Source organism: Bacillus sp. RC251, from assembly GCF_044908765.1.
In the GTDB taxonomy this organism is placed as follows: Bacteria; Bacillota; Bacilli; order Bacillales; family Bacillaceae_G; genus Bacillus_A; species Bacillus_A wiedmannii.
The window spans coordinates 1-57,671 of sequence record NZ_JBIYDP010000002.1; the positions used below are offsets into that span (position 1 = coordinate 1).

The window sequence follows — 57,671 nt, forward strand, 5'->3', positions numbered from 1 at the left end:
GGAATAACAGGGGCAACAGGTCCAACGGGAGCGACGGGAATAACAGGTTCAACGGGTCCGACGGGAGCAACGGGAATAACAGGTTCAACGGGTCCAACGGGAGCAACAGGAATAACAGGTTCAACAGGTCCAACAGGAGCGACGGGAATAACGGGTCCAACGGGAGCAACAGGTCCAACAGGAGCGACGGGAATAACAGGGGTAACAGGTCCAACGGGAGCGACAGGAATAACAGGTTCAACAGGTCCAACAGGAGCGACGGGAATAACAGGTTCAACGGGTCCGACGGGAGCAACGGGAATAACAGGTTCAACGGGTCCGACGGGAGCAACAGGAATAACAGGGGCAACAGGTCCAACAGGAGCGACGGGAATAACGGGTCCAACAGGAGCAACAGGAGACACAGGGGCAACTGGCACAAGTATAACTGCAACATACGCTTTTGCAAATAATACATCGGGAACAGCGATATCGGTACTTCTTGGTGGAACGAATGTCCCGCTTCCGAATAATCAAAATATTGGTCCAGGTATTACTGTTTCTGGGGGGAATACAGTATTTACGGCTGCAAATGCGGGGAATTATTATATTTCATATACGATTAATATAACGGCTTCATTATTAGTCAGTTCGCGGATTACAATTAATGGTGCACCTCTTGCTGGAACGATCAATTCTCCTGCGTTAGCAACTACATCATTTAGTGCAACAATTATTACGACTCTTGCGGCTGGAAGTGCCATTAGTTTGCAACTATTTGGTTTGTTAGCTGTTGCAACGTTATCAACAACTACACCAGGAGCTGTGTTAACGATAATAAGATTAAGCTAAATAATAACTCTCTTACTTTTTTAAGATTAGGAGAGTTTATACATATAATAAGAAGTTAATGAAGTAAAGCATAGTTATACAAAAGTCAGAATATTATGATTGTAACGTTATGGTGACTATAATATAATGAAAACAACTTCATGAATGAACATTCATTTATTTTTATGTATTTGAAGGGGGAATGAAGGTGGAAAAACCATGGTTGAAAAGTTATCCAGAAGAAATTCCAAGTGCGATTTCTTATGATATTCAGCCGCTTCATGGATATGTGGAACAGGTGGCTTCACGTTATCCGGAAAAGAAAGCGCTTCACTTTTTAGGGAAGGATATTACATTTTCAGACTTCCACGATAAGGTGAAGAGGTTTGCAAATTATCTTCAAAAACTCGGTGTGGAAAAGGGTGATCGAGTTGCTATTATGTTGCCAAACTGTCCGCAATCTGTAATTGGTTATTATGGTACATTACTTGCGGGAGGTATCGTAGTACAAACAAATCCGCTATATACAGAAAGAGAATTAGAATACCAGCTTCATGATTCGGGAGCAAAAGTAATTCTTTGTCTCGATTTAGTGTTTCCAAGAGTAACGAATGTTCAATCTGCTACAAAAATTGAACATATTATCGTAACTCGGATTGCGGACTTTTTACCCTTCCCTAAAAATTTACTTTATCCATTTGTACAAAAAAAGCAGGCAAATCTTGTTGTGGATGTGTCGGAAAGCGAAACGATTCATCTATGGAAATCAGTAGAACGAGAAAGTAATGTTAATGTTGAAGTGCCTTGTGATCCTGAAAATGATCTAGCTCTTTTACAGTACACTGGAGGAACAACTGGATTTCCGAAAGGCGTTATGTTGACGCATAAAAACCTTGTTTCGAACACTTTAATGGGAGCTCATTGGCTATATAATTGTAAAGAAGGGGAAGAAGTAATTCTTGGTGTCCTTCCGTTCTTTCATGTGTATGGGATGACAGCTGTAATGAATTTAAGTATTATGCAAGGATATAAAATGGTGCTGATTCCGAAGTTTGATATGAAAATGGTTTTTGAAGCGATAAAAAAACATAAAGTCACACTATTTCCAGGGGCACCGACCATTTATATTGCTCTATTAAATAGTCCCCTCTTAAAAGAATATGATATTTCTTCCATTCAAGCTTGTATTAGTGGATCTGCCCCGCTTCCTGTAGAAGTACAGGAAGAGTTTGAGAGAGTTACAGGTGGGAAATTGGTAGAAGGTTATGGATTAACGGAGTCGTCGCCAGTTACACATGGGAATTTTTTGTGGGAAAAACGCGTGCCAGGAAGTATTGGTGTGCCGTGGCCAGATACAGAGGCAAACATTATGTCGCTTGAAACTGGAGAGGCTTTACCTCCGGGTGAAATTGGTGAAATTGTTGTAAAGGGTCCTCAAATTATGAAAGGGTATTGGAATAAGCCAGAAGAAACAGCAGCTGTATTACAAGACGGATGGCTTCATACAGGGGATGTTGGTTACATGGATGAAGATGGATTTTTCTATGTGAAAGATCGTAAGAAAGATATGATTGTTGCGAGTGGATTTAATGTGTATCCTCGCGAAGTAGAAGAAGTATTATATGAGCATGAAAAAGTGCAAGAAGTAGTGACGATTGGAGTTCCCGATCCGTACCGGGGAGAGACAGTTAAAGCATTTGTTGTGTTAAAAGAAGGTGCGGAGTGTTCTGAGGAAGAATTAAACCAGTTTGCGCGTAAATATTTAGCGGCTTATAAAGTGCCGAAGGTATATGAGTTTAGAGATGAACTGCCGAAAACGACTGTCGGAAAAATTTTACGCCGTGTCCTAATAGATGAAGAGAAAAGAAAAAATGAGGATGAGCAAACGGGCTAAGGCCCTTTCTTTTTGAAAAAATAGGATTGACACTTTTCTAAATAGTCAGTATTATAAGAATATGAATGACTATTCATTCAGTCATCTTCTTGAAGGGGACAGTAAAGTGAAGAAAAATAGACCGAAATACAATCAAATTATTGATGCGGCAGTCATTGTGATTGCGGAGAATGGGTACCACCAAGCGCAAGTTTCTAAAATAGCAAAGCAAGCTGGGGTAGCTGATGGCACGATTTATTTATATTTTAAAAATAAAGAAGATATATTAATATCCTTATTCCAAGAGAAGATGGGAGATTTTGTCGAAACAATTCGTCAAAAAACAGCAGGAATTGAAAGCGCTGTATCGAAGTTATTCATGTTGGTAGAAACGCACTTCTTGCTGTTATCACAAAATGATCCTCTTGCTATCGTTACGCAATTAGAGCTAAGACAGTCCAATCAAGACTTACGCCTGAAAATAAATGAAGTATTAAAAGGCTACTTACAAGTTATGGATGAGATTTTGGAGACAGGTATAAAGCAAGGTGAATTCCAAGCGGATTTAAATGTTCGTGTGGCAAGACAAATGATCTTTGGAACAGTAGATGAAGTTGTGACCAATTGGGTAATGAGCGATCATAAGTATGATCTGGTCGCACTTTCAAAAACGGTACATGGGCTACTTATTGCAGCTTGTGGTTATCGTCAATAATGGGAGGGATCATGTTGAAATTCCTATCTGTAAGAGTTGAAGATCATATCGCGGTGGCGACGTTAAATCATGCGCCGGCAAACGCGATGTCTTCACAAGTTATGCATGACGTTACTGAATTAATTGATCAAGTGGAGAAGGATGATAACATTCGTGTTGTTGTTATTCACGGTGAAGGGCGCTTCTTCTCGGCGGGAGCAGATATTAAAGAATTTACATCTGTTACTGAAGCGAAGCAAGCGACAGAATTAGCGCAGCTTGGACAAGTTACGTTTGAGCGTGTTGAAAAATGTTCAAAACCAGTTATCGCGGCAATTCATGGAGCGGCACTTGGCGGCGGCCTTGAGTTTGCTATGTCTTGCCACATGCGCTTTGCAACTGAAAGTGCAAAACTTGGTTTACCTGAATTAACACTTGGATTAATTCCTGGATTTGCAGGTACACAGCGATTACCACGTTATGTTGGGAAAGCGAAAGCCTGTGAAATGATGTTAACAAGTACACCGATTACTGGTGCAGAAGCATTAAAATGGGGACTTGTTAACGGAGTTTTTGCTGAAGAAACATTTTTAGATGATACGCTTAAAGTTGCAAAACAGATTGCTGGAAAAAGCCCAGCGACGACTCGTGCTGTACTAGAGTTATTGCAAACGACGAAATCGTCTCATTATTATGAAGGTGTACAACGCGAAGCTCAAATCTTTGGTGAAGTATTTACGGGTGAAGATGGAAGAGAAGGTGTAGCAGCGTTTTTAGAAAAACGTAAGCCTTCATTTAATGGCAGGTAGTTCAATTATTTTTTTAATATAAATTAACAGAAAATTAAAATTGATAGAATCTTTCTGAAAAACAAGGGGGTAAATGGAATGAACATCTACGTACTCATGAAACGAACATTTGATACAGAAGAAAAAATCGTAATTAAAAACGGTGCAATTTACGATGGCGAAGCGGAATTCATCATCAACCCTTACGACGAATATGCGATTGAAGAAGCAATTCAAGTAAGAGACGCACAAGGTGGCGAAGTTACTGTTGTAACAGTCGGTGGCGAAGATAGTGAGAAAGAACTTCGTACGGCATTAGCGATGGGCTGCGATAAAGCTGTATTAATTAATATTGAAGATGATGTGGAAAATGGTGACCAGTTCACGACAGCAAAAGTACTTGCTGAATATTTAAAAGATAAAGATGTAGATTTAATTTTAGGCGGGAACGTTGCAATTGATGGTGCATCTGGACAAGTTGGTCCACGCGTAGCAGAAGCGTTAAATATTCCGTACGTAACGACAATTACAAAACTTGAAATTGACGGTACAAACGTGAAGATTGAGCGTGATGTTGAAGGTGATACGGAAGTGATTGAAACTTCATTACCAGTTTTAGTAACAGCACAACAAGGTTTAAATGAACCTCGTTATCCATCGCTTCCAGGTATTATGAAAGCGAAGAAAAAGCCACTAGAAGAAGTAGAATTAGATGATTTAGATTTAGAAGAAGATGATGTGGAAGCAAAGACAAAAACAATTGAAATCTATTTGCCTCCTAAGAAAGATGCAGGAAAAGTGTTACAAGGCGAGCTGCAAGATCAAGTAAAAGAACTTGTATCGTTGCTCCATACAGAAGCGAAAGTAATCTAATAAAATACGAAATTATATATGCAGGAGGGAAAATCTATGGCTCGTAAAGTATTAGTAATGGGTGAGGTTCGTGATGGATCGCTACGTAACGTTTCGTTTGAAGCGGTAGCAGCAGCAAAAACAATTGCAGAAGGCGGTGAAGTAGTAGGTCTTCTAGTTGGAGACAGCGTTGCCTCTTTTGCAAATGAATTGATTCATTACGGTGCAGATCGCGTTGTGACAGTTGAAAATGATAAATTAAAATCATATACATCTGATGGTTATGCACAAGCATTTTCAGCTGTATATGCTGAAGAAAAGCCAGAAGGTATTGTATTTGGACATACAGCACTTGGTAAAGATTTATCACCAAAATTAGCAGCGAAGCTCGAAGCTGGTCTAGTTTCTGACGTAACTGCTTTAGAAGTTGAAGGTGGAAATGTTATCTTTACTCGTCCAATTTACTCTGGTAAAGCATTTGAGAAGAAGATTGTAACGGACGGTATCTTATTTGCGACAGTACGTCCAAATAACATTGCAACGCTTGAAAAAGATGAGTCTCGCAGTGGTGACGTATCTTCTATTACAGTAGATGTGAAAGACCTACGTACAATTATTCAAGATGTCGTCCGTAAGACGGCAGAAGGTGTTGACCTTTCTGAAGCAAAAGTTATTATCGCTGGTGGACGCGGTGTGAAGAGTGAAGAAGGGTTCAAGCCATTAAAAGAGTTAGCTGACGTATTGGGCGGCGCTGTTGGAGCATCTCGTGGTGCTTGTGACGCTGAGTATTGCGATTACTCATTACAAATTGGTCAAACTGGTAAAGTTGTTACGCCAGACTTATACATTGCATGCGGTATTTCTGGTGCGATTCAGCATTTAGCTGGTATGTCTAACTCAAAAATAATCGTTGCAATTAATAAAGACCCAGAAGCAAGTATCTTCAAAGTAGCTGACTATGGTATTGTTGGCGATCTATTTGAAGTCTTACCTCTTTTAACAGAAGAGTTTAAAAAGTTAAAAGTACATTCATGATTTGAGTACCCTTGAGTTCCAAGTGAAGTACCCCTATATATAGAAAAGGTGAGAGATCCCCTGTCTCTCATCTTTTTAGTATTTAATCCGTATTTTTATATAGTATAAAGGAACACTTTTTTGTTACAATACATAACGATACATATTATTCGCCACGTATATAAGTTAATGATATACTCTTGGTAGAATATACTTGAAGGAGGAAATAAAATGGCAATTGTAAATGCAAATGACCAAAGCTTCGCAGCTGAAACTAGCGAAGGTGTTGTATTATTAGATTTCTGGGCACCTTGGTGTGGACCTTGTAAAATGATCGCTCCTGTATTAGAGGAAATTGATGCAGAATTAGGCGAAAAAGTAAAAGTAGTAAAAGTAGACGTGGATGAAAACCAAGAAACTGCTCGTCAATTCGAAGTAATGAGCATTCCAGCTCTTTTCGTATTAAAAGACGGTAAAGTAGTTGATCAAGCGTTAGGTTACAAACCGAAAGAAGCGTTAGTAGAATTAGTTTCTAAACACTTCTAAAATAAAGGGCTACCATTTGGTAGCCTTTTTTATTTTCCTTTTTTACACCTTTCCGTTACAATAAAAGAACGTATGTTGGGTGTTTTGGCATAGTATGTTTTCATGTGAAAATAAAGATGCTAAGCATGTAGAAATGGAGGGTAACGAGTGCACGAACATTTAAAAGAAAAATTGGCTATTTTACCAGATCAACCTGGTTGTTATTTAATGAAAGATAAGCAAGGAACGGTTATATATGTCGGAAAGGCAAAAGTGCTTAAAAATCGTGTGCGCTCGTACTTTACTGGTTCGCATGATGGAAAAACACTGCGGCTTGTAGGAGAAATTGTAGATTTTGAATATATTGTAACTTCCTCAAATCTAGAGGCTCTCATTTTAGAGTTAAACTTAATAAAAAAACATGATCCAAAATATAATATTCAATTAAAAGATGATAAAACATATCCTTTTATTAAAATTACAGCTGAGAAACAGCCGCGATTACTTATTACGCGAAATGTAAAAAAGGATAAGGGAAAGTATTTTGGTCCTTATCCGAATGCACAATCAGCTCATGAAACGAAAAAGCTGCTAGATCGTATGTATCCGCTTCGTAAGTGCTCAAATATGCCAGATAAAGTTTGTTTATATTATCATATGGGTCAATGTTTAGCGCCTTGTGTGAAAGAAGTGACGGAAGAACAAAACAAAGAAATTGTAGATGAAATTATTAAGTTTCTAAATGGTGGGCATAAAGAAGTTCGTTCAGAATTAGAAACAAAGATGTATGAAGCTTCAGAGAAACTAGAATTTGAACGTGCAAAAGAGTTGCGGGATCAAATTGCTCATATCGATGCGATTATGGAAAAACAAAAGATGATTATGAGTGACTTAGTGGATCGTGATGTGTTTGGGTATGCAGTTGATAAAGGATGGATGTGTGTTCAAGTTTTCTTCGTTCGAAAAGGAAAGTTAATTGAACGTGATGTTTCTATGTTTCCAATCTACGATGAACCAGAAGAGGGATTTTTAACGTTTATTGGTCAATTTTATGAGAACAGCAGTCATTTTAAGCCGAAGGAAATTGTCGTTCCAGGAAGTATAGACTCAGAGTTAGTAGAGCGCTTTTTAGAAGTTGAAGCGACACAGCCGAAACGTGGTAAGAAAAAAGATCTTGTAGAATTAGCAAATAAAAATGCGAAGATTGCTCTTGAAGAGAAATTCTACTTAATTGAACGTGATGAAGAGCGAACGATTAAGGCGGTAGATCATTTAGGGAAGCAGCTCGGGATTGAAACACCTTATCGTATTGAGGCGTTTGATAACTCAAATATTCAAGGGACAAATCCTGTTTCTGCAATGATTGCTTTTATCGATGGGAAACCAGCTAAGAAAGAATATAGGAAATATAAAATTAAAACGGTTCAAGGGCCAGATGATTATGAGTCTATGAGAGAAGTTGTGAGACGCCGTTATACAAGGGCGCTGAAAGAGAGTTTGCCTTTACCAGATTTAATCATTATTGATGGTGGAAAAGGGCATCTGGCAGCTGTAAGTGATGTTCTAGAAAACGAACTCGGTTTATATATTCCGATGGCAGGGCTTGTAAAAGATGACAAACATAAAACTTCCCATTTAATTATTGGAGATCCACCTGAACCTGTGATGCTTGAGCGAAATAGCCAAGAATTTTATTTATTGCAGCGCATTCAAGATGAAGTGCATCGATTTGCGATTACATTCCATCGTCAATTACACGGGAAATCTGTCATTCAATCAGCACTGGATGATATTCCTGGAATTGGAGATAAACGAAAAAAGATATTGTTGAAACATTTTGGTTCATTAAAGAAGATGAAAGAAGCTTCTTTAGCTGAATTTGTCGAAGCGGGTATGCCGAAAAATGTCGCAGAGACGATTTATACTTATTTAACAGATAAGAAGACGTTGTAGTTTACAACGTCTTCTATTTTCTGGTATAATTTCTGAAGATTTAAAATAAACCTAACTGAATGAAAATACAAAAAAGTCAACTAAACTTATATGTCTAGTTGACTGTAGGTAATGCTACACTTCAATGAGATCTTTTATATCCCATTTCACAAGAAATGTAATAGAGTCTGAACGTTTTTTCTTTTCTTCATAGGACTCTGCAACGACGTTTCGTTGCTTTTGAATTTGTTCAGCGATGAATCCAGCTTCTAATTGATAAGAAGAATGTCTGTTTTGTTTTTGACGTTCAGCGATGAGTGTGCCTTTAAGTTGGAACTGCATTTCACGACGCTTATGTTCAATAATGCTTAAAGTGCCCCAGCCAGCTTTTTCAAAGAACTGAATGACTTCTTCAATTGTTTCTAGTGGATATTTTCTTGCAAGGTTTCTACCAGACCAGTATAAAATACCATCTAAATCGTTACCGATTAAATCAGGTAGTAATTCTTCACGTAGCAATTCATAAGCGAAGGCGTTCAATGAAACATCTTCTAAAGATGTTGTATCGATTGTATTTTTACTCACAATATTCCCCTCTTTCTATAGGGATTATTATATAACATTTCTCATTTATAAAAACAGATTTTTCTTTGGGGAAATCTGAATATATAAGAAGGGAAAAAGAATTGGCAAATTATATGCAAATTATGTATACGTTTTCTTGACGCTTCGACAAAAATAGGGGTAAAATGAACTTGTTATCAAATTATGCTGAAATATTTCGAATAATTTTTTCAGTTTTTCTTATGCCAATAGTGAAAAAACATTATTGTTGTAAATTAATCTGAAAACAGCAGTCAAACATTCAAGGGGGTAATGGGGACATGAAAGGCCGCGAGTATACGTTTCGTAAGTGGCACTCATTAATGGGGGTCATCCCGGTTGGTGTCTTTTTGACGCAACATCTAATTGTAAACAACTTTGCAACAAGAGGAGCAGAGGCTTTTAACAAAGCTGCAGGCTTTATGGAGCTCCTTCCATTCCGGTATGCGCTAGAGATTTTTATCATCTTTTTACCGATACTGTACCATGCTATATATGGCTTATATATTGCATTTACAGCTAAGAACAATGCGGTTTCTTACGGTTATTTCCGTAACTGGATGTTCGTCTTCCAAAGAATTTCAGGTATCGTTACACTGATTTTCATTTCTTGGCACGTCTGGGAAACTCGTATTCAAGCAATGCTAGGTAAAGAGGTAAACTATGATATGATGGCAGATATTTTAAACAATCCAGCTATGTTTGCATTCTACTTAGTTGGTGTTGTTTCAACAATTTTCCACTTTGCAAATGGACTATGGACATTCTGCATAAGCTGGGGAATTACAGTATCTCCACGTTCACAAAGAATCTCTACTTATGTAACATTAGCTATTTTCTTAGGTCTATCTTATGTAGGTGTGAGTGCATTATTAGCGTTCATCGATCCACAGCTAGCAAACCAGTAAGGAGTGGGAGAGCATGAAAGGGAAACTTATAGTAGTCGGCGGTGGCTTGGCCGGCTTAATGGCAACGATTAAAGCGGCGGAAGCAGGAGTAAATGTTGAACTATTTTCTTTAGTACCAGTAAAACGTTCACATTCTGTATGTGCCCAAGGTGGAATTAACGGTGCCGTAAATACGAAAGGTGAAGGGGATTCTCCATGGATCCACTTTGACGATACAATTTATGGTGGGGACTTCTTAGCGAACCAACCGCCAGTTAAAGCAATGTGTGAAGCAGCACCTGGTATTATTCATTTAATGGACCGTATGGGTGTTATGTTCAACCGTACGGAAGAAGGACTTCTTGATTTCCGTCGTTTTGGTGGAACACAACATCACCGTACAGCATTTGCTGGTGCAACAACTGGACAGCAATTACTATACGCATTAGATGAGCAAGTACGTCGTCACGAAGTAGCAGGACTTGTAACGAAATATGAAGGTTGGGATTTCTTACGAGCTGTTGTTGATGACGAAGGTGTGTGCCGAGGAATCGTTGCACAAGACTTACAAACAATGGAGATTAAAAGTTTCCAAGCTGATGCCGTAATTATGGCAACAGGGGGCCCTGGTATCATCTTTGGAAAATCAACTAACTCTATTATTAATACAGGTACAGCAGCTTCTGCTGTATATCAACAAGGCGCATATTATGCAAACGGCGAGTTCATTCAAATTCATCCAACGGCAATTCCTGGAGACGATAAATTACGTCTTATGAGTGAATCGGCACGTGGTGAAGGTGGCCGTGTTTGGACATATAAAGATGGTAAACCATGGTACTTCCTAGAAGAAAAATATCCGGCTTACGGAAACCTTGTACCTCGTGATATTGCAACGCGTGAAATCTTTGACGTTTGCGTAGAGCAAAAACTAGGTATTAACGGTGAAAACATGGTGTACTTAGATCTTTCTCATAAAGATCCGAAAGAACTAGATATTAAACTTGGTGGAATTATTGAAATCTATGAGAAGTTTACAGGTGATGATCCTCGTAAACTACCAATGAAAATCTTCCCAGCAGTTCACTATTCAATGGGCGGACTATGGGTTGATTATAAGCAGATGACAAGTATTCCAGGTTTATTTGCAGCAGGTGAGTGTGATTATTCTATGCATGGTGGTAACCGTCTAGGTGCGAACTCACTATTATCAGCAATTTACGGTGGTATGGTAGCAGGACCGAACGCGATTGAGTATATGAAAGGTCTTTCTAAATCGTCTGATGCTGTTTCATCTACTGTATATGAGCAAAATGAATTAATCGAAACAGAGAAATTTAACAATATTTTAATGCTTGATGGTAACGAAAATGCATATGTTCTTCATAAAGAGCTTGGAGAATGGATGACAGATAACGTTACAGTAGTTCGTGAAAATAAAAAGCTACTAGAAACTGATGCGAAAATTGAAGAGTTAATGGCGCGTTACAAACGCATTAACATTAACGATACAGCGAGATGGAGTAACCAAGGTGCTTCATTTACACGCCAACTTGCAAATATGTTTGAGTTAGCACGTGTTATTACAATTGGCGCATATAACCGTAATGAGAGCCGCGGGGCGCATTACAAACCTGAATTCCCAAATCGTGATGATGCAAACTTCTTAAAAACTACGATGGCGAAATTTGAAGGAGAAGGAAATGCACCAGCATTCCATTACGAAGAAGTGGATGTTTCATTAATTAAACCACGTAAACGTGACTATTCCTCAAAACATGATGTAGCTGCTAAGGGTGAAGAGAAGGGGGATAAGCAACATGTCTGAGAAAACAATCCGCCTCATCATTACGAGACAAGATGGACCAGACGCTCAAGCGTTTGACCAAGAGTTTGAAATTCCATATCGTCCAAATATGAACATTATTTCGGCACTGATGGAAATTCGTCGTAATCCTGTTGATTCAAAAGGAAACCAAACGACTCCGATTGCATGGGATATGAACTGTTTAGAGGAAGTATGTGGCGCATGTTCGATGGTGATTAACGGAAAACCACGTCAATCATGTACAGCTCTTATTGATCAGTTAGAACAACCAATTCGCTTAAAGCCGATGAAGACATTCCCAGTTGTACGTGACTTACAAGTTGACCGTAGTCGCATGTTTAACGCTCTAAAACGCGTTAAAGCTTGGATTCCAATTGATGGTACGTATGACTTAGGACCAGGACCAAGAATGCCTGAGAAGAAACGTCAATGGGCTTATGAGCTTTCAAAATGTATGACATGTGGTGTTTGCTTAGAATCATGTCCAAACGTAAATAGTAAATCTGACTTTATTGGACCAGCACCGTTATCACAAGCTCGTTTATTCAACTCACATCCGACGGGTGAAATGCATAAAGCAGATCGCTTACGTGCAATTATGGGAGATGGAGGACTTGCAAACTGTGGTAACTCTCAAAACTGTGTGCAATCATGTCCGAAGGGTATTCCATTAACAACTTCAATTGCGGCATTAAACCGTGATACAACAATTCAATCGTTTAAAGATTTCTTTGGTAGCGACAATAACTATTAATAAATATTGCCTCTTCATGTTGAAGAGGCAATATTTATAACTTTATTTTTCTGTTTATTCTGTTTATTTTTAGAGCGAAAAGGAGAGGAAACAATGAAGAGGATTTCTTATATTGAAGACTTTGAGCGATGGGAAAGTGGTTTTTCATTTTACAATCCTGTAAAAGTTCGTTTTGGTGAAGTAGATATGTTTGGGCATGTAAATAATGTCGTTGCCTTTACCTATTTTGAAGAAGCACGTATCGCATTGTTTAAAGAACTTGGATTTATGCAAGAATGGACGCATGAATCTTCAGAAACGATGATCGTTGTTGCAGATTTACAATGTAATTTTATTAAGCAAATATATTTTGATGAACAGTTGAAGGTGTATGTAAAAGCGGGATCGGTTGGGAATTCTTCTTTAGATTTGCATTACATGGTGAAGAATGCAGAAGGAGAAGCTTGTTTAGTCGGCCGTGGAATGATGGTTCAAGCATCGAAAAAAACGGGAAAAGGCGAACCGTGGCCTGAAGAATGGAAGAAAAAATTACTACAATGATAGAGTGAAAGAAAAATAAGAGAGCAATTTGCTCTCTTATTTTTTGTCTTTCATTGCTTCTTCTAATGTTAAATGATGTTTATATATGTATGTAGCGTATGGATTACCAACGTAGCGCAAATGCCACGGTTCATATGAATATTCTGTTGTTTCTGTTTTATCTTCTAAATAACGAATGACAAAGCCAAATTCATGGGCATGTTTTGCAACCCATTTTCCTTCGGCTGTCTCTCCAAAAATAGGCTCTAATTGGAATTTAGCAGATTTTGAACTAATATCCATTGCTAAACCAGTTTGATGTTCACTCGTACCAGGAATGGCACTTACTGAATCAGCTTCAGCTTTTCCTTGACGTCTAACGTATGTATCATGTAATGATTTTTGGCGTTTGTATGAACGATAACCAGATACAGCTGTAAGTTCAAGGCCTTCTTTCTTTGCCGCTTCAAACATATTTTCAAGCGCATCTGCAGCATCTTTACGCAGCAATGTTTTTTCTTTATCTTTTGGACTAGTAAATGGTACGTTTGGTCTTGTTAAGTCTTCAGGTATGTATCCGTCTGGTAGTTTTCGATGTTTATTCACTAAGACAAGATTAGACTCTGGATTTGTTACAACGGAAAAATCATTTTCTAGCTTCTTTGTAGTATGATCAGCTTTTGGAAAAGCAGGAATCTCTTCTTTTTGGTGATTACTATGCTGTTGACTTTCGACAGCTTTCGCCTCATTTTGTAGTGGTGATTTAGAACTAAAGTAAGCGAAAGAAGTGATACCGATTACAATAGTAGTGGCAGAAATAATGATTATCTTTTTCATGATACCTTGTAATCACAGTCCTTTCTTAATAAAATATGTATCGTTTTTTATTATAAGTCTAGTTTACTGAAAAAGAAATATAAGAGTCGTAACGTAATAGAAATGCAAAGAAAATGTCAGAAAATGTGTGAAATTGTAGTATTTTTTCATATAATTCATTTCTTATCTTTCATGAAATTCATTTTTTATGTAATATATATACATAAGAAGATGTAGCGATTATCGAGAATGAAGAACTTCTTGTATAGACTAGGAGTGAATGGGAATGGATTTTGCAACAATTATTGGGCTCATTTTAGGATTTGTAGCGGTAGTAGTAGGGATGGTCGTCAAGGGCGCTGACATAACAGCCTTATTGAATCCTGCCGCAGCATTAATTATTTTTATCGGTACATTTGCTGCAGTATGTATAGCATTTCCGATGAATCAACTAAAAAGGGTTCCAAAATTATTTAAAGTTCTTTTTGGTTCAAATAAAAAGGATTTAAGTTATGAACAGTTGCTAGAATTATTTGTTCATTGGACATCAGAAAGTAGAAAATACGGTATTTTGTCTTTAGAGCAACAATTAGACAAAATTCAAGATGAATTTCTTTTGCGTGGTATGAAATTTGTGATTGATGGCGTATCCGCAGAAGATCTAGAACAGATTTTAGAAGCTGAATTAGAAGCAATTGAAGAAAGGCATGCAAAAGGAGCGGCAATTTTTTCTCAAGCTGGTACATATGCACCGACATTAGGGGTTTTAGGTGCTGTTATTGGTCTTGTAGCTGCACTTGGCAATCTAACTGATATTGAAAAGTTAGGTCACGCTATTTCGGGTGCTTTTATTGCAACGATTTTTGGTATTTTTTCAGGCTATGTATTATGGCATCCATTTGCAAATAAACTAAAGCAAAAATCTGCAGCTGAATTAGAGAAAAAACGTTTAATTATTGATTGTTTATTAATGTTACAAGAGGGTACATATCCGTTTATTATGAAGAACCGCATTTTAGGTGCACTTTCTGCAACTGAGCGTAAAAAGCTAGAAAAAGGAGCAGAAAAAAATGCGGAGTAAAAAAAATAGAAGAGGCAAAAAGAAAAAACACGAAGAACATATCGATGAAACTTGGTTAATCCCTTATTCTGATATGTTAACGTTGTTATTTGCATTGTTCATCGTTTTATTTGCGATGAGTAGTATAGATGCTGCGAAGTTCAAACAGATGGCAGTAGCATTTCGAAGCGAATTAGCAGGTGGAACAGGAAATAAAGAGTTTTTAAGTGATCAGAAGCCAAATGATGAAAAGGAATTATCAGCAAGTAGCCTTGAGGCAGAACAAGCAAAAAAACAAGAAGAAGCTAGAGAAAAAGAAAAAAAAGAAATGGATGAATTGAAAGCATTACAAAAAAAGATTGATCAATATATTAATGAGAAACAATTATCCTCTTCTTTTCAAACTAAATTAACTGAAAAGGGATTAATGGTGACAATATTAGAGAATGTGCTGTTTGATTCGGGGAAAGCAGATGTGAAGTTAGAATCACTAGGGATTGCAAAAGAGATGTCTAGCTTACTTGTTTCAGCGTCACCTCGTGAGATTACAGTATCTGGTCATACGGATAATGTCCCTATTGCCAATGCGCAGTTTGCATCGAACTGGGAATTAAGTACGCAGCGTGCAGTTAATTTTATGCAAGTATTACTCCAAAATAAAGAATTACAACCAGAAAAATTTAGTGCGATTGGTTACGGAGAATACCGTTCAATTGCTCCAAACGATACACAAGAAGGAAAGGCAAAGAATAGGCGTGTGGAAGTGTTTATCTTGCCTTTAACAGAGAAGGGAAAATAAAGAGGATGGCGAATGCCATCCTCTTTATTTTGCATCAAATGATTTTAAGTTGTCGCGACGGATTTTATCTTTTTCTGCATCTGATTTTTTGAAATCATAATCATATAAAGCGCCTTCCCAATCGCCATACATTGGATTCGGGAAAACAATAAATTTCTCACCAAATTGTGCTTTCGAATCTGATACTGCTTGATTGCGGTCTTTTACAGACTTTCCATCAAAACCAGTGAAATCAGATAAGTTATCACCGAAGAATAAGAAGATATCATGTGTTTGCGAAACGAGTTCACGGCGTTTTTCTTTTCCTTTTTCTTTCGGATCTTGTAGTAATATATGTTCTTTCGTTGCTTGAGGAGCACCTACACGCTCAAGATTTTTAATTGTTGCATCTAGTTGGTTCGTTTTACGATTTGAGATGTAATAAATATCTACACCTTTAGACTCCGTATATTTTAAGAAATCAATTGCGCCTGGAAGGGCTTCAGCTTCGGCCTTATTAATCCAATCATCCCATTTGTAAGGATAGCCTTTTCCTGTTTTTACGCTCATTGCTTGATGAGGGCTGTTGTCTAAAACAGTTTCGTCTAAATCAAGTACGATAGCAGGCTTTTTCTCTGTCCCTTTTGCAAGAGCTGCATCAAGCTTCAATTGACCGATATTGTACCCTTGGTAGTAAAGTGCTTTCGTTTCACCGGCTGTTTGATACCATAAATCAGCCATTAATTGCTGTTCTGTTAATTTTACTTTTTCTTCTTTTGCCACTGTTTTCTCTGGTGTTCCTGAACATGCTACAAGCGATGTAGATAGAACCGCTACAGATAATAAAGTGGTAATACCCCTCTTCATCTTCATATGTATCCTCCTTGATGTTAGAAAATCATCTTATATTATATATTAAAATATAAAAATTTTTTATGAACATTTGCATATTATCTTTTGTATATATAGTAGTATGTCCTATATTAGAAAGATGAGAAAAATAATGGAAATCGTTTTGACAACTTTTATTGTCGAAATGACAATTATAATTGACAAATGACATGATATTATTTACAATTTTAACTAAATAGAACAAATGATGGATTAAGGAGATGTTACATACTAAGAGGATGAAGTGTAGTGCTATATTTTATCCTGAATAAACATAGTCTTTGAAAGAGAGTATGAATGATATTAAAGGGGAGGCTTTATACTTTGAGTTTACAAATTCAGAACTTAACGAAACTATTTGGGGAATCAAAAGCAGTGAACGGTTTGCAAATTTCGTTACCAAGAGGTGAAGTACTAGGATTACTTGGACGTAATGGTGCAGGGAAAACAACGACAATCAAAATGCTTCTCGGATTATTAACGCCAAATGAAGGCTCTATTACATGGGATGGAAAAACATTTGGGACTAGTGGGGTAACGATTGGGTATTTACCAGAAGAAAGAGGTTTATATACAAAAAGTAGAGTAATAGACCAGTTGCGATATTTTGGTAGATTAGAAGGAATGTCGAAAAAAGAAGTAGATCTTGCTATTGATCACTGGTTAGAGCGATTAGCAATACCGGAATATAAATTTAAAACGGCAGGAGAGCTTTCAAAAGGAAATCAGCAAAAAATCCAATTAATTGCTGCTCTTCTTCATAATCCTGAACTTCTCATTTTAGATGAACCATTTAGTGGACTGGACCCAGTTAATGCTGGAATGTTAGCTAGCATTATTGAAGAACAAGTACAGAGCGGAAAGACCATTATTTTATCTAGTCATCGTATGGAACAAGTAGAGGCTTTTTGCCAACATGTATGTATTTTGAAAAAAGGCGAAGCAGTCGTAAAAGGCCAGTTAAGTGATATTAAAAAAGAGTACGGTTTCCGTAATTTAACGATTGAAGATACAGAAGAGAACGCGAAGGGATTAGAAGCTATTCATGTATCCTATGAAAAACAACAAGGCCTTCTTTATGTGCAAGTACAAGATGATGCAGAAGCTCTAAAGATTTTACAACAGTTGCAAGAACAAGGTGTTACCTTACGACAATTTAAAATGTTAGAGCCGACGTTAAACGAAATCTTTGTAGAGAGGGCGAAATAACGATGCGTAAATTTTCTCACGTATTTTCATTTTATTTCAGGGAAGCATTTTTATCTAAAAAATCATTAATTACGAGTGCGATTTTATTTTTAGTTGTGTTTGGACTTTTCGCATTTAATCATTTCACTGCTGATAACGATAAAGGAAAAGATAAATTTGCTGTAATAACGGAAAGCGATACTTATAAAGTGCAAGAAAGTGATGTAACAAAGTTACTTCCGTCTGCTAAAGTAACTGTAGAAAATAAGGATAAATTTAATGAGCTACGTAAGCAAGTGGAAGATGGGGATTTAGACGGTTTATTCCATATTACAGAAAAGAATGGTATTCCGGAAGTGACGTATATGTATAGTGGTTTTCCGAGTCAATCAACTGCTACACTTATGGCAAGTTATTTAAAGGAACAGTATACAGCGGTAATGATTGAAAAAAATAATGTATCTGCCGAAGTAGCAAAACAGTTACAGATGGAAATTCCGTTAAAACAAGAAGCAGTAAAGGATCATGCATCTTCCTTTGGAATTGGTTATGTTTTCTCCTTTGCTTTATATATGTTTATTATTGTGTTTGGAACTGCAATTGGGACGACGATAGCCTCTGAAAAGTCATCTCGTGTTATGGAGTTAATGCTTCCGAAAGTAAAACCATTAACAATGCTACATGCCAAAATTTTAGCAATTGTTTCTAGCGCTTTACTATTACTAGTTATTGCTTCCTTCGGTTTTCTTGTACCATATTTATTAGGTTGGGTAGATTTAGAAAACGCATCTTTAATAGGACTTACACTAGACTTTTCTAAATTGGATGCGGTAGTAATTAGTATGTTCGTTGTATATTTTGTTACGGGCTACTTACTATATGCAATGTTATATGCAGCGGTTGGGGCTGTTGTATCAAAAATTGAGGATGTGCAATCTCTTTCGTTCCCAATTACTATGTTAGGTATAGCAGCATTTTTCATTAGTATTAAATCATTATTTGATCCTAATAGTACATTAGCTGTAGTTAGTTCATATATTCCATTCTTTACACCTATGGTTACATTTTCAAGACTTGTAGCTGGTGAAGCAGGTGCTGTAGAAATTGGTGTGACATTAGTAATTTTATTGGTGACTATCGTTATCATCAATATGCTTACAAGTCGCATTTACGTAAATGGCGTAATGAATTACTCAGATAAAGTGAAATTTAAAGATTTAGCGAAGTTTATAAAGCGTCAATAATGAGAGAAAAGTATGATTTCCTATTGGAATCATGCTTTTTCTTTATGTATAAATTAAAAATAGTATATAATAATAAGAGTCGTCTTTTAATAGAATGAATACAAAGGAGGGTGTGCAGATGGGGATTAGTAGTCGTTTTACAGTAGGTGTTCATATGTTAACGTTACTTGCGATAGATCGAAACTCTCGCTGTACCTCTGAATGGATTGCTGGTAGTGTGAATACAAATCCAGTTGTGATTCGTCGCATTACAGGAATGTTGAAGAGAGCAGGACTTGTTGATGTACAAGCTGGTAAAGGTGGTACGACACTTGCTCGTGATTTAGAAGAAATTACATTACTTGATGTATATAAAGCAGTGGAAGTTGTAGAAGAAGGACAACTATTTTCCTTCCATGAAAATCCCAACATTGAATGTCCAGTAGGAGCTAATATTCAATCAGTATTAGAAATTATTTTAATGCAAGCGCAAGAAGCGATGGAAAACGTACTTGCAAATGTAACGGTAGATCAATTAGTTACAAACTTAAAGTCTAAAATGAAAGAGTAAAAAAGCGAGCAACCTCATAATGAGGGCTCGCCTTTTTTTATTCAGAAATATTGAAAATTCTATTTTTCAGTATTTAAAATGAATTTACCAACAATAGCTGCTACGATACCACCAAGAATTGGTGCTACGATGAATACCCATAGTTGAGAAAGTGCTTCTCCGCCAGCGAATAGAGCTGGTGCGATACTACGAGCTGGGTTAACAGAAGTTCCAGTTAACGGAATTCCTAATAAGTGAACTAAAACTAATGTGAAACCAATTACTAATCCTGCTAGAGAAGAACTTCCTTTTTTACCTGTTACAGCAACGATAACTAAAATGAATACGAAAGTTAAAATAAATTCAACTAGAAATGCTCCAGATAAACCAAGAGTTCCAAAACCATTTTGTCCTAAATTATCTAAAGGTGTTTTAGCAGAGCGTAAAATCGTTACTAACGTTGCAGTTCCTAATAAACCACCTAAAATTTGAGCTAATACATAATAACAAAGTTCCATAGCGTTCATTCTTTTGTTGATGAACATAGCTACTGATACTGCTGGGTTAATGTGACATCCAGAAATTGTTCCGATGCTATATGCCATAGCCACAATAGATAGACCGAAAGCCATAGCGATTCCTAATGTTCCAATTCCTTCAATTCCGCCGCCAATGACAGCTACTCCAGTTCCGAATAATACAAGTACAAATGTACCAATAAATTCAGCGATTGCTTTTTTTAACATAATTTACCTCCTAATATTGCGCATGAAACGTATTATAACATAGGTTTTAGTATAAACAGCTAATGAAATACTATTCTGATAAGGCGAAATAGGGGGACAATAAAAAAAGAGTATAGTTCTTTGTTAGAGAACTATACTCTTTTTTATGCAGTTTTTTTCTGCTTAACGACTGGAGCAGAACGGTTTAAAACGCTATTTGCAACCATTCCTAACATAATAATAATCATTCCTAGTAGGGAAAGACCACTCGGAAATGAACCATTCAAGAAAACAATTTCGCCAAGCACGGTAAAGACCATCGTTCCAGCTTGCGTTGCTTCAACAGCTCCAAGTAGAGAGAGGTTATCTTTGGCTAAGTCAGTAGCAAAGAAAAATGTCATCGTCGCAATCACGCCAGAACATAATGCTAACAAAAATCCTTGCAACATTTGGCTGGATGTTGGAATACCAGTAGTAGAAAATCCGTATATACCAAGTAAAATTGTTATAGGTAGACTTCCTATTGCCATTCCTAATACACGTTGGAACGTATCAAGACGTCCGCCAACAAGTTCCATCATTTTTCGGTTGCCGAATGGATATAAGAAGGCTGCTACTACGACAGGTAAAAAACCTGAAATGAACTGAGTCATTGTAATATGACCTGCTGCAGTCGCTTGCATACAAATTACACCAAGTAAAATAAATAATGCGACATATAAACTACGAAGTGGAATTTTTCCGCGTACAAGTTTTGTGCCTGATTTCGTTTCTAATTTAACGAAGAATAATGGTGATAAAAGTAAACCTGCTAATATAGTAACTTGCCAAGTTCCAGCAACGAGCCAAGCTGGAGAAAAGACAGCTGCGAAACTTAATAAAGAATAGAAACCAATACCAGCAACGGAACCCCATCCGATCCACGCTAATGGATGTTTCTTTAATTCTTCCCATAAACCCCTTAAGTTTTTGCGAAATAAAACGATAAGGAATAAAATAGGGAGAGCAAATAAAAAACGGAAGGAAGCTGTCCAGGCCCAGCTTGTTCCAGATACATTCATCGCTCGATTAATAATAAAGGTTGCGGAAAAAAAGGCTGATGATAAAAGGCCTAATAAAATTGCGCGCATGAAGTATAGCACTCCTTTCGGAATTTGATGATTATGTATAGTATAATATACTTAAAAATAATAAAAGTAAACTATTTTATACTTTAAGGTGGTTTTATAGATGAAAGAACATGAAGATATGCAAACGAAAGAAGTCATTCAGCAAGTAGGTCAGCTGTTAAGACAAATTCGAAATGAACAAAAATTAAGTTTAGAAGAATTAGCCCAAAAAACTGGGGTTAGTAAATTAACATTAGGAAAGATTGAAAGAGGCGAAACGAATCCGACGCTAGCTGTCATTTGGAAAATAACGAAAGGGTTATCGATTCCTTTATCGAGATTGATGGTTGTTGGAGAACCTGTAGCTGTGGCGCGCTGCGGAGAAGGATTTGCAGTAGATGTAGGACAAGCATGGCATTTAGAAACGATGTTCCGCTATACGAAAGAAACGGGGATGGAAATGCATCGTGCTTGTTTAAGATCGAATAGTATATATGAACCAGAAGCTCATCATGAAGGTGCTATTGAGCTTGTAACAGTAATGAAAGGGAAAGTATTGATTCAAGTAGAAAGCGATGTATACGAATTAAATGAGTTTGACTCTATTCAATTTGAAGCGAATAAAAAACATAGTTATAGAAATGAAGAAGATGAAGTAGCAGTATTACATTTAACGATGAAATATTCTTCATAAAAAAATCACCTATAGAATTCTATAGGCGATTTTTTATATTTAGATTAAGTATATGCAGGATGCCACTAGTAAGAGCGTGGCATAAGTAATAAACAAATAAAATAAACTAAAAACCCCGTCCCAAAACATAAAATAGCAATGACCCAAAGTATGCGAATGAGAGTAGAGCTAATATCAAAATATTCCCCTAAACCACCGCATATACCAAATAGCATTTTATCAGTTTCGGATTTACATAACCTTTTTGACATCTTCCAATCCACTCCTTTTTATCCCGCTTTAACGAGCAGTAAGAACTCCACCTAAAAATTCAGCGAAAGCAAAGAAGTTAGATGGGGGTTAACTACCCGTAAAAGCCCGATTGGTTTAACTAATGATCAGTGGGGGGGATGCCCCCCCACTGATCAAAGTTTCACTTTATAGCAAGCTATATACTTCTATTCTATATGGAAATTTATGAGAAGACTATGCCGTTGTATTACATTTTTTTTAGGGAACAGTCGTATTAATTGTCTTAATTTTCAGTTGATATTAAAATTATAGTAAGAGGTAACTTTTAATAAAGGGTGGGGGAAATAGAGATGACAGTATATTGGCTGACTAATGTAATGCTTGAATCGGGGTATACATATGAAGAGGGGAGAATTTCCCAAACAGAAACAGAGTTATGTAGTTTACTCATTGAAGATGGACGAATTAAAAAAATGATAGCAGGGGCTGTTCAAGAGGAAGGAGTATTAATTCTTGATGCTAATCGTTTATTGATTTTGCCAGCTTTCGAAGAGATGCATATTCATATTGATAAGACATATTATAGTGGCCCTTGGAAAGCTTGTATGCCAGCAGAGAATATTTTTACGCGTTTTAATGAAGAAGAAAAAATTCTGCCGAAGCAATTAGCAACTGCTCAAGATAGGGCGGAAAATATGTTAGCGTTATTGCTTCGAAATGGTGCAACGAATATAAGAACGCATTGTAATGTTGATCCGATTATTGGACTTGGTAATTTGGAGGCGACGTTAGCGGCGTTGGAAACGTATAAAAATCAGGTTTCTGGTAGAATTGTTGCTTTTCCGCAACATGGATTATTGCGTAGTAATTCTGTACAACTTGTGAAAGATGCGATGCGTATGGGTGCGCATCTAGTCGGTGGAGTGGATCCAGCTACAGTGGATAATGATATTGAAAAATCATTACATACCATTATGGATATCGCAGTAGAATTTAATGCGGATGTTGATATTCATCTGCATGATGCGAATAATCTTGGGACGTTTACGATGAAGCGATTGGCAAGTTTAACAGAAGAAGCGGGATGGCAAGGTCGCGTAACAATTAGTCATGCACTTGGACTTGGTGGTGTTACGGATAAAGAAGTTGAAGAAGTGGCGGAAAGACTAGCTGCTTTAAATATTGATATTACTTCAACGGTGCCAATTGGGAAACAAGTAATCCCAATTCCGTTATTAGATAAAAAAGGTGTGAAAGTTTCATTAGGAAATGATAGTATTACTGATCATTGGTCACCGTTTGGCACAGGTGATATGCTGCAAAAGGCAAATCGATTAGCGGAACGTTTTGGCTGGAGTGACGAAAGGTCTTTAGGAAAAGCCCTTCGCTTTATTACGGGAGGAAAAGAAACGTTAAACAATGAAGGGAAGCGAGCATGGCCGAATATAGGAGATGAAGCGAGTTTTGTTTTGACGAATGCAACATGTACTGCTGAAGCGGTAGCGCGTCAAACAGAGAAACGTTTAGTCGTGCATAAAGGGAATATTGTTGTTGGAAGTTTAAATGAGGTGGAATTAAATAATCTTGTGTAAAAGAATCGTGTAAATGTTTTGAGGAGGGTTCTAATTGTGAGTGTAGAACCCTTCTTTGTTATGCTTGCAATATATTTCTTATAGGGAAGCTAGAAAGGATGAAAAATTTGGACAATCAACATAACCAAAATCATATTATGGGAACTTTGCAATGGTTTATATTTTTATTAGCGAATTCAATCGCACTACCAATTGTCGTTGGCGGATTATTTCATCTTACAACGGAAGAAATATTTTATTTAATGCAGCGTACGTTTTTTGTAGTTGGTATATCTTCTTTTTTACAAGGGTGGCTTGGACATAGACTACCAATTGCGGATGGACCAGCTGGATCGTGGGTTGGAGTATTTACCGTACTTGCTTATGCAACGGCCGGGCAAGATCAATTACATAGTACGTTGCAAACTTTAGAATTAGGAATGATAATTTCCGGTGTTATTTTAATAGGATTAGGAGTCACTGGTTTTATCGGACGTATTTTATTTTTATTCACGCCGCTTGTGACAGGGACGTTTTTACTTTTATTATGTTTACAATTAAGCGGTGTATTTCTAAAAGGAATGCTAGGAATTACTGCTACTGTTTCTCAAATCGATGGATTTACAGCGATAATTGCGTTTAGCATATTTCTTTTCGTTATTATACTATCTAACTTCGGAAAAGGTTTTGTCAAAAGTTATGCGGTTTTAATAGGATTAATTAGTGGGTGGATTCTTTTTCTCATTGCAGGAAAAATGACGATTCCATCTCAAGTAACTCATTTTGTGCAACTTCCGCAAATATTTGCTTGGGGACTTCCAAAGTGGAATACAGGTATGGCTGTATCCAGTTTTGTTATGGTATGTATTTTAGTTTCAAATACAGTGGCAGCTATTATAGCAATTAATCAAGCTACCATTCAAAAGGGGACTATTGAACAAAAACAGTTGAAGGGTGGTACGTGGGTTGGAGGGATTTCGCATATCATTTCTTCTGTATTTTCAACTGTAGGTGTCGTGCCGTTACCAGCAACGGCAGGATTTATACGTTTAACGAAACAAAAATATATACGATCGTTCTTACTAGCATGTTTGTTACTAGTCGTAATGTCGTTGCTTCCAAATATTATTCGTTACTTAGCATCGTTACCACCCGCTGTCGCATCTGCGGTTTTAATGGCTTCGTTCGTACAGTTAATTGGAATTGGGTTTCATAATATAAAACAAGTGCCAATGAGCGAAAGGAATGTAACGGTTTTAGGAGTTTCTGTATTATTTGGAAGCGGTGTTATGTTTTTACCGTCTGGAGCACTCCAATCACTGCCGTCTGTTATGCAATATATATTCGGGAATGGTTTGTTCGTAGGTACAGTTGTCAGCATATTACTAGAACAAATATGGCGTAATGAAAAGTGAGTGGATACAAAGAGTGTCTGCACTGTATAAAAGTCTAAAATAACATGTGAAATAAAGCCTATTTTCATTCACCACCCGCACATTTCGTTCATACAATATCTTGACTAAATAAACACCCAACTTACACATACACGGCTCTGGCTTAAGCAAGGAGGTTTATACCAGTTGAAGGAAAAAGCGTATCAATCTAAACCGTTACTCACAAAGAGAGAGAGAGAAGTATTTGAATTACTGGTTCAAGATAAAACAACGAAGGAAATTGCAGGTGAACTTTTTATCAGTGAAAAAACAGTACGCAACCACATCTCAAACGCAATGCAAAAGCTAGGAGTTAAAGGACGTTCACAAGCAGTTGTTGAGCTTCTTCGCATGGGAGAGCTCGAACTATAAAAAGAAAGCCGACTTTTATATGAAGAGTCGGCTATTTTTCTGTTTATATTTTGAACTTAAAAAGGTATTTCAGACTTTGAGAAGGAAGATATGTTTAAGAAAGAAACGTTAAGAATAACTACTTTAGAACATGATGAGGCATTCAGGGTAGGTATCTTTGTCATTCACAAATAAGAAGGTGCAAATATGAAGTTGTATTTTAAGGATATGGAGATAGGTGAAATTAAAGATGTTTTTGGAGACATGCCATGGATGTATGGAACAATTCGTCTATATGAAAATAGTAAACCGTTCCAAAAATATTTTCGTGAGATGGTAGACGAAGATAGTGGATTTGATTTTGAAAGCATAGATCCTGAATTTTTATATGAAGGAAATTGGTCTGTTTTTGATGAGGATAATCAGCGGTATTTAGGGATTGATATACCTGCTATTCATATGGAGGATAACACGATTGCGTGGCGTTGGAGATAAAAGTTATAAGGTTGTGAAAATCTTCGTACGAAAGAATTCAAACGATAACAACAAGTTGACTTTTATACAAAAGGTCAGCTTGTTGTTATCGTTTTTTTCGCTTGCTATATGAATGATAGGAACACTCCATACATAAATAGGTAGTAAGGAGGGGATATGTTGAAAAGGATATTGTTAGTTTCAACAAGCGCTCATGATATGAATGGACACCCGACTGGTTTGTGGCTGGAAGAGCTCGCAGCTCCTTATAATGTATTTAAAAAAGCTAAGTTCGATGTTGATATTGTGTCGATAAAGGGCGGTAAAGTACCTATTGATAGAGTGTCTATTCCGAACGGGATACCTCGCGAATTTAAGTATGTCGCTTCTTTATTGCAAAATACGAAGCCGATCTCGACGGTTCATTTTTCGGATTATGATGCGGTTTTATTTGGTGGTGGGCACGGGGCAATTGTAGATTTTCCAGGTAATCCATATGTTGCAAATTTGATTGAGAATATGTACAACAATAACCGGATTGTAGCGGCTGTTTGTCACGGAGTAAGTTCTTTAGTCGGTGTGAAAAATAAAGATGGCTCGTTTTTTGTTGCTGGTAAGCGTATAACAGGTTATACAAACGATGAGGAAAAAGCTGTGCATTTAGAAAAGCGAGTGCCGTTTTTATTAGAAAGTAAATTGAAAGAAGAAGGAGCTTTGTTTTATGTTGCTCCAAATTTCACACCGCATGTAGTAGTAGATGGGCGTTTAATTACAGGGCAAAACCCGCAGTCTAGTATGGAAATAGGGAAAGCTATAAGAAGAGCTGTAAATAAATTATAGAAAAGGTGCTCGCTTTAATTTCTGCTCATTTCTTCTTATTAATAGGAATGTCTTCTTTCCAAAAAAAGATGGAGCAATAAATACGCACTTTATTATAGAAGAAACCGACTTTCATATAGAAGGTCGGTTATTTTTCTGTCTTGCAAATTATGAAAAAAAGGAGCAAAATAAAAAAGGTCCTAGTCTATACAGGTACAAATGAAAATTTTCATACAGAAGCAGTTTAAGTTAGCGAACTTAAACTGTGTAAAATATAATGATAAAATAAGATGATGAATGAGAAAACGGGTGATGAAGTTGAATAGAGCAATCGGTGTTATCGATTCAGGAGTTGGCGGTTTAACAGTAGCGAAGGAATTAATTCGTCAGTTGCCGAAAGAGCGTATTATATATTTAGGGGATACGGCACGTTGCCCTTATGGTCCACGTTCTCGAGAAGAAGTGCGTCAATTTACGTGGGAAATGACGGAGCATTTACTAGATTTAAATATCAAAATGTTAGTTATTGCGTGTAATACAGCAACTGCGGTTGTATTAGAAGAGATGCAGAAACAATTACCAATTCCAGTGGTAGGAGTTATTCACCCAGGATCACGTACAGCTTTAAAAGTGACAAACACGTATCATGTTGGGATTATTGGAACGATTGGAACGGTGAAAAGTGGTGCATACGAAGAAGCGCTAAAGTCTATTAATAACCGTGTTATGGTAGAAAGTTTAGCGTGTCCGCCTTTCGTTGAGCTTGTAGAGAGTGGGAATTTTGAAAGTGAAATGGCGTATGAAGTTGTACGAGAAACGTTGCAACCGCTGAAAAATACTGATATTGATACACTTATTTTAGGTTGTACACATTATCCAATTTTAGGTCCTGTTATTAAAAAAGTAATGGGAGATAAAGTACAACTCATTAGTTCAGGTGATGAAACAGCGCGCGAAGTAAGTACAATTTTATACCATAGTAAAATGTTGAATGAGGGAGAGGAACAAAGTGATCATCTCTTCTTAACGACAGGAAAAATAGGCCTATTTAAAGAAATTGCATCAAAATGGTTCGGTCAACCGATTGAAAATGTAAAACATATTTATTTAGAAAAAGAATAATAGTAGAATTCGTATAAGTGAGCTCCTGAGAAATCAGGAGTTTTTTTGTTTATAGGAAGCACAGCTTGTTCTAAAAAGTGAAACAGCTCGTATACATAATAGTACAAACTTAGATTTTAGGGGGGAATGGCATGCCTAAATCCACTTTTAAATGGGTTGTTGGTGCTACTGTGAGCGCTGTTTTACTAACAGGGTGTGGCTTTATAAATCAGGAGAAAGCAACGGAACAAATTGATCCGCCAAAACAAGTTACGTATACAGAGGGTGGAAAGAAAGAAGTATCTAAGAAAGTTAAGCAAGGGCAAATGGTGAATAGAGAACTATACCTTGTTGATAAAAATGGCTATGTTGTACCTCAAACGCTAGCTATACCTACTCCGAAAGCAAATGAGGTTATTCAGCAAACGTTAGAGTACCTTGTGAAAGATGGACCGGTAACGAATGTATTACCGAATGGGTTCCGTGCAGTCATTCCAGCGAATACGTCGATGACCCTAAATTTGAAAAAAGATGGGACGGCAGTCATTGATTTCTCTAAAGAAATGAAAAACTATGCAAAAGAGGAAGAGCGTCAGATGGTTGAGTCAATAGCCTGGACGTTGACGCAATTTAAAGAAATAAAACAAGTGCAGTTCCAAATAAATGGTGAGAAATTGGCAAAGATGCCTGTTGGTGGTACACCGATTGGTGAAGGGGTGAGCCGTGCTAACGGTATCAACTTCGATGATGAACAAGTAGCGGATGTAACAAATACAAAACCGGTTACACTTTATTTTATGGCACAAAATAATAATAAGCAGCAATACTACGTACCAGTAACACGCCGCGTTGTAGAAGGAAAAGAAAATGATTATGCAGCAATTATAGATGAACTTGTAAAAGGACCGATTCATCAATCGCTTCTGAATGATTTTAATCCAGGAGTTAAGTTGATTACGAATCCGAAGTTACAAGATGGAAATCTTACATTAAACTTTAATGAAAATATATTTATAAACCCAGATAAAAATATGGTTTCAAATTACGTATTGAAGTCGTTAGTTTTATCTTTAACAGAAAAGAAAGGCGTGAAAAGTGTTTCTATTGAAGTAAATGGTAAAGCGAATCTTATAGATGAAAAGGGCGGAAAGTTAATAAAACCTGTCGATCGTCCAGAAAACGTGAATACAGGTAGTTTTTAATCTTCAATAATTTGATATACTTAAGTAAGAAAGGGGAATTGCTTTTTGGGTTCCTCTTCTTTTATTGTATACATATCATACATTTAAATTTGGCTATACTAACAAGTAGTTATGAGGAGGTTATTTTTATGCGAGTAGATGGTAGAGAGAAAACAGAATTACGCCATATACATATTCATACGAATTATTTAAAACATCCAGAGGGATCAGTATTAATTGAGGTTGGGGATACAAAGGTAATTTGCTCGGCGACAATTGAAGAGCGTGTCCCACCGTTTATGCGTGGAGAAGGAAAGGGCTGGGTAACAGCTGAATATGCGATGATTCCACGTGCAACAGAACAACGTACAATTAGGGAATCAAGTAAAGGGAAAGTAACAGGACGTACAATGGAAATCCAGCGCTTAATTGGACGAGCATTACGTGCGGTAGTTGACTTAGAAGCACTTGGTGAGAGAACGGTTTGGATTGATTGTGATGTTATTCAAGCGGATGGTGGAACGAGAACTGCTTCTATTACAGGTGCATATGTAGCAATGGTATTAGCATTTGAGAAGTTATTACAAGCAGAAAAAGTATCTAAAATTCCAGTAAAAGATTATTTAGCAGCAACGTCAGTAGGAATTGTTGAAGAGCAAGGTGTTGTTTTAGATTTAAACTACGCAGAAGATTCTAAAGCAGACGTTGATATGAACGTAATTATGACTGGAAAAGGTCAGTTTGTTGAAGTGCAAGGAACTGGAGAAGAGGCGACGTTTAGCAGAGCGCAGTTAAATGAATTACTTGATGCTGCGGAACAAGGTATCTTCCAACTAATCGACATGCAAAAAGAAGCGTTAGGTGACATCGTATCTCATATAGAGTAGAGGTGGAAAGTATGAAACAAGTTGTTGTAGCGACAAAAAATATGGGGAAAGTACGTGAATTTGCTGAGTTATTTGAGCGATTTGATTTAGAAGTAAAATCATTGCACGATTTTCCTTATATTGAAGAAGTCGAAGAAACTGGTGAAACATTTGAAGAAAATGCAATCTTAAAAGCGGATAGTCTGAGTAGACAGCTGAATGCGATCGTAATCGCGGATGATTCAGGTCTTATTGTAGATGCTTTAAATGGAAAACCGGGCGTGTATTCAGCTCGTTTTGCTGGAGAGCCGAAAGATGATCAAGCGAATATTGATAAAGTGTTACAAGAATTAAATGAAATAGCGTTTGAAAAGCGTAAAGCTCGTTTCTACTGTGCATTAGCAGTGGCTTTCCCTGAAGGTGATAAAAAGCCTGTCATTGTAAACGGGACGTGCGAAGGGTATATTTTAGAGCAGCGCCGTGGGGAAAACGGCTTTGGATATGATCCGATTTTTTATGTGGAAGAATATAAAAGAGCGATGGCGGAACTAAGTTCAGATGAGAAAAATGCCATTAGCCACCGTGGACGTGCTCTTCGTAAGCTAGAAGAAAAAATCCCTGAATGGTTTTTAGGAGAATAAGGGAGAGAGATTGATGAAAGCTTTAATCGTAAGCGATAGTCATAGCTCCGTGAAGGAATTACAGCAGTTGAAAGAAAACTATGAAGGAAAAGTAGATGTCATGATTCATTGCGGTGATTCAGAGCTAACGCCTGCTCATGAAGAGCTGCAAGGTTTCCATGTTGTAAAAGGGAACTGTGATTATGCTAACTTTCAAGATGAAATTGTAACTGATGTAGATGGCATTCGTTTCGTAGTTGTGCACGGACATCGTCATAACGTGAAAATGACATTACAAACATTAGCGTACCATGCGGAAGAGGTAGGGGCGCAAGTTGCATGCTTCGGACACTCTCACGTATTAGGTGCAGAATTAATCGATGGCGTTTTATTTATTAATCCAGGCAGTATTTTATTGCCACGTCAGCGTGTAGAAAAGACATTTGCTTTATTAGAAATGGATGAAAATCAAATGGAAGTTCGTTTTGAAACATTAGACGGACAACTAGTTGAACAAGCAGTTTTTAAAAGAGGATAAGAAAAATTATCCTCTTTTAAAAAAGGTGTTGACTTTATGTATGGTTATGCATATAATAAATATTGTCGATAGGGCAACAGCGCTAACGAAGGAAAATAAAATAACATATGCGGGTGTAGTTTAGTGGTAAAACAAGAGCCTTCCAAGCTCTGGTCGAGAGTTCGATTCTCTTCACCCGCTCCATGTCCCAGTAGCTCAGCCGGATAGAGCATACGCCTTCTAAGCGTACGGTCGGGAGTTCGAATCTCTCCTGGGACGCTAAAAAAACCTTGTTATCTTTTGATAACAAGGTTTTTTGTTTGTTTAAAAATTGATGTATGTGCAAGAGGTGTAAAAAATATAAAGTAACATATGATAATTATTATATACAACAGATTAAAGTGCATTAAGAAAGAGCGCTATTTATGCGCCCTATTTCTCTTGTTTAATTTAAAGAATCAATAGGCTTATGAGGAAACTTCATATCTATATTATCCCAATTGTTCACTTAGAATGTTATAAAACTTTTTACCATTCTAGTACGATTAAGCAGCCGTTATCGGAACTTATCCCCGACAGTGTGTTACAATTAATAGAAGCGGAAAACGAGAATCTCCAATTGACTGGACGTGTGATTGGTTGGACAGTTTAAGAAGGTTGTATAAAAAAGGGAGATGGCGCAAAGATGGCGAGATCAAATGAGAATGATTTAACGGAGAAATTGGCAGAAGGTCACCGGAAATATGGTGATGGCAACTTTACAGTACAGAACATCGGTGATGAAACTAACCCAGATTGGACTGTCGTAAAAAATGTGAGGAAGGGATCGGCAGGCATTCGTGAAGGAGAAGATATATTAAGACTGCGATCAAAATATATAAAATAGTACGGAAATGAGCGGGCCGAGAGTTCGAACCTCTCTTGGGACGCTAAGAAAACCTTGTTATCTTTTGATAACAAGGTTTTTTGTTTGTTTTAAATTAATTATTAATAAACTTCTCAAAGACAAAACCATAATCTTTCACGTTATATTGTTTCTTCGTATCAACGAGCCAGTTAAAGGCGATCTCGTTCATTTCTTTAAATTGTTCTGCTAAATTTACTTGTGCGTTTGAAATACGGCTGAAAGCGTTAGATGCCATATCTAGACTTTTATGTGCATACTGCAATGTAATATCGTTGTCGTATGAAATTTCTTCTATTTTAAGTAAAGCCTTATATAAATCTTTTAATTCTTCAATATGTTTTTTATGAACATCAATTGAATAATGCTCATCCCCCATCTGGAACTTAATTTCTACGTCTAAATCAATCGTTCCTGCAGTTTCAAGTGCTACGTTTTTAATTTGATACTTACTATAACTAAAGCGGCGTAGTGTACGTTTTTTACTTGTTGCGCTTGTACCATCTAGGTGGATTAATCCTTTGTTTGTGAAACAATATTCATCTGATTTTGATTTGATTAGAAAATAAATTTTCTCCCCATCTTCATGCATCACGTAATCATCAGCATCAACTTTATCGTAATCTTTCGGTGTAATGACAGAACCTACATCGCTTAGCCCTAATACATCTGCAGCCATTTTTTTAAACATACATAATCCCCCTTGTAAAATAAATTCTTAATTGTATAAAAATATATTAACATGATTTTCATCGGTTGTTTTCTTGTAATACGAAAATATATGAAGGTAAGTTAAGAAAAGTAACGAATAATTATTTCAACCCTAAGTTATTTAGTAAATCTATCAGTTTAAGAGTGGATTCTCCGAAAAATAATCAAGAGAAAAAAGTTAATTTTGCAAGTAATTATAGAGAAATTCCGTGAAAACCTCTCAAGTAATATGAGGTTTTTTTCTATCCATTTTGAAATCTTACAATTCTGTAAGGTAACTGTAAGGAAGTTCGATGGTAACAAATTGCTAATCCTCTATAATGAAGGTAACAACGATAAAACGAGGAGGAAGAAATGATGAAAGGGTTAATCGTAACGGGTTTAACAGTTGCTTTTGGATTTGTAGCATATGAGAAATTAACGTATGTAGTTGATGTTGTAAAACATTTAATCGCTTAGTAAAAAAACTGCCATGAGAGGGAAAGGGAATGAGTGAATGAATGGAATGGTTATTTGGAATTATAGGTACTTGTAGTGTAGTGTTATTGTTCTTTGTCCCGAGCGGTATACTTAGTTCGACAACGAGTTTGTTCTTCTTAAGTTTGTTTGCTTGTACGATGCTTATTATTATGTTTTTAATGAAGCGAAGTAAACCAATCTTCTATTTTAGCATGATTGTTATGGCAATTATTGTTCTCCAAATTATTACCCTTGTTATATACCCCACTATTATAAAAGCTTTCCATTAATGATGAATCCTCTGCTTTAATTGCTGAGGATTTTTATTTGTACATTTTTAATTTTTAGTAAGGATTTGTTTATATCGAAATATAAAAATTAAATATTTCCATATTTCAAACAAAGGGTTTTGGGATGTTGTGTTCTTATTACTCATTTGATATATTTACTTTAAAGATAATTAAAATCTAGAAAAAGAGGCGGACGTATGGATAAAAAAGAAAATACGGTCGTATTGTTTCCACAACTATCAGAGCGATATATTGATGAAGGTTTTTTAGCACTGAAAGAGCGGAAATTCGAAGATGCATTGCGCTGCTTTGAAATATTACGTCAGTATAATGCAGAAACGGAACAAACGGAACTCGCTTCTGTTATTTGTTTGTTAGAATTAAAACATATGGAAGAAGCGAAAGACAAATGTGAACAGTTACTTGAAACAGGAGCTGTATTATTTGGTGATATTCTTGAAACATATGTGACGATTTTAGTTCAAACAAATGATTATGAAGGTGTCATTGAAATCGTTGAAAAGGTTTTGCAAACGAAAGATGTAATGCCTGAGCAAAAGGAAAAATTAGCACAGCTCGCTTTATTTGCAGAAGGTATGTTAAGTGAAGTAGATACGTCACTAGTCGATTCGAATTTTGAATTGGATGAGTTTACTAATGAAATGTTTGGAGAAAACTTTGGGCAAAAGCTAAGAGCGATTCAGCAACTTTCGTTAAAAGACTTGGATCTTGCATTACCTATTTTAAAGAAATTTTTAATAGACGAAAAACAGCACCCTTATTTGAAAACTTCTATTTTATATAAAATGATAGAAAATCAAATAGAAGAAGAGATAGAGGTAGAAAAGTTTGGAAATACGATCAAGGTGATTCCAGCATTTACAGGTCATAATGAGGAGCAATCCAATAACATTATACATACATTATCAAGCCGATTAGAGCAAAATTATCCCGATATATTTGATGCGATGGTTACATATTGGAAAGAATTGCGAATTAGCGTTTTCCCATTCGCTCTATTAATGGATAAAGTGGAGATTTGGGCTGCTGTTTTAGAGAGAATTGGAAGAAAGCGTTTCGGATTGACTATTGATGAAGAAGAGCTTATGACAGCGTATAATATTGAATTAGAAGAGTTTCATATTGCCTATCAATGGTTATTACGTGTTGAAAGAGAAGGATATTTGCCCGTATAATTATGAAAAAGAATCGTTCGGTTCTTGAAACGAGCATATTCTATGTTATAATGTAAGGGTTGCAAAAGGCAGAAATCTGCCTGTTTGTAAGAGAAGAGAAGTGTAATTCTCTTACTTAATATGTTTCATATTATTCTCGAACAAAATATACCGTAGTTGTCTTTTAGGCAATTAGTAGATTGGAACATTATATCTGAAAGCTTTTGCTAGAGGATTATTTGTACTTTTGTTATTTCAAAAAAGAGATAATGAAGATTTTAATCTATAGAGGTATGTGCATACATTATTATAGTTGGAGGGAAAGAATAAATGGCTGCAAAATGGGAAAAATTAGAAGGTAACGTAGGCGTTTTAACAATCGAAGTTGATGCTAAAGAAGTAAACAACTCTATCGACGCTGCGTTCAAAAAAGTAGTACAAACAATTAACGTACCAGGTTTCCGTAAAGGGAAAATGCCTCGTCCGTTATTCGAACAACGCTTTGGTATCGAATCTTTATACCAAGATGCTTTAGATATCATCTTACCAAAAGCATACGGTGAAGCGATCGATGAAGCTGGTATCTTCCCAGTTGATCATCCTGAAATCAACATCGAGAAGTTCGAAAAAAATGCTAACCTTATCTTCACTGCAAAAGTTACAGTGAAACCTGAAGTTAAATTAGGTGAGTACAAAGGTTTAGCAGTAGAAAAAGTTGAAACAACTGTAACTGACGAAGATGTAGAGAACGAATTAAAATCTTTACAAGAGCGTCAAGCTGAACTAGTTGTTAAAGAAGAAGGAACTGTTGAAAACGGTGATACAGCTGTAATCGACTTCGAAGGTTTCGTTGATGGCGAAGCATTTGAAGGCGGAAAAGGCGAAAACTATTCTCTTGCAATCGGTTCTGGTACTTTCATCCCTGGTTTCGAAGAGCAAGTAATTGGTCTTAAATCTGGTGATTCTAAAGAAGTTGAAGTATCATTCCCAGAAGAGTACCACGCTGCTGAATTAGCTGGTAAACCAGCTACATTCAAAGTAACAATTCACGAAATCAAAACAAAAGAACTTCCTGAGTTAAACGACGAGTTCGCTAAAGAAGCTGACGAAGAAGTTGCAACTCTTGATGAATTAAAAACAAAACTTCGTACAAACTTAGAAGAAGGCAAAAAGCACGAAGCTGAGCACAAAGTACGTGACGAAGTAGTAGAATTAGCTGCTGCTAACGCTGAAATCGAGATTCCAGAAGCTATGATCGACACTGAGTTAGATCGTATGGTTCGTGAATTCGAGCAACGTTTAAGCCAACAAGGTATGAACCTTGAGCTTTACTACCAATTCACAGGTACTGACGCTGACAAGTTAAAAGAGCAAATGAAAGAAGACGCTCAAAAACGCGTAAGAATCAATCTTGTTCTTGAAGCTATCATTGAAGCTGAAAACATCGAAGTTACTGAAGAAGAAGTAACTGCAGAAGTTGAAAAAATGGCTGAAATGTACGGTATGCCAGTAGACGCTATCAAGCAAGCTCTTGGAAGCGTAGACGCTTTATCTGAAGACCTTAAAGTGCGTAAAGCTGTAGACTTCTTAGTAGACAACGCTGCATAATAAAATAACAAGGCGCGATTTTAATCGTGCCTTGTTTTATAAATATAGAAATATATTTATAAAACTTTTCGATGAAGAAGGAAAACTTCCTTTACAAGTCGAATATACATATTTCAAAAGTTTTAAAATTTTTTTATTTGTACATAACTAGTCATATTATTTGTATTTCTCGCCACGTAGTGACATAATATGTATTTACATACGATACATTTATCGTGTACATACGAAGGCAAGAGGTTAGCACTTTGTAAGGGGTGTGAAAATATGTTTAAATTTAATGATGAAAAAGGTCAATTAAAATGTTCTTTCTGTGGTAAAACACAAACGCAAGTTCGAAAGTTAGTTGCAGGTCCAGGTGTTTACATTTGTGACGAGTGTATCGAACTTTGTACTGAAATTGTACAAGAGGAGCTTGCGAAGGACGAAGAAGTAGAATTCAAAGATGTACCGAAACCGGTAGAAATTCGTGAAATCTTAGATGAGTATGTCATCGGACAAGATAACGCGAAAAAAGCACTAGCGGTAGCGGTATATAACCATTACAAACGCATTAATTCTAACAGTAAAATTGATGATGTAGAATTAGCGAAGAGTAATATTTCACTTATTGGGCCAACTGGTAGTGGTAAAACATTATTGGCACAAACATTAGCGCGTATTTTAAATGTTCCATTTGCAATCGCGGACGCAACATCTTTAACAGAAGCTGGTTATGTAGGGGAAGATGTAGAAAACATCTTACTAAAATTAATCCAAGCAGCTGATTATGATGTAGAGAAAGCGGAAAAAGGAATCATTTATATTGATGAGATTGATAAAGTGGCACGTAAGTCCGAAAATCCATCAATTACACGTGATGTATCTGGTGAAGGTGTACAGCAGGCACTTCTGAAAATTTTAGAAGGTACTGTAGCGAGCGTTCCACCTCAAGGTGGTCGTAAGCATCCGCATCAAGAGTTCATTCAAATTGATACAACGAACATCCTATTCATTTGTGGTGGAGCGTTTGATGGCATTGAGCCAATTATTAAACGTCGCCTTGGTGAGAAAGTAATTGGATTTGGTGCTGAGAAGAAAAATGCTGATGTAAATGAGAAGCATGTTTTATCTCACGTTTTACCAGAGGATCTTTTAAGATTCGGTTTAATTCCGGAGTTTATCGGTCGTCTTCCAGTTATTGCGAACCTAGAGCCGCTTGATGAAGATGCTCTTGTAGATATTTTAACGAAACCGAAAAATGCACTTGTTAAGCAATTCCAAAAATTATTGGAGCTTGACGATGTTGAGTTAGAGTTTGAAGAAGGTGCACTAGTTGAGATTGCGAAAAAAGCAATTGAACGTAAAACAGGTGCTCGTGGACTTCGTTCTATTATTGAAGGCTTAATGCTTGATGTAATGTTCGAACTTCCATCTCGCAAAGATATCGAGAAGTGTATTCTGACGAAAGAAACAGTAGCTGATAATGAACCACCGAAATTGGTGTTACAAGATGGTACTGTACTTGATACAAAAACATCTGCATAGTGCGAAGAAGAAACAGCAATTTTTATAATTGCTGTTTTTCTTTATGTTTAGCTATGTTCCTCCGCGGAAATACTAAATGATAAAACATTGCGGGAGGAAATAAATTATGAGCTGGACAAATATATTTTTACTTGTTCAACTTGTTTTTGGTGTAATTGTCGGATTGTATTTTTGGCATTTACTTCGAAATCAGCGAACACAAAAAGTTTCAATTGATCGAGAATCGAAAAAAGAATTAGAACAGCTTCGTAAAATGCGTGAGATTTCTTTAACAGAGCCGCTTGCGGAGAAGGTACGTCCTACATCCTTTTTAGATATTGTAGGGCAAGAGGACGGGATTAAGTCGTTAAAAGCGGCTCTTTGTGGTCCAAATCCGCAACATGTAATTATATATGGTCCGCCAGGTGTCGGGAAGACAGCGGCAGCACGTCTTGTATTGGAAGAAGCGAAACGCAATCCGAAATCTCCATTTCGTACGAATGCAACATTTATCGAACTTGATGCGACGACAGCAAGATTTGATGAACGTGGTATTGCGGACCCATTAATTGGTTCAGTCCATGATCCGATTTATCAAGGGGCAGGTGCAATGGGGCAAGCGGGTATCCCACAGCCGAAAAAAGGGGCTGTAACAGATGCGCATGGTGGTATTTTGTTCATTGATGAGATTGGTGAATTACATCCAATTCAAATGAACAAAATGTTAAAGGTGCTAGAAGATCGGAAAGTATTTTTGGAAAGTGCGTACTATAGTGAAGAAAATTCGATGATTCCAACGTATATACATGATATTTTTCAAAAAGGTTTGCCAGCCGATTTTCGCTTAGTTGGGGCGACGACACGTTCGCCAGAGGAGATTCCTCCTGCTATTCGGTCACGCTGTTTAGAAGTGTTTTTCCGTGAGTTAGATACAGAAGAGATTCAAAAAGTAGCGAAGAATGCAGCTGATAAAGTGGAAATGCAAATAGGTAAAAATGGTGTTGAAATGATTGGGATGTATGCAAGAAATGGACGAGAAGCGATTAACCTTGTACAAATTTCTACTGGTATGGCAATAAATGAAGAACGTTCTTTCATTAAAGATGAGGATATAGAGTGGGTTGTTCACTCTAGTCAACTTACACCGAAATATGAAAAACGTATTTATCCTATTCCGAGAATCGGTCTTGTAAATGGACTTGCTGTATATGGACCAAATACAGGCGCGTTATTAGAAATTGAAGTAACAGCAATCAAGGCGAAAGATAAAGGGTCGGTAAATGTTACCGGGATTGTGGAAGAGGAAAGTATTGGTAGTCAAACGAAATCCATTCGCCGTAAAAGTATGGCGAAAGGTTCTGTAGATAATGTATTAACAGTACTTCGTTCTCTAGATGTGTTGCCAGAAGGTTACGATATACATATTAATTTTCCAGGTGGTATCCCAATTGATGGGCCTTCGGCAGGTATTGCTATGGCAACAGGTGTATATTCAGCGGTGCATCGTACGTATGTGAATAATGAAGTAGCGATGACCGGTGAGATAAGTATACACGGGGAAGTGAAACCTATTGGTGGTGTGTACGCAAAAATAAAAGCCGCGAAAAAAGCAGGTGCTAAGAAAGTCATCATTCCTGCTGAAAACATGCAACCGTTTTTGTATACAATAAAAGGAATTGAAATCATTCCTGTTCGTAAGTTAAAAGAAGTATTTGAGCTAACATTTATGCAGGAAAATATGCATCGAGACCTTGATATACATACTACTGTAGACGAAACAGATGCACAATCAATGTGAGAATGAGCGATAATAAAATTTGCCAGACTTCGTTTAAGTTTGTATGCTTAAGCGGAGTCTTTTTTCCTTTTTAAAAGGGAGAAAAAACGAGGGATTTACAATTGCGGAAAATCTCTGCAATTGCATCTAGATGTATTGTAATATAAAATAGTTGAACAGGAGTTTAATTTATTATGGAGGTGCTATGTCTAGTATGAATACGAATGAAAGAATCGTACCCCTCCTACCATTAAGAGGCGTTCTCGTATATCCAACGATGGTTCTGCATCTTGATGTAGGACGTGATAAATCGATACAAGCACTAGAGCAGGCGGCAATGGATGAAAATATCATCTTTTTAGCGATGCAAAAAGAAATGAATATCGATGATCCGAAAGAAGATGACATATATAGTGTAGGTACAGTGGCGAAAGTGAAGCAAATGTTAAAATTGCCGAACGGTACGCTTCGTGTCCTTGTAGAGGGTTTACATAGAGCTGAAGTAGTAGAGTTTATCGAAGAAGATAATGTAGTGCAGGTTTCTATCAAAACGGTAACGGAAGAAGTGGAAGATGATCTAGAAGAGAAAGCTCTTATGCGTACATTACTGGAGCATTTCGAACAATATATTAAAGTTTCGAAAAAAGTTTCAAATGAAACATTTGCAACGGTAACTGATGTGGAAGAGCCAGGAAGATTAGCTGATTTAATTGCTTCTCACTTGCCGATTAAAACGAAGCAGAAACAAGAAATATTAGAGATTGTATCTGTGAAGGAACGATTACATACACTTATTTCAATTATTCAAGATGAACAAGAGTTACTTAGTTTAGAAAAGAAAATTGGACAAAAAGTAAAACGTTCAATGGAGCGCACGCAAAAAGAATATTTCTTACGTGAGCAAATGAAGGCGATTCAAACTGAACTTGGTGATAAAGAAGGTAAGGGCGGGGAAGTTGAAGAACTTCGTGAGAAAATTGAACAATCAGGAATGCCTGAAGAAACAATGAAGGCTGCACTGAAAGAATTAGACCGTTATGAAAAGTTACCAGCAAGTTCTGCGGAGAGCGGTGTTATTCGTAATTATATGGATTGGTTATTAGCACTTCCGTGGACAGAAGCGACAGAAGATATGATTGATCTTACTCATTCTGAAGAGATTTTGAACAAAGATCATTACGGGCTTGAGAAAGTAAAAGAGCGCGTACTTGAATATTTAGCTGTGCAGAAGTTAACGAATTCATTAAAAGGACCTATCCTTTGCTTAGTAGGACCTCCTGGGGTCGGGAAAACATCGTTAGCGCGTTCCATTGCAACATCATTAAATCGTAATTTTGTCCGTGTATCCCTTGGTGGTGTACGTGATGAATCTGAAATCCGTGGTCACCGTCGTACGTATGTTGGAGCGATGCCAGGACGCATTATTCAAGGTATGAAAAAGGCGAAAACAGTTAATCCAGTCTTTTTATTAGATGAGATTGATAAAATGTCTAACGACTTCCGTGGAGATCCATCAGCGGCATTACTTGAAGTGTTAGACCCAGAACAAAACCATAACTTCAGTGATCACTACATTGAAGAACCGTATGATCTATCGAAAGTTATGTTTGTAGCAACTGCGAATACACTTTCAAGTGTTCCAGGTCCGTTGCTTGACCGTATGGAAATTATTTCAATTGCTGGTTATACAGAACTTGAAAAAGTTCACATTGCCCGTGAACATTTATTGCCGAAACAATTAAAAGAGCATGGCTTACGAAAAGGTAATTTACAAGTACGTGATGAAGCGCTTCTTGAAATTATTCGTTATTATACACGTGAGGCCGGTGTTCGTACGCTAGAGCGTCAAATTGCAAAAGTTTGTCGTAAAGCAGCAAAAATTATCGTTACAGCAGAACGTAAGCGTATTGTAGTAACAGAGAAAAACATTGTTGATTTACTTGGTAAGCACATATTCCGTTATGGGCAAGCTGAAAAAACAGACCAAGTTGGTATGGCAACAGGGTTAGCGTATACAGCAGCAGGCGGTGATACACTTGCGATTGAAGTGTCTGTAGCGCCAGGTAAAGGGAAATTAATTTTAACAGGGAAACTTGGGGATGTTATGAAAGAATCCGCACAAGCAGCGTTTAGCTATATTCGTTCTCGTGCAGAAGAACTTCAGATTGATCCGAATTTCCATGAGAAAAATGATATTCATATTCATGTTCCAGAAGGAGCAGTTCCAAAAGATGGACCGTCAGCAGGTATTACGATGGCAACGGCACTTATTTCTGCACTAACAGGTATTCCTGTAAGTAAAGAAGTGGGGATGACAGGTGAAATTACACTTCGTGGTCGTGTATTACCAATTGGTGGTTTAAAAGAAAAAACATTAAGTGCTCACCGCGCAGGCTTAACAAAAATTATTTTGCCAGCAGAAAACGAGAAAGATTTAGATGATATTCCAGAAAGCGTAAAAGAAAACCTTACGTTTGTGCTTGCATCTCATTTAGATGAAGTATTGGAGCACGCATTAGTAGGAGTGAAACAATGAAAGTAACAAAAGCAGATATTGTAATTAGTGCTGTTAAACCAGAACAATATCCAGACAGTGATTTACCAGAAATTGCATTAGCAGGTCGTTCAAATGTCGGGAAGTCTTCCTTTATTAATAAAATTTTAAATCGTAAAAAGTTAGTACGTATTTCTTCTAAACCAGGGAAAACGCAAACGTTGAACTTTTTCTTGATCAATGAGATGATGCATTTTGTTGATGTTCCAGGTTATGGATATGCGAAAGTATCTAAAACAGAGCGCGCAGCATGGGGCAAGATGATTGAGACTTACTTTACAACACGTGAGCAATTAGACGCAGCTGTATTAGTAGTTGATTTACGTCATCAACCAACAAATGATGACGTGATGATGTATGATTTCTTAAAGCATTATGAAATCCCAACAATTATTATTGCGACGAAAGCCGATAAAATTCCGAAAGGGAAATGGCAAAAGCATTTAAAAGTTGTAAAAGAAACGCTTGCTGTTGAAATTGGCGATGAAATCGTTCTATTCTCTTCTGAAACAGGACTTGGAAAAGAAGAAGCGTGGAAGGCAATTCATAGAATGACAAAAACAAAAAACGCGTGACGAATGTCGCGCGTTTTTTTTATTTACTAAATTTTTTTATCGTACGTTTAATGTAACCTCAATATTACCTCTTGTTGCTTTTGAATAAGGACATACACCGTGAGCGGCTTCTACAAGTTCTTGTGCTTCGTCATGAGAGACGCCAGCAACATGTACATCAAGTACAGCAGATAGGCCGAAACCACCATCTGTATCTTTTCCGATAGAAACGTGAGCAGTTACTTCTGTACTTTCTACTTTCACACGTTTTGTACGAATGACAAGTTGTAATGCACTATCAAAACAAGCGGCATAGCCAGCAGCAAATAGTTGTTCTGGATTCGTTGCCTCTCCGCCTGCACCACCTAGTGCTTTCGGCATTTTTACATCAAGATTTAATATGCCATCATCTGAAATTACTTTTCCGTTTCTTCCACCTGTAGCAGTTACTGAAGCAGTATATAATTTATCCATGTTTATTCCCCTTTTCTATCATTAATTGTTTTCATTGTTTCAATTAGTTTATTTAATTGAATTAATAAAGAACGATATTCTTGTTCTGTAATTCCTAAATTTGTTGCCATTGTTGTCGGCAATGAACAAGCCTTTTCTTTTAAATCTTTACCTTGTTCTGTTAATTTAATATAAACTTTGCGCTCATCTTCTTTGGAACGAACGCGTTTTACAAGTTTTAATGATTCCATTCGTTTTAACATAGGTGTTAATGTACCGGAATCTAAAAATAGACGTTCTCCAATTTCTTTTACTGTTAGTCCATCTTGCTCCCATAGTACGAGTAAAGTAATGTACTGAGGGTACGTAATACCCATCTCTTCTAAATATGGTCGATAAAAGCGGGTAACTTCTTTAGAACAGGCGTAAATAGAAAAACAAAGTTGGTTATCTAGATGTAAAGAATTCTCTGTCATACATAACTCCTTTCTAATTAAGTTGTGCACAATTTAATTTTATAAAATCAATATAACGAAAAAGAAATACAATGTCAAATACATTGTATTGAGAAAGTTTGTGCTACAATTTGGAACAATCATACATATTTTTCTTCATGATGAAAGAAGATAGGAAAGATGATGTTATAATTCATATGGAATAGTTTCCATCACTTGATTATGAGTGCTTTTTTTGGTAACGTACAAATAGAGTTATTAATTTATAATCATTATAAAGTAGAAAGTCTTTATTAGTTTTACTGAATCTCCTTTATTACATACGGAGAATAAATAAAAAATAATCGGTTGTTCACACGATTGTCAGATTCATAAGAGGAAAGTTGTATTATGATAGTAGATAAAGTGATAAAACGGGTGAAGGGGGACATGCTGCGTGCATATTCTTGTTGTTAGTGTAAATTATCGAACAGCCCCTGTAGAATTTCGTGAGAAACTCACATTTCAGGCAGCAGAGCTAGAGCAAGCAATGACTACATTACAAAATCAAAAGAGCGTGTTAGAGAATGTCATTGTATCAACTTGTAATCGCACTGAGATTTACGCTGTTGTCGATCAATTACACACGGGACGGTATTATATTAAGAAGTTTTTAGCTGATTGGTTTCAGCTTGAAATAGAAGAAGTCGCACCATATTTAACTATTTTTGAACAAGACGGTGCAATAGATCATTTATTCCGCGTGACGTGCGGTTTAGATTCTATGGTAGTTGGAGAAACACAGATTTTAGGCCAAATAAAAGATAGCTTTTTAGAAGCGCAACAAGTAAAAGCGACAGGAACAATTTTTAATGAGTTGTTTAAGCAGGTGGTTACGTTAGCGAAACGTGCGCACTCAGAAACGACGATTGGTGAAAGTGCGATGTCTGTTAGCTATGCTGCTGTTGAGCTCGGAAAGAAAATATTTGGTGAGTTAACAGATTGTCATGTGCTTATTCTTGGTGCTGGTAAGATGGGTGAACTGGCACTGCAAAACTTATATGGAAGCGGTGCTCGAAAAGTAACCGTCATGAATAGGACGTTTACGAAAGCGGAAGTAATGGCTGAGAAATATATGGGACATGCAAAGCCTTTAAGTGAATTGCAATGTGCATTATTAGAAGCAGATATTTTAATTAGTTCAACTGGTGCATCTGAATATGTCATTACGAAAGAGATGATGACAAAGGTAGAGAGAATGCGCTCTGGTCGTCCGTTATTTATGGTGGATATTGCAGTGCCACGTGATATTGATCCAGCGATTGATGAACTAGAAGGTTCTTTCTTATATGACATTGATGATTTGCAAGGAGTAGTGGAAGCGAATCGTGCTGAGCGTTTGAAAGAAGCAGAGAAAATTCAATTTATGATTGAAGAGGAAATTGTTTTATTTAAAACGTGGTTAAGTACACTTGGTGTTGTTCCGTTAATAGCAGCTCTTCGTGATAAGGCACTTGCTATCCAAAGTGAAACGATGGAAAGCTTGGAACGAAAAATACCGAATCTTAGTGATCGTGAGAGAAAAGTAATTAGTAAGCATACGAAAAGTATTATTAATCAATTATTAAAAGACCCAATTTTAGTAGCGAAAGAAATTGCTGCTGAAGAGGGAGCAGACGAAAAATTAGCGTTATTTGCAAAGATTTTCGACTTAGAAATGGAAGATGTAGAGAGTTGTGCGGAAGAAGTAGAACATAAAAGAGCGTGGACACCATCCGTTCCATCTTTATAATTTGGAAGGATGATCGGATGAGTTTTTTAAATAACAGTATTATTTATCATATTGCAATTATTTTATATGCTTGTAGCATTAGTTTATATTTTATAGATTATTTCCAAAGTAACCGAAAGGCGAACCGATTTGCTTTTTGGTTACTTTCGATTGTATGGGTTCTGCAGTCTATCTTTATGTTACTTAGGGCTACAGATTCAGAAACGAACCCTATATTAACTTTATTATCAGGGATTTATTTTTATGTTTGGCTATTGATTACGATGTCGTTAGTCATTAATCGATTTATGAGAATTGACTTTCTAGTCTTTTTTACAAATGTTGTTGCATTTGGCGTAAGCGCTTTTTCTATTTTTACACCGCTCGGAAAGATGTCGCCGGTACTGGCAGAGCAATTAGTTTCAGAACTTGTATATGTACATGTCGGTATGGCTATTATTTCTTATGCAACTTTCACTGTATCGTTCATTTTTTCTATTATGTATTTATTGCAATATCGCCTATTAAAAAAGAAAAAATGGAATGCGAGATTAAGAAGGTTAGGGAATTTACCGAAGCTAGAATCGATGTCTTACGGATTAAATTTATTTTCTGTTCCATTTTTCTTATTAGCTATTTTATTAGGATGCATATGGGGATATACGAAATTGGACAATTTCCATTGGTATGATACGAAAGTGATTGGGTCTTTTGTCGTTCTATTTGTATATTGTGCTGGCCTATATTTACGAGTGGCAGATGTGTTGCAAGGGAAGAAAATCGTGCAGTGGAACATCGGAGCATTTCTCGTAATGCTAATCAATATTTTTCTATTAAGCAGTTTATCCAACTTCCACTTTTGGTATTTATAATGAGGAGAGAGAATTATGCGCAAAATTATTGTAGGGTCACGAAAGAGTAAATTAGCATTAACGCAAACAAACTGGTTTATTGATCAGTTAAAAGCACTAGGTTTACCATATGAATTTGAAGTGAAAGAAATCGTCACAAAAGGTGATGTTATTTTAGATGTTACTCTTTCAAAAGTAGGCGGAAAAGGCTTGTTTGTTAAAGAGATTGAACATGCGTTACTTACGAAAGAAATTGATATGGCTGTACATAGTATGAAAGATATGCCGGCCGTACTTCCAGAAGGATTAATGATTGGTTGTACACCGAAGCGTGTTGACCCTCGTGATGCTTTTATCTCAAAAAGCGGAGCAGCGTTTGAAGAGTTAGCAGAAGGCGCTATTTTAGGTACGAGTAGTTTAAGACGCAGTGCACAATTATTAGCTGCGAGACCAGATTTACAAGTGAAGTGGATTCGAGGAAATATCGATACACGTTTACGTAAATTACAAGAAGAGGATTACGATGCAATCATTTTAGCAACAGCTGGATTACAAAGAATGGGCTGGGATAATGAAGTTATTACAGAACATTTAGATGAGACGTTATGTGTACCTGCTGTAGGACAAGGTGCATTAGCGATTGAATGCCGTGAGGATGATAAGGATTTACTACAGTTGTTAGCGCATATGAATGATGCAGTAACAGAAAGAACAGTGGCGGCAGAACGAGTATTTCTTCATAAACTTGAAGGTGGCTGCCAAGTTCCGATCGCTGGATATGCAACTTTTACAGAAAATGATGCAATCGAATTAACAGCTCTTGTCGGTTCTATGGACGGTTCTATTTTATTGAAAGAGACAGTAGTAGGAACTAATCCAGAGGAAGTAGGATTAGAGGCTGCGGACCGTTTAATTAAACAAGGCGCCAAAGAACTCATTCTTGCTGCAAATAAGGGGCAACAATAAATATGAACGCTCTCGCTGGCAAAACGGTATTAATTACACGTGCCCAGCATCAAGCGAAACAAATGAGTGTAGCGGTGAAAGAAAAGAGCGGAATTCCATTGGAAATTCCGCTTTTGCGTATGGAAGGTATGTCTCATAGGCAAATTCAACATATAGCAGGGCAACTGCATTCGTATGACTGGGTTATTTTTACGAGTAAAAATGGAGTAGCTTTTTTTCTAGATAGTTTGAGAAAGAAGCTACCCGCAAAGACTAAAATTGCTGCAGTAGGCGTGAAAACAAGGTTAGAGTTAGAAAAGCGGGGCTATCAAGTGGACTTCGTTCCAACTGCATTTGTTGCAGAAGTATTTGCAGAAGAGTTTGTAAAAAGACTAAGTGGAAACGAGTGCATTTTATTTCCGAAAGGGAATTTAGCAAGAGATGTAATTCCAGTTGCACTTCGCGAAATTGGTGTTTCTCTAGATGAGCTAATCGTATATGGTACGAAAGAGAATGTAGGGAAAAGGCAAGAGCTTATAGTAGCGTTAGAAGTAGGGAAAGTAGACATTATTACATTTACAAGCCCTTCAACTGTTACTAGTTTTGTTCGTTTACTTGAGGGTACAAACTGGAGAGAATGGACAAAAAACTGTACAATTGCTTGTATAGGGCCTATTACGGAAAAAGAGGCGATCCTTTATTTTCCACATGTTATTATGCCGAAAGAGTACACTGTAGAAGCATTACTACAATGCATTTGTGAATCTATAAAATAAAAGAATGGGGATAGAAATCTATGAACTCTTTACAATTTAATCGTCATCGTCGCTTAAGACAAAGCGGTAATATGCGTGCGCTTGTGCGTGAAACGTTTTTACATACGGAAGATTTTATTTACCCTATTTTTGTATTAGAAGGAGAAAATGTTCGTAATGAAGTGCCTTCTATGCCAGGCGTATATCAAATATCTTTAGATTTATTGCAAGCTGAAATGCAAGAGGTTGTTGATTTAGGTATTCGTTCTGTTATTGTATTTGGTTTACCTGCTGAAAAAGATGAAGTTGGATCATCAGCATATTGTGATCATGGAATTGTGCAACGTGCAATTAAGCAAATTAAAGGTGAATTCCCTGAGCTAGTAGTAGTTGCAGATACATGTTTATGTCAATTCACAAGCCATGGTCATTGCGGTGTAATTGAAGATGGTATTATTTTAAATGACGAGTCTCTTGCAGTTCTTGCGAAAACAGCTGTAAGCCAAGCGAAAGCAGGAGCGGACATTATTGCGCCATCAAACATGATGGACGGATTCGTAACAGCAATTCGCCATGCATTAGATGAAAATGGTTTTGGACACGTACCAGTAATGTCGTACGCTGTGAAATATTCATCAGCATTTTACGGACCATTCCGTGATGCGGCGCACGGTGCTCCGCAATTTGGTGATCGTAAAACATATCAAATGGATCCAGCGAACCGTATGGAAGCATTCCGTGAAGCAGAATCAGATGTAATGGAAGGGGCAGATTTCTTAATTGTAAAGCCAGCTCTTTCTTACTTAGATATCATTCGTGATGTGAAAAATAACTTTAATTTACCAGTCGTTGCTTATAACGTAAGTGGTGAATATTCGATGATTAAAGCAGCAGCGCAAAATGGTTGGATTAATGAAAAAGAAGTTGTACTTGAAAAATTAATTAGCATGAAACGTGCAGGAGCAGATTTAATTATTACGTATCATGCAAAAGATGCAGCAAGATGGTTACAAGAAGGAGGCGCTAAATAATGAAAAAGTTTGATAAGTCGATTGCGGCGTTTGAAGAGGCGCAAGATTTAATGCCTGGTGGCGTAAATAGTCCCGTTCGTGCTTTTAAGTCTGTTGGTATGAATCCGTTGTTTATGGAGCGCGGAAAAGGCTCTAAAGTATATGATATCGATGGAAATGAATACATCGATTACGTATTATCATGGGGTCCTTTAATTCATGGTCATGCGAATGATCGTGTTGTTGAAGCTTTAAAATCTGTTGCTGAAAGAGGAACAAGCTTCGGTGCCCCAACGGAAATTGAGAATAAATTAGCGAAACTTGTTATTGAGCGCGTACCATCAATTGAGATTGTACGTATGGTTAACTCTGGAACAGAAGCGACAATGAGTGCGCTACGTTTAGCTCGTGGTTATACAGGACGTAATAAAATTTTGAAATTCATCGGTTGTTACCACGGTCATGGTGATTCGTTATTAATTAAAGCGGGTTCTGGTGTGGCGACGCTAGGTTTACCAGATAGCCCAGGTGTACCAGAAGGTGTAGCGAAAAATACGATTACCGTAGCGTATAACGATTTAGAAAGTGTGAAATACGCTTTCGAACAATTTGGTGATGATATTGCTTGTATAATTGTAGAACCAGTAGCAGGAAATATGGGTGTTGTTCCTCCGCAACCAGGATTTTTAGAAGGTCTTCGTGAAGTAACAGAGCAAAATGGTGCATTGCTTATTTTTGATGAAGTCATGACAGGATTCCGAGTTGCTTATAATTGCGGACAAGGTTATTACGGTGTAACACCTGATTTAACTTGTTTAGGTAAAGTAATCGGTGGTGGCTTACCAGTAGGAGCATACGGTGGTAAAGCAGAAATTATGCGCCAAGTTGCACCGAGCGGACCGATTTACCAAGCAGGTACTTTATCAGGTAACCCACTTGCAATGGCAGCAGGTTATGAAACGTTAGTACAGTTAACGCCAGAATCATATGTAGAATTTGAGCGTAAAGCTGAAATGTTAGAAGCTGGCTTACGTAAAGCGGCTGAAAAACATGGCATTCCGCATCATATTAACCGTGCGGGTTCTATGATTGGTATCTTCTTTACAGATGAACAAGTTATTAATTACGATGCAGCAAAATCTTCAAACTTAGAATTCTTTGCGGCTTACTATCGTGAAATGGTAGAACAAGGTGTATTCTTGCCACCATCTCAATTCGAAGGCCTATTCTTATCGACAGCACATAGTGATGCAGATATTGAAGCGACGATTGCAGCAGCTGAAATTGCAATGTCAAAATTAAAAGCTTAATTGTTGAAAGAAAATCGCTCTCCATAAGGGGAGCGATTTTTTTTATTCATAAAGTCAGCTTTCCATACATAAATCTGTAATGACATATAGTTTGGGAGGGGGAAAAGAAGTGGCAACAGATCATTCATTACGTTTTTCATTAAAAGAATCTGTTTGGTTCCAAAAAGGACAGGAAGTCGAAGAACTTTTGTCAATTTCGTTAGATCCAGACGTTGAGATAGAAGAGCTTGATCATGAAGTTATCGTGAGAGGGCAATTAGATTTAACGGGAGAGTACGTTGCGCGGCAAGATGATTCGGCTTATTCATTAAGAGATTTATCGCCAGCGAAGTCGATTGATTATGTAGAAACAAGGGAAGATGGGGTTAATGAACTTGTTCATTCCTTTCCGCTTGAAATATCAATTCCGAGAAACCGTGTGAAAGTAATTGAAGAACTATATGTATCTATTGAGGAGTTTGATTATGAATTAAAGGAAAATGGTTGCTTACAATTATTAGCGGATATATCTATCACTGGTTTATGTGATGAAGAAAGAATCGAGGATGAAGAGGAAGAAACAGCGTATGCTGAGTTAGAGGCTGATTCCGCACAAGAAGATGAAAATAGACCCGCCATGCACGTAGAAGAACCAGTCTATAAGGAATCAGATGAGTGGGAAGATTACGCATTTGAACCGTTTCAACTAGAGGAAAGAAAAGAGCAGGAAGTAGAGGAAGAGGAAATAGAAGAACATGAATTTGTGGAGCGTGAAGAGGAGAAAGAATCAACGCCACAATTTGAATTGTTCGGAAGAAAAGATTTCAAGAAAGAAAAAGCGAAAAAACAAGAAGAGCAAGAAGAAGAAACGTATTCACAGCGAGATGAAAATGCACTTTATTTAACGAAAATATTTACGAAAGAACCGGAAGAAGAATTTACAAAGTTAAGAATGTATTTCGTGCAAGAAGGGGATACAATCGAATCTGTTGCAGACCGTTATGAAACGTCTGTACAAAACTTATATCGTGTCAATCAAACAGAAGATATATATTTAACTGCGGGACAAATTATTTATATTCCTGTTTCAAGGGCAAAAGCGAAATAAGTGAGTGTTTTCACTCACTTATTTTCCTAAAGGCAATGTTTTGAATAGAAAGGGTTATTCGTATGGATATTGAATTACGAAATCGCTATGAACCCATTGTAAGGCAATATAGATTGGATACACAGCATATGGAAGAGCACGGAAGTGTAACGAAAATTTACACGAATCAAGGTCCGTATGCGCTCAAGAAAATAGAAGACGGGAAGTTAGAGCGGAATAACTTTTTGCACCATATTCAATATTTGAAGGAGAACGGTTTTTCAAATTATGTACCTATATACCATGCGACGGATGGAAATTATATTTTAAGTGACGGGACGTATAATTATTATTTAATGCCTTGGTTAGAACGTGCGGAAGGCAATGGCGAGGATAATGATCAATACCATAAAATGTTTCAAACTCTCGGGACGTTACATCAAAAAACGGTGAAAGAAGAAACGTATACAGAAGAAGATTTAGAAAAACATTATACAAATATATCCGATCGCTGGGAGAATGATGGTGAGATGTTAGAAGAGTTTCTCGTAGAATCTGAAGCGAAGTGGTATATGTCTCCGTTTGAATTGCAATATTGTACGTACTATCATCATGTAATGAGGGCGCGTGAGTTTGCAATGAAGCAATTAACTGAGTGGAACGATGCGATGAAAGAAAAAGAAAAAACACGTATTACTTTTGTACATGGTAACGTAGCGCTTAATCATTTCTTATTTGATTATGAACGGAATGGCTATTTTATTAGTTTAGAAAAATCGAAGTTTGCCACACCGGTGCAAGATATAGTAGGGTTTTATTCTCGGTCTTTAAATACGTATCCAATTGCGCGAAGTGATCGGTTTGAATGGTATCAAATGTACCAAAAAAATTTCCCTTTTACGAAAGAAGAGCAACTACTCATGTTTGCGTATATGACGTATCCATCGCAATTTATTCGGCAAATCCAGTCTTATAAGAAAAGAAGAGGGAGTCGCAATAAGGAAAATGAACTTCTCGGAGTAAAGAGCTTACAACAATCGCATTGGCTCGTTAGCAATATAGAATATTTCCTTTCGCAATTACAAGCTGCCCAGCAAGGGAATGGATAAAGTGAAACTTTAATCAGTGGGGGTCTTACTGCCCGCAAATAGCGGGATAAAGAAGATAAGTAGAGGATGCTACTTATCTTCTTTTTTTGCCCAAAAAGCCGTAGTATTAAATTTATCTTGACGAATAGGGTTTCGTTTTTTACACTATTGTATATAATAATTAACAATCATATAAATGCCTTGAAGGGGAAGAGTATAACAAGAAACGTCTTCAGAGAGGAGAATCATTAGCTGGGAGATTCTCTAGATAGTTATGTTAGAAGGTAGCCCTGGAGCATCTTTTCTGAACGGAATAGTTCTTATTAGGAAAAGACGGATTTGTCCGTTATCAAATTAAGAGTATAAGCAAATTCCTGAATTTGTTTGTAAATAAAGGTGGTACCGCGATGTCCCTCGTCCTTTTTGGATGAGGGACATTTTTTATTTTAAGGAGGGAAAATAATGTCAAATACGGAAAAGAATTTACCAACTAAATATGATCATATGTCCGTTGAAGAAGGCCTTTATCAATGGTGGCTTGAAGGCAAATATTTCGAAGCAACAGGAGATGAGAAGAAACAACCATACACAATTGTAATTCCACCTCCGAACGTAACTGGTAAGTTACACTTAGGTCATGCTTGGGATACAACTCTTCAAGATATTTTAACTCGTACGAAGCGTATGCAAGGTTACGATGTATTATGGCTTCCAGGAATGGACCATGCGGGTATCGCAACACAAGCGAAAGTAGAAGGAAAACTTCGTGAAGAAGGTATTTCACGTTACGATCTTGGCCGTGAGAAATTCCTTGAAAAAGCTTGGGAATGGAAAGAGGAATACGCGTCTCACATTCGTCAACAATGGGGGAAAGTTGGTTTAGGACTAGACTATTCTCGCGAACGTTTCACATTAGATGAAGGTTTATCTGATGCGGTTAATAAAGTATTCGTTCAATTATACGAAAAAGGCTTAATTTACCGCGGTGAATATATTATCAACTGGGACCCAGCAACACGCACAGCTCTTTCTGATATTGAAGTAATTCATAAAGAAGTTCAAGGTGCATTCTACCATATGAACTATCCGTTAACAGATGGTTCTGGTCATATTCGTCTTGCGACTACTCGTCCAGAAACGATGCTTGGTGATACAGCAGTAGCGGTTCATCCAGAAGACGATCGTTACAAACATTTAATCGGAAAAACAGTTACACTTCCAATCGTAGGCCGTGAGATTCCGATTATTGCTGATGAGTACGTAGAAAAAGATTTCGGAACAGGCGTTGTAAAAATTACACCAGCTCATGACCCGAATGACTTTGAAGTAGGTAACCGTCATGACTTACCACGTATCTTAGTAATGAACGAAGACGGATCAATGAACGAAAAAGCTGGTAAGTATAACGGTATGGATCGTTTCGAATGCCGTAAAGCGTTAGTGAAGGACTTACAAGAAGCGGGCGTATTAGTAGAAATTGAGCCTCATATGCATTCAGTAGGTCATAGTGAGCGTAGTGGTGCAGTTGTTGAGCCTTACTTATCAACACAATGGTTCGTAAAAATGGCTCCACTTGCTGAGAAGGCAGTAGAGCTTCAACAAAAAGAAGAAGAGAAAGTAACGTTCGTACCAGAGCGTTTCGAAAACACATATTTACGCTGGATGGAAAACATTCACGACTGGTGTATTTCTCGTCAATTATGGTGGGGACACCGCATTCCAGCTTGGTATCATAAAGAAACTGGTGAAGTATACGTAGGTACAGAAGAGCCAGCAGATATTGAAAACTGGAATCAAGATAACGACGTACTGGATACATGGTTCAGTTCAGCGTTATGGCCGTTCTCAACACTTGGCTGGCCGGATGAAGATTCAGCAGACTTCAAACGTTACTATTCAACAGATGCACTAGTAACGGGTTATGACATCATCTTCTTCTGGGTATCTCGTATGATTTTCCAAGGTTTAGAGTTTACAGGCGAGCGTCCGTTTAAAGATGTATTAATTCACGGTTTAGTTCGTGATGAGCAAGGACGTAAAATGAGTAAATCTCTTGGTAACGGTATTGATCCAATGGATGTTATCGAGAAGTACGGTGCAGATGCAATGCGCTATTTCTTATCAACAGGAAGCGCACCAGGTCAAGATTTACGTTTCAGTATGGAAAAAGTAGAGTCTACTTGGAACTTCATTAATAAAATTTGGAACGCATCACGTTTCGTATTAATGAACATGGATGATATGAAGTATGAAGAAATCGATTTAACTGGGGAAAAATCAGTTGCGGATAAGTGGATTTTAACTCGCTTAAACGAAACAATCGAAAGCGTAACGCGTAACATGGATAAATATGAGTTCGGTGAAGCTGGTCGTTCATTATACAACTTCATTTGGGACGATTTCTGTGACTGGTACATTGAAATGGCGAAACTGCCACTATATGGTGAAGATGAAGCAGCTAAGAAAACAACTCGTTCTATTTTAGCTTACGTATTAGACCAAACAATGCGTCTATTACACCCATTCATGCCATTCGTAACAGAGAAGATTTGGCAACATTTACCGCATGAAGGCGAATCTATTACAGTAGCAGCATGGCCAACAGTTCGTGAAGATTTACAAGATACAGAAGCTGCGGCAGAAATGCACCTTCTAGTTGATATCATTCGCTCTGTTCGTAACATCCGTGCAGAAGTTAATACGCCAATGAGCAAAAAAGTTCAAATGCAAATTAAAGCAAAAGATGAGGCTGTACTTGCTCAACTTACGAAAAACAGCTCTTACATTGAGCGTTTCTGTAACCCAAGCGAATTAATAATTCAAACGGATTTACAAGCACCAGAAAAAGCAATGACTGCAATCGTATCAGGTGCAGAGTTATTCTTACCGTTAGCTGATCTTATCAATCTTGATGAAGAGAGAGCACGTCTTGAGAAAGAATTTGAGAAGTTCGACAAAGAAGTAGAACGTGTACAGAAGAAACTTTCAAACCAAGGTTTCGTAGCGAAAGCTCCTGCAGCAGTTATTGACGGAGAGCGTGCGAAAGAGCAAGACTACCTAGAAAAACGTGAAGCAGTTCGCCAACGTCTAGCAGATCTTGAAAAGTAAAATATTTTTTAGAGGCTCACTATATTGGTGAGTCTCTTTTCTTTGCGTATAATAGGAGTATGAAGGTTGTCTTTTGAAAGGGGAAAGCATACGTGATACATACATACGAAGAAGCGATAGGGTGGATTCATAGCCGATTGAAGTTTGGTATTAAACCAGGATTAGAAAGAATGAGATGGATGCTAGAAGAGCTCGGAAATCCAGAGCGTCACATAAAATGTGTTCATCTTGCTGGTACAAATGGAAAAGGTTCAACGTTAACATATATGCGCTACATGTTAGAAGATGCAAAATATAAGGTAGGAACATTTACCTCTCCATATATTGAAACATTTAACGAACGTATTAGTGTGAACGGGACACCAATTGCAGATGAAGAGATTACTGAACTTGTAAAGATGGTAAAGCCAGTCGTTGAAAAACTAGATGGGACAGATTTAGGGGAAGCGACTGAGTTTGAAATTATTACTGTTATGGCAATTTGTTATTTCGGTAAAGTTAATTTCTGTGATGTTGTTTTATTTGAAACAGGGCTTGGAGGGCGTTTTGATTCTACGAATGTTATTCATCCTGTTCTCACGATTATTACAAATATCGGCCACGATCATATGCATATTTTAGGGAATACACTAGGAGAAATTGCATATGAAAAGGCGGGGATTATTAAGTCTGGTGTTCCGGTTATTACTGGTGTACGAGATGAGGAAGCATTGCAAGTCATTCAAAAAGTTGCAAAGGAAAATCATGCAAACTTATACGAGATGGGCAAGCATTTTACAGTGTTACATAAACAGTCTGGCGAAGATGGAGAACAGTTCGATTTCATTTGTCCTTTCGCCACCTTTGAAGATGTGCGAATCTCAATGAAAGGTGTTCACCAAGTAGGAAACGCAGCACTTGCACTTATGGCAGTCATGTATGTCAAAACATACTTATCATTTTTAATTGAGGAAGAAGAAATAAGAACTGGATTACAGGAAGCGTATTGGATTGGGCGATTTGAAAAACTGCAAAGCAATCCAGATATTATTATAGATGGTGCCCATAACCCAGAAGGTATCGAAAGTCTTGTGAAAACAGTAGAATCACATTACAAAAATAAAAATGTAATAGTTTTATTTACTGCCCTAGGTGATAAACAATTGCATAATATGGTAGATCAATTAGAAACCATTGCCGATGAAATTATTTTTACAACATTCGCCTTTGATCGTGCTATTTCTGCTGACAAGCTTGCATCGTATTCAAAGAAAGAGTCAAAACTAGTTTTTGAAAATTGGAAAGAGGCAATTGATACGAAGGTTGAAATGATTGGAGAAAATGATGTTTTTATCATAACAGGTTCTCTTTATTTCATTTCGGAAGTTCGAAAATATATTTGCGAGAAAAACTAGATAGTCTTTGCTATCTAGTTTTTTTGTTCTACAAATGAAGTCAAATGCATACATATAAGATAAATATATAGGGTTATTTGGCGAATTCCTCTGACAAATATCTCGTTTTTTTGTGAAATGAATATGATATGATGCGGACAACGATAAGAGGTGAGGTGTGAGTGTATGGACAAGCAATCACGAACGATCTCAGTGAAAGTGAATGGAAGCGAAGCGAAATATGAGGAGAAGAAGAAAGATGAATTTGAATGGATGGTAGTAGAAAGTGAAAGACCGAAAAACGTTGTTCCGTTTCAAAAAGCGAAATTGGTGTCTAAGGAAAAAAAACGAAAGAAGTGGAGCAATACGTTAATTGCAATCGTTGCAACTGCGATTGTTATTGGTACGGCTTTTGGGATGGGAATGCTACAGTTACTTAAAGGACAAGGTGCGACAGGGGGAAGCGAAGTAACAGCTTCGAAGCAGATGCGAAATGAAGAATCAAAGGTGGGCGGAACGGCAGAACAAACACCGGCACCAAAAGAGGAAAAACAAAAAGCACAGACAGGAACGTCATTAGATCCAATGAAATTATTTTTTGTGCAAGGAGGGATTTATTCTTCCGAAGAAAAGGGACAGGCCGCTCTTGAAGAGTGGAAAGGTAATGGAGGCGTTGCAGCTTTAAAACTGAGCGG

Annotated in this window: 56 protein-coding genes, 2 tRNA genes and 1 other annotated feature (1 of these 59 running past the window's edge); of the genes, 49 read left to right on the top strand and 9 right to left on the bottom strand. The window is 37.2% G+C overall.

Annotation, left to right across the window (positions count from 1 at the left end; genetic code table 11):
• The 8 genes from ABH961_RS09870 to uvrC form a co-directional block, all read left to right on the top strand.
• The coding region (locus ABH961_RS09870) for a BclA C-terminal domain-containing protein (protein ID WP_404519339.1) at positions 1-831 on the top strand (831 nt) is incomplete at its 5' end.
• Positions 832-1,018: 187 nt separating this feature from the next.
• Complete coding sequence (locus tag ABH961_RS09875; protein WP_046958779.1) at positions 1,019-2,704, top strand: long-chain-fatty-acid--CoA ligase; 1,686 nt, start codon at positions 1,019-1,021, stop codon at positions 2,702-2,704.
• Positions 2,705-2,810: 106 nt separating this feature from the next.
• A complete protein-coding gene (locus tag ABH961_RS09880; RefSeq protein WP_000742213.1) occupies positions 2,811-3,398 on the top strand; it encodes a fatty acid metabolism transcriptional regulator FadR in 588 nt (195 codons plus the stop codon).
• A gap of 11 nt (positions 3,399-3,409) precedes the next feature.
• Positions 3,410-4,186, top strand: coding sequence for an enoyl-CoA hydratase (locus ABH961_RS09885; protein ID WP_048541264.1), 777 nt, complete (start codon positions 3,410-3,412; stop codon positions 4,184-4,186).
• A 78-nt stretch (positions 4,187-4,264) separates the two neighbouring features.
• Complete coding sequence (etfB, locus tag ABH961_RS09890) at positions 4,265-5,038, top strand: electron transfer flavoprotein subunit beta (RefSeq protein WP_001029035.1); 774 nt, start codon at positions 4,265-4,267, stop codon at positions 5,036-5,038.
• A 36-nt stretch (positions 5,039-5,074) separates the two neighbouring features.
• Positions 5,075-6,052: an electron transfer flavoprotein subunit alpha gene (etfA, locus tag ABH961_RS09895; protein ID WP_000101968.1), complete on the top strand. Its 978-nt coding sequence runs from the start codon at positions 5,075-5,077 to the stop codon at positions 6,050-6,052.
• Between the two features lie 210 nt (positions 6,053-6,262).
• Positions 6,263-6,577: a thioredoxin gene (trxA, locus tag ABH961_RS09900; protein ID WP_001018943.1), complete on the top strand. Its 315-nt coding sequence runs from the start codon at positions 6,263-6,265 to the stop codon at positions 6,575-6,577.
• 147 nt (positions 6,578-6,724) lie between these two features.
• Complete coding sequence (gene uvrC / locus ABH961_RS09905; RefSeq protein ID WP_000544268.1) at positions 6,725-8,509, top strand: excinuclease ABC subunit C; 1,785 nt, start codon at positions 6,725-6,727, stop codon at positions 8,507-8,509.
• Between the two features lie 114 nt (positions 8,510-8,623).
• Here the strand turns inward: uvrC and ABH961_RS09910 are convergent, their stop codons facing one another.
• A complete protein-coding gene (locus ABH961_RS09910) occupies positions 8,624-9,073 on the bottom strand; it encodes a YslB family protein (protein WP_000042225.1) in 450 nt (149 codons plus the stop codon).
• Positions 9,074-9,372: 299 nt separating this feature from the next.
• Here ABH961_RS09910 and sdhC point away from each other — a divergent pair, with 299 nt between their 5' ends.
• The 4 genes from sdhC (at position 9,373) to ABH961_RS09930 (ending at position 13,100) form a co-directional block, all read left to right on the top strand.
• The gene (gene sdhC / locus ABH961_RS09915; protein WP_000678354.1) at positions 9,373-9,999 is read left to right on the top strand and encodes a succinate dehydrogenase cytochrome B558; all 627 of its coding nucleotides are present in this window, start codon (positions 9,373-9,375) and stop codon (positions 9,997-9,999) included.
• Between the two features lie 13 nt (positions 10,000-10,012).
• Positions 10,013-11,806, top strand: a complete 1,794-nt coding sequence (sdhA, locus tag ABH961_RS09920) for a succinate dehydrogenase flavoprotein subunit (protein WP_048541272.1) — start codon at positions 10,013-10,015, stop codon at positions 11,804-11,806.
• Positions 11,799-12,560 carry a succinate dehydrogenase iron-sulfur subunit gene (sdhB, locus tag ABH961_RS09925; RefSeq protein ID WP_001291827.1) on the top strand — a complete coding sequence of 254 codons (762 nt, stop codon included), beginning with the start codon at positions 11,799-11,801 and terminating at the stop codon, positions 12,558-12,560. The genes sdhA and sdhB overlap by 8 nt, the downstream gene beginning before the upstream one ends.
• A gap of 93 nt (positions 12,561-12,653) precedes the next feature.
• On the top strand, positions 12,654-13,100 hold the full coding sequence (locus ABH961_RS09930; RefSeq protein ID WP_000822749.1) for an acyl-CoA thioesterase: 447 nt from the start codon (positions 12,654-12,656) through the stop codon (positions 13,098-13,100).
• A gap of 36 nt (positions 13,101-13,136) precedes the next feature.
• Here ABH961_RS09930 and ABH961_RS09935 read toward each other — a convergent pair whose 3' ends face one another.
• Positions 13,137-13,916: a M15 family metallopeptidase gene (locus ABH961_RS09935; RefSeq protein ID WP_098642467.1), complete on the bottom strand. Its 780-nt coding sequence runs from the start codon at positions 13,914-13,916 to the stop codon at positions 13,137-13,139.
• A gap of 265 nt (positions 13,917-14,181) precedes the next feature.
• Here ABH961_RS09935 and motA point away from each other — a divergent pair, with 265 nt between their 5' ends.
• Both motA and motB read left to right on the top strand, forming a co-directional pair.
• Positions 14,182-14,976 carry a flagellar motor stator protein MotA gene (gene motA / locus ABH961_RS09940; protein ID WP_048541276.1) on the top strand — a complete coding sequence of 265 codons (795 nt, stop codon included), beginning with the start codon at positions 14,182-14,184 and terminating at the stop codon, positions 14,974-14,976.
• Positions 14,966-15,754 (top strand): flagellar motor protein MotB, encoded by a 789-nt coding sequence (motB, locus tag ABH961_RS09945; protein WP_001256743.1) that lies wholly within the window; start codon positions 14,966-14,968, stop codon positions 15,752-15,754. Before motA ends, motB begins: the two co-directional genes overlap by 11 nt.
• 24 nt (positions 15,755-15,778) lie before the next feature.
• Here the strand turns inward: motB and ABH961_RS09950 are convergent, their stop codons facing one another.
• Positions 15,779-16,606, bottom strand: a complete 828-nt coding sequence (locus ABH961_RS09950) for a 5'-nucleotidase, lipoprotein e(P4) family (RefSeq protein WP_098079517.1) — start codon at positions 16,604-16,606, stop codon at positions 15,779-15,781.
• A gap of 342 nt (positions 16,607-16,948) precedes the next feature.
• Between ABH961_RS09950 and ABH961_RS09955 the strand changes: the two genes are divergently transcribed.
• The 3 genes from ABH961_RS09955 (at position 16,949) to ABH961_RS09965 (ending at position 19,606) form a co-directional block, all read left to right on the top strand.
• Positions 16,949-17,833, top strand: coding sequence for an ABC transporter ATP-binding protein (locus ABH961_RS09955; protein WP_048541284.1), 885 nt, complete (start codon positions 16,949-16,951; stop codon positions 17,831-17,833).
• Between the two features lie 2 nt (positions 17,834-17,835).
• The gene (locus ABH961_RS09960; protein ID WP_098048059.1) at positions 17,836-19,056 is read left to right on the top strand and encodes an ABC transporter permease; all 1,221 of its coding nucleotides are present in this window, start codon (positions 17,836-17,838) and stop codon (positions 19,054-19,056) included.
• 118 nt (positions 19,057-19,174) lie between these two features.
• Positions 19,175-19,606 carry an Rrf2 family transcriptional regulator gene (locus tag ABH961_RS09965; protein ID WP_000512998.1) on the top strand — a complete coding sequence of 144 codons (432 nt, stop codon included), beginning with the start codon at positions 19,175-19,177 and terminating at the stop codon, positions 19,604-19,606.
• A gap of 59 nt (positions 19,607-19,665) precedes the next feature.
• Here the strand turns inward: ABH961_RS09965 and ABH961_RS09970 are convergent, their stop codons facing one another.
• Both ABH961_RS09970 and ABH961_RS09975 read right to left on the bottom strand, forming a co-directional pair.
• Positions 19,666-20,331, bottom strand: coding sequence for an MIP/aquaporin family protein (locus tag ABH961_RS09970; protein WP_000913204.1), 666 nt, complete (start codon positions 20,329-20,331; stop codon positions 19,666-19,668).
• Positions 20,332-20,474: 143 nt separating this feature from the next.
• Positions 20,475-21,440, bottom strand: a complete 966-nt coding sequence (locus tag ABH961_RS09975; protein WP_098847996.1) for a DMT family transporter — start codon at positions 21,438-21,440, stop codon at positions 20,475-20,477.
• Positions 21,441-21,540: 100 nt separating this feature from the next.
• On the opposite strand from ABH961_RS09975, the gene ABH961_RS09980 reads away from it, so the two are divergent.
• Entirely contained in the window at positions 21,541-22,113 is a 573-nt protein-coding gene (locus ABH961_RS09980; protein ID WP_048541290.1) for a helix-turn-helix domain-containing protein, read from the top strand.
• Between the two features lie 65 nt (positions 22,114-22,178).
• Here ABH961_RS09980 and ABH961_RS09985 read toward each other — a convergent pair whose 3' ends face one another.
• On the bottom strand, positions 22,179-22,364 hold the full coding sequence (locus ABH961_RS09985; protein ID WP_000044335.1) for a PspC domain-containing protein: 186 nt from the start codon (positions 22,362-22,364) through the stop codon (positions 22,179-22,181).
• Positions 22,365-22,694: 330 nt separating this feature from the next.
• Here ABH961_RS09985 and ABH961_RS09990 point away from each other — a divergent pair, with 330 nt between their 5' ends.
• From ABH961_RS09990 to ABH961_RS10050, 13 genes are all read left to right on the top strand, one after another.
• Complete coding sequence (locus ABH961_RS09990; protein ID WP_048541292.1) at positions 22,695-23,936, top strand: amidohydrolase family protein; 1,242 nt, start codon at positions 22,695-22,697, stop codon at positions 23,934-23,936.
• Positions 23,937-24,034: 98 nt separating this feature from the next.
• The gene (locus tag ABH961_RS09995; protein ID WP_048541294.1) at positions 24,035-25,330 is read left to right on the top strand and encodes a purine/pyrimidine permease; all 1,296 of its coding nucleotides are present in this window, start codon (positions 24,035-24,037) and stop codon (positions 25,328-25,330) included.
• Positions 25,331-25,495: 165 nt separating this feature from the next.
• A complete protein-coding gene (gene gerE, locus ABH961_RS10000; RefSeq protein ID WP_000659484.1) occupies positions 25,496-25,720 on the top strand; it encodes a spore germination transcription factor GerE in 225 nt (74 codons plus the stop codon).
• A 186-nt stretch (positions 25,721-25,906) separates the two neighbouring features.
• Positions 25,907-26,194 carry a hypothetical protein gene (locus tag ABH961_RS10005; protein WP_048541328.1) on the top strand — a complete coding sequence of 96 codons (288 nt, stop codon included), beginning with the start codon at positions 25,907-25,909 and terminating at the stop codon, positions 26,192-26,194.
• A 156-nt stretch (positions 26,195-26,350) separates the two neighbouring features.
• Complete coding sequence (locus ABH961_RS10010) at positions 26,351-27,013, top strand: type 1 glutamine amidotransferase domain-containing protein (protein WP_048541330.1); 663 nt, start codon at positions 26,351-26,353, stop codon at positions 27,011-27,013.
• A gap of 291 nt (positions 27,014-27,304) precedes the next feature.
• Positions 27,305-28,114, top strand: coding sequence for a glutamate racemase (gene racE / locus ABH961_RS10015; protein WP_000774001.1), 810 nt, complete (start codon positions 27,305-27,307; stop codon positions 28,112-28,114).
• 131 nt (positions 28,115-28,245) lie between these two features.
• Positions 28,246-29,295 (top strand): spore germination protein GerM, encoded by a 1,050-nt coding sequence (gene gerM / locus ABH961_RS10020; protein WP_048541332.1) that lies wholly within the window; start codon positions 28,246-28,248, stop codon positions 29,293-29,295.
• Positions 29,296-29,423: 128 nt separating this feature from the next.
• A complete protein-coding gene (gene rph / locus ABH961_RS10025; protein ID WP_001261765.1) occupies positions 29,424-30,161 on the top strand; it encodes a ribonuclease PH in 738 nt (245 codons plus the stop codon).
• 11 nt (positions 30,162-30,172) lie between these two features.
• Positions 30,173-30,781 (top strand): XTP/dITP diphosphatase, encoded by a 609-nt coding sequence (locus ABH961_RS10030; protein ID WP_048541335.1) that lies wholly within the window; start codon positions 30,173-30,175, stop codon positions 30,779-30,781.
• 13 nt (positions 30,782-30,794) lie between these two features.
• Complete coding sequence (locus ABH961_RS10035; protein WP_000645521.1) at positions 30,795-31,298, top strand: metallophosphoesterase; 504 nt, start codon at positions 30,795-30,797, stop codon at positions 31,296-31,298.
• A 109-nt stretch (positions 31,299-31,407) separates the two neighbouring features.
• Positions 31,408-31,481 (top strand) — tRNA-Gly (locus ABH961_RS10040).
• 1 nt (position 31,482) lies between these two features.
• A tRNA-Arg gene (locus ABH961_RS10045) sits at positions 31,483-31,556 on the top strand.
• 406 nt (positions 31,557-31,962) lie between these two features.
• Positions 31,963-32,163 (top strand): hypothetical protein, encoded by a 201-nt coding sequence (locus ABH961_RS10050; RefSeq protein ID WP_000124458.1) that lies wholly within the window; start codon positions 31,963-31,965, stop codon positions 32,161-32,163.
• A 94-nt stretch (positions 32,164-32,257) separates the two neighbouring features.
• Here the strand turns inward: ABH961_RS10050 and ABH961_RS10055 are convergent, their stop codons facing one another.
• On the bottom strand, positions 32,258-32,872 hold the full coding sequence (locus tag ABH961_RS10055; RefSeq protein WP_000473869.1) for a PH domain-containing protein: 615 nt from the start codon (positions 32,870-32,872) through the stop codon (positions 32,258-32,260).
• Positions 32,873-33,392: 520 nt separating this feature from the next.
• Between ABH961_RS10055 and ABH961_RS10060 the strand changes: the two genes are divergently transcribed.
• The 7 genes from ABH961_RS10060 (at position 33,393) to ysxC (ending at position 42,833) form a co-directional block, all read left to right on the top strand.
• Complete coding sequence (locus tag ABH961_RS10060) at positions 33,393-33,641, top strand: hypothetical protein (RefSeq protein ID WP_001983650.1); 249 nt, start codon at positions 33,393-33,395, stop codon at positions 33,639-33,641.
• 197 nt (positions 33,642-33,838) lie between these two features.
• Positions 33,839-34,837 carry a hypothetical protein gene (locus tag ABH961_RS10065; RefSeq protein WP_046956273.1) on the top strand — a complete coding sequence of 333 codons (999 nt, stop codon included), beginning with the start codon at positions 33,839-33,841 and terminating at the stop codon, positions 34,835-34,837.
• A 309-nt stretch (positions 34,838-35,146) separates the two neighbouring features.
• Positions 35,147-36,424 (top strand): trigger factor, encoded by a 1,278-nt coding sequence (gene tig, locus ABH961_RS10070; RefSeq protein WP_000729261.1) that lies wholly within the window; start codon positions 35,147-35,149, stop codon positions 36,422-36,424.
• Between the two features lie 264 nt (positions 36,425-36,688).
• Positions 36,689-37,948: an ATP-dependent protease ATP-binding subunit ClpX gene (clpX, locus tag ABH961_RS10075; RefSeq protein ID WP_000472285.1), complete on the top strand. Its 1,260-nt coding sequence runs from the start codon at positions 36,689-36,691 to the stop codon at positions 37,946-37,948.
• Between the two features lie 106 nt (positions 37,949-38,054).
• Positions 38,055-39,725 carry an ATP-dependent protease LonB gene (lonB, locus tag ABH961_RS10080; RefSeq protein ID WP_048541340.1) on the top strand — a complete coding sequence of 557 codons (1,671 nt, stop codon included), beginning with the start codon at positions 38,055-38,057 and terminating at the stop codon, positions 39,723-39,725.
• A 184-nt stretch (positions 39,726-39,909) separates the two neighbouring features.
• On the top strand, positions 39,910-42,240 hold the full coding sequence (gene lon / locus ABH961_RS10085; RefSeq protein WP_098131725.1) for an endopeptidase La: 2,331 nt from the start codon (positions 39,910-39,912) through the stop codon (positions 42,238-42,240).
• Positions 42,237-42,833: a ribosome biogenesis GTP-binding protein YsxC gene (gene ysxC / locus ABH961_RS10090; RefSeq protein ID WP_000869124.1), complete on the top strand. Its 597-nt coding sequence runs from the start codon at positions 42,237-42,239 to the stop codon at positions 42,831-42,833. Before lon ends, ysxC begins: the two co-directional genes overlap by 4 nt.
• Positions 42,834-42,869: 36 nt before the next feature.
• Here ysxC and ABH961_RS10095 read toward each other — a convergent pair whose 3' ends face one another.
• The gene (locus tag ABH961_RS10095) at positions 42,870-43,286 is read right to left on the bottom strand and encodes an organic hydroperoxide resistance protein (RefSeq protein WP_048541345.1); all 417 of its coding nucleotides are present in this window, start codon (positions 43,284-43,286) and stop codon (positions 42,870-42,872) included.
• Between the two features lie 2 nt (positions 43,287-43,288).
• The gene (locus ABH961_RS10100) at positions 43,289-43,741 is read right to left on the bottom strand and encodes a MarR family winged helix-turn-helix transcriptional regulator (protein ID WP_048541346.1); all 453 of its coding nucleotides are present in this window, start codon (positions 43,739-43,741) and stop codon (positions 43,289-43,291) included.
• A 415-nt stretch (positions 43,742-44,156) separates the two neighbouring features.
• Between ABH961_RS10100 and hemA the strand changes: the two genes are divergently transcribed.
• The 11 genes from hemA to ABH961_RS10155 form a co-directional block, all read left to right on the top strand.
• Positions 44,157-45,491 carry a glutamyl-tRNA reductase gene (gene hemA, locus ABH961_RS10105; protein ID WP_048541348.1) on the top strand — a complete coding sequence of 445 codons (1,335 nt, stop codon included), beginning with the start codon at positions 44,157-44,159 and terminating at the stop codon, positions 45,489-45,491.
• Between the two features lie 17 nt (positions 45,492-45,508).
• Positions 45,509-46,342 carry a cytochrome c biogenesis protein gene (locus ABH961_RS10110; RefSeq protein WP_000008998.1) on the top strand — a complete coding sequence of 278 codons (834 nt, stop codon included), beginning with the start codon at positions 45,509-45,511 and terminating at the stop codon, positions 46,340-46,342.
• 15 nt (positions 46,343-46,357) lie between these two features.
• The gene (gene hemC, locus ABH961_RS10115) at positions 46,358-47,287 is read left to right on the top strand and encodes a hydroxymethylbilane synthase (protein ID WP_404519351.1); all 930 of its coding nucleotides are present in this window, start codon (positions 46,358-46,360) and stop codon (positions 47,285-47,287) included.
• Between the two features lie 2 nt (positions 47,288-47,289).
• Positions 47,290-48,042, top strand: a complete 753-nt coding sequence (gene hemD, locus ABH961_RS10120) for a uroporphyrinogen-III synthase (RefSeq protein WP_048541352.1) — start codon at positions 47,290-47,292, stop codon at positions 48,040-48,042.
• A gap of 20 nt (positions 48,043-48,062) precedes the next feature.
• Positions 48,063-49,052, top strand: a complete 990-nt coding sequence (hemB, locus tag ABH961_RS10125) for a porphobilinogen synthase (RefSeq protein WP_046958800.1) — start codon at positions 48,063-48,065, stop codon at positions 49,050-49,052.
• Positions 49,052-50,341 (top strand): glutamate-1-semialdehyde 2,1-aminomutase, encoded by a 1,290-nt coding sequence (gene hemL, locus ABH961_RS10130; protein WP_048541355.1) that lies wholly within the window; start codon positions 49,052-49,054, stop codon positions 50,339-50,341. Before hemB ends, hemL begins: the two co-directional genes overlap by 1 nt.
• Before the next feature lie 109 nt (positions 50,342-50,450).
• On the top strand, positions 50,451-51,428 hold the full coding sequence (spoVID, locus tag ABH961_RS10135) for a stage VI sporulation protein D (protein ID WP_048541357.1): 978 nt from the start codon (positions 50,451-50,453) through the stop codon (positions 51,426-51,428).
• Between the two features lie 62 nt (positions 51,429-51,490).
• Positions 51,491-52,516, top strand: coding sequence for a spore coat protein YsxE (gene ysxE, locus ABH961_RS10140; protein WP_404519353.1), 1,026 nt, complete (start codon positions 51,491-51,493; stop codon positions 52,514-52,516).
• A gap of 171 nt (positions 52,517-52,687) precedes the next feature.
• Positions 52,688-52,920 (top strand) — a binding site (T-box leader).
• Between the two features lie 37 nt (positions 52,921-52,957).
• Positions 52,958-55,603: a valine--tRNA ligase gene (locus ABH961_RS10145; protein WP_046956279.1), complete on the top strand. Its 2,646-nt coding sequence runs from the start codon at positions 52,958-52,960 to the stop codon at positions 55,601-55,603.
• A 92-nt stretch (positions 55,604-55,695) separates the two neighbouring features.
• Positions 55,696-56,997, top strand: a complete 1,302-nt coding sequence (locus tag ABH961_RS10150) for a bifunctional folylpolyglutamate synthase/dihydrofolate synthase (RefSeq protein ID WP_048541360.1) — start codon at positions 55,696-55,698, stop codon at positions 56,995-56,997.
• 165 nt (positions 56,998-57,162) lie between these two features.
• Positions 57,163-57,671, top strand: partial view of a stage II sporulation protein B gene (locus ABH961_RS10155; RefSeq protein WP_404519355.1) — the 5' portion only. It continues 454 nt past the right edge of the window; the window shows 509 of its 963 coding nt (coding positions 1-509); the start codon lies at positions 57,163-57,165; the stop codon falls past the right edge of the window.

Excerpts from the sequence above, each read along its gene's own strand:
- ABH961_RS10065 (WP_046956273.1), top strand. The coding sequence starts at position 33,839 with ATGGATAAAAAAGAAAATACGGTCGTATTGTTTCCACAACTATCAGAG.
- ABH961_RS10050 (WP_000124458.1), top strand. The coding sequence starts at position 31,963 with ATGGCGAGATCAAATGAGAATGATTTAACGGAGAAATTGGCAGAAGGT.
- ABH961_RS10060 (WP_001983650.1), top strand. The coding sequence starts at position 33,393 with ATGGAATGGTTATTTGGAATTATAGGTACTTGTAGTGTAGTGTTATTG.
- hemB (WP_046958800.1), top strand. The coding sequence starts at position 48,063 with ATGAACTCTTTACAATTTAATCGTCATCGTCGCTTAAGACAAAGCGGT.
- ABH961_RS09960 (WP_098048059.1), top strand. The coding sequence starts at position 17,836 with ATGCGTAAATTTTCTCACGTATTTTCATTTTATTTCAGGGAAGCATTT.
- ABH961_RS09950 (WP_098079517.1), bottom strand. The coding sequence starts at position 16,606 with ATGAAGATGAAGAGGGGTATTACCACTTTATTATCTGTAGCGGTTCTA.
- motA (WP_048541276.1), top strand. The coding sequence starts at position 14,182 with ATGGATTTTGCAACAATTATTGGGCTCATTTTAGGATTTGTAGCGGTA.
- ABH961_RS09930 (WP_000822749.1), top strand. The coding sequence starts at position 12,654 with ATGAAGAGGATTTCTTATATTGAAGACTTTGAGCGATGGGAAAGTGGT.
- sdhC (WP_000678354.1), top strand. The coding sequence starts at position 9,373 with ATGAAAGGCCGCGAGTATACGTTTCGTAAGTGGCACTCATTAATGGGG.
- trxA (WP_001018943.1), top strand. The coding sequence starts at position 6,263 with ATGGCAATTGTAAATGCAAATGACCAAAGCTTCGCAGCTGAAACTAGC.
- rph (WP_001261765.1), top strand. The coding sequence starts at position 29,424 with ATGCGAGTAGATGGTAGAGAGAAAACAGAATTACGCCATATACATATT.
- hemC (WP_404519351.1), top strand. The coding sequence starts at position 46,358 with ATGCGCAAAATTATTGTAGGGTCACGAAAGAGTAAATTAGCATTAACG.
- racE (WP_000774001.1), top strand. The coding sequence starts at position 27,305 with ATGAAGTTGAATAGAGCAATCGGTGTTATCGATTCAGGAGTTGGCGGT.
- ABH961_RS10030 (WP_048541335.1), top strand. The coding sequence starts at position 30,173 with ATGAAACAAGTTGTTGTAGCGACAAAAAATATGGGGAAAGTACGTGAA.
- ABH961_RS09980 (WP_048541290.1), top strand. The coding sequence starts at position 21,541 with ATGAAAGAACATGAAGATATGCAAACGAAAGAAGTCATTCAGCAAGTA.
- motB (WP_001256743.1), top strand. The coding sequence starts at position 14,966 with ATGCGGAGTAAAAAAAATAGAAGAGGCAAAAAGAAAAAACACGAAGAA.
- ABH961_RS10110 (WP_000008998.1), top strand. The coding sequence starts at position 45,509 with ATGAGTTTTTTAAATAACAGTATTATTTATCATATTGCAATTATTTTA.
- lonB (WP_048541340.1), top strand. The coding sequence starts at position 38,055 with ATGAGCTGGACAAATATATTTTTACTTGTTCAACTTGTTTTTGGTGTA.
- clpX (WP_000472285.1), top strand. The coding sequence starts at position 36,689 with ATGTTTAAATTTAATGATGAAAAAGGTCAATTAAAATGTTCTTTCTGT.
- etfA (WP_000101968.1), top strand. The coding sequence starts at position 5,075 with ATGGCTCGTAAAGTATTAGTAATGGGTGAGGTTCGTGATGGATCGCTA.
- lon (WP_098131725.1), top strand. The coding sequence starts at position 39,910 with ATGTCTAGTATGAATACGAATGAAAGAATCGTACCCCTCCTACCATTA.
- ABH961_RS10095 (WP_048541345.1), bottom strand. The coding sequence starts at position 43,286 with ATGGATAAATTATATACTGCTTCAGTAACTGCTACAGGTGGAAGAAAC.
- hemD (WP_048541352.1), top strand. The coding sequence starts at position 47,290 with ATGAACGCTCTCGCTGGCAAAACGGTATTAATTACACGTGCCCAGCAT.
- ysxC (WP_000869124.1), top strand. The coding sequence starts at position 42,237 with ATGAAAGTAACAAAAGCAGATATTGTAATTAGTGCTGTTAAACCAGAA.
- sdhA (WP_048541272.1), top strand. The coding sequence starts at position 10,013 with ATGAAAGGGAAACTTATAGTAGTCGGCGGTGGCTTGGCCGGCTTAATG.
- gerM (WP_048541332.1), top strand. The coding sequence starts at position 28,246 with ATGCCTAAATCCACTTTTAAATGGGTTGTTGGTGCTACTGTGAGCGCT.
- ABH961_RS10145 (WP_046956279.1), top strand. The coding sequence starts at position 52,958 with ATGTCAAATACGGAAAAGAATTTACCAACTAAATATGATCATATGTCC.
- ABH961_RS10010 (WP_048541330.1), top strand. The coding sequence starts at position 26,351 with ATGTTGAAAAGGATATTGTTAGTTTCAACAAGCGCTCATGATATGAAT.
- ABH961_RS10035 (WP_000645521.1), top strand. The coding sequence starts at position 30,795 with ATGAAAGCTTTAATCGTAAGCGATAGTCATAGCTCCGTGAAGGAATTA.
- ysxE (WP_404519353.1), top strand. The coding sequence starts at position 51,491 with ATGGATATTGAATTACGAAATCGCTATGAACCCATTGTAAGGCAATAT.
- ABH961_RS09885 (WP_048541264.1), top strand. The coding sequence starts at position 3,410 with ATGTTGAAATTCCTATCTGTAAGAGTTGAAGATCATATCGCGGTGGCG.
- ABH961_RS09965 (WP_000512998.1), top strand. The coding sequence starts at position 19,175 with ATGGGGATTAGTAGTCGTTTTACAGTAGGTGTTCATATGTTAACGTTA.
- ABH961_RS10100 (WP_048541346.1), bottom strand. The coding sequence starts at position 43,741 with ATGACAGAGAATTCTTTACATCTAGATAACCAACTTTGTTTTTCTATT.
- ABH961_RS09975 (WP_098847996.1), bottom strand. The coding sequence starts at position 21,440 with ATGCGCGCAATTTTATTAGGCCTTTTATCATCAGCCTTTTTTTCCGCA.
- ABH961_RS09995 (WP_048541294.1), top strand. The coding sequence starts at position 24,035 with ATGAAAAATTTGGACAATCAACATAACCAAAATCATATTATGGGAACT.
- ABH961_RS09970 (WP_000913204.1), bottom strand. The coding sequence starts at position 20,331 with ATGTTAAAAAAAGCAATCGCTGAATTTATTGGTACATTTGTACTTGTA.
- ABH961_RS10055 (WP_000473869.1), bottom strand. The coding sequence starts at position 32,872 with ATGTTTAAAAAAATGGCTGCAGATGTATTAGGGCTAAGCGATGTAGGT.
- ABH961_RS10005 (WP_048541328.1), top strand. The coding sequence starts at position 25,907 with ATGAAGTTGTATTTTAAGGATATGGAGATAGGTGAAATTAAAGATGTT.
- sdhB (WP_001291827.1), top strand. The coding sequence starts at position 11,799 with ATGTCTGAGAAAACAATCCGCCTCATCATTACGAGACAAGATGGACCA.
- ABH961_RS09985 (WP_000044335.1), bottom strand. The coding sequence starts at position 22,364 with ATGTCAAAAAGGTTATGTAAATCCGAAACTGATAAAATGCTATTTGGT.
- tig (WP_000729261.1), top strand. The coding sequence starts at position 35,147 with ATGGCTGCAAAATGGGAAAAATTAGAAGGTAACGTAGGCGTTTTAACA.
- hemL (WP_048541355.1), top strand. The coding sequence starts at position 49,052 with ATGAAAAAGTTTGATAAGTCGATTGCGGCGTTTGAAGAGGCGCAAGAT.
- etfB (WP_001029035.1), top strand. The coding sequence starts at position 4,265 with ATGAACATCTACGTACTCATGAAACGAACATTTGATACAGAAGAAAAA.
- ABH961_RS09935 (WP_098642467.1), bottom strand. The coding sequence starts at position 13,916 with ATGAAAAAGATAATCATTATTTCTGCCACTACTATTGTAATCGGTATC.
- ABH961_RS09990 (WP_048541292.1), top strand. The coding sequence starts at position 22,695 with ATGACAGTATATTGGCTGACTAATGTAATGCTTGAATCGGGGTATACA.